50 protein-coding genes, 1 pseudogene and 1 riboswitch (1 of these 52 running past the window's edge) are annotated in these 57,671 nt (G+C 44.5%); of the genes and pseudogenes, 21 read left to right on the forward strand and 30 right to left on the reverse strand.

Features of this window, described 5'->3' with window-relative positions:
* From DPF91_RS04270 to torE, 9 genes are all read right to left on the reverse strand, one after another.
* Nucleotides 1–207: transposase (locus DPF91_RS04270; RefSeq protein ID WP_206355536.1), on the reverse strand; the 207-nt coding region annotated here is incomplete at its 3' end.
* Nucleotides 208–342: 135 nt separating this feature from the next.
* Nucleotides 343–732 (reverse strand): DUF2750 domain-containing protein, encoded by a 390-nt coding sequence (locus tag DPF91_RS04275; protein WP_117233216.1) that lies wholly within the window; start codon nucleotides 730–732, stop codon nucleotides 343–345.
* 94 nt (nucleotides 733–826) lie between these two features.
* Nucleotides 827–1,732, reverse strand: a complete 906-nt coding sequence (locus DPF91_RS04280; protein WP_117233217.1) for a manganese-dependent inorganic pyrophosphatase — start codon at nucleotides 1,730–1,732, stop codon at nucleotides 827–829.
* Nucleotides 1,733–1,897: 165 nt separating this feature from the next.
* Complete coding sequence (locus DPF91_RS04285; protein ID WP_241033758.1) at nucleotides 1,898–2,695, reverse strand: LicD family protein; 798 nt, start codon at nucleotides 2,693–2,695, stop codon at nucleotides 1,898–1,900.
* Nucleotides 2,692–3,732, reverse strand: a complete 1,041-nt coding sequence (locus DPF91_RS04290; protein WP_117233218.1) for an NAD-dependent epimerase/dehydratase family protein — start codon at nucleotides 3,730–3,732, stop codon at nucleotides 2,692–2,694. The genes DPF91_RS04285 and DPF91_RS04290 overlap by 4 nt, the downstream gene beginning before the upstream one ends.
* 3 nt (nucleotides 3,733–3,735) lie before the next feature.
* On the reverse strand, nucleotides 3,736–4,452 hold the full coding sequence (locus DPF91_RS04295; protein ID WP_117233219.1) for an IspD/TarI family cytidylyltransferase: 717 nt from the start codon (nucleotides 4,450–4,452) through the stop codon (nucleotides 3,736–3,738).
* 414 nt (nucleotides 4,453–4,866) lie between these two features.
* Complete coding sequence (gene torA, locus DPF91_RS04300; RefSeq protein ID WP_117233220.1) at nucleotides 4,867–7,338, reverse strand: trimethylamine-N-oxide reductase TorA; 2,472 nt, start codon at nucleotides 7,336–7,338, stop codon at nucleotides 4,867–4,869.
* 24 nt (nucleotides 7,339–7,362) lie between these two features.
* On the reverse strand, nucleotides 7,363–8,544 hold the full coding sequence (torC, locus tag DPF91_RS04305; RefSeq protein WP_117233221.1) for a pentaheme c-type cytochrome TorC: 1,182 nt from the start codon (nucleotides 8,542–8,544) through the stop codon (nucleotides 7,363–7,365).
* A gap of 52 nt (nucleotides 8,545–8,596) precedes the next feature.
* Entirely contained in the window at nucleotides 8,597–8,776 is a 180-nt protein-coding gene (gene torE / locus DPF91_RS04310) for a trimethylamine N-oxide reductase system protein TorE (protein ID WP_117233222.1), read from the reverse strand.
* A 382-nt stretch (nucleotides 8,777–9,158) separates the two neighbouring features.
* On the opposite strand from torE, the gene DPF91_RS04315 reads away from it, so the two are divergent.
* Entirely contained in the window at nucleotides 9,159–9,929 is a 771-nt protein-coding gene (locus tag DPF91_RS04315) for an ABC transporter permease (protein WP_117233223.1), read from the forward strand.
* Nucleotides 9,930–10,108: 179 nt separating this feature from the next.
* Here the strand turns inward: DPF91_RS04315 and focA are convergent, their stop codons facing one another.
* Nucleotides 10,109–10,954, reverse strand: a complete 846-nt coding sequence (gene focA, locus DPF91_RS04320; protein ID WP_117233224.1) for a formate transporter FocA — start codon at nucleotides 10,952–10,954, stop codon at nucleotides 10,109–10,111.
* Nucleotides 10,955–11,239: 285 nt separating this feature from the next.
* Between focA and DPF91_RS04325 the strand changes: the two genes are divergently transcribed.
* The 3 genes from DPF91_RS04325 (at nucleotide 11,240) to DPF91_RS04335 (ending at nucleotide 13,022) form a co-directional block, all read left to right on the forward strand.
* Nucleotides 11,240–11,473 carry a TIGR02647 family protein gene (locus DPF91_RS04325; protein WP_117233225.1) on the forward strand — a complete coding sequence of 78 codons (234 nt, stop codon included), beginning with the start codon at nucleotides 11,240–11,242 and terminating at the stop codon, nucleotides 11,471–11,473.
* Between the two features lie 77 nt (nucleotides 11,474–11,550).
* Nucleotides 11,551–12,360 carry an NAD-dependent epimerase/dehydratase family protein gene (locus DPF91_RS04330; protein ID WP_117233226.1) on the forward strand — a complete coding sequence of 270 codons (810 nt, stop codon included), beginning with the start codon at nucleotides 11,551–11,553 and terminating at the stop codon, nucleotides 12,358–12,360.
* 26 nt (nucleotides 12,361–12,386) lie between these two features.
* Nucleotides 12,387–13,022: a YdcF family protein gene (locus DPF91_RS04335; protein WP_117233227.1), complete on the forward strand. Its 636-nt coding sequence runs from the start codon at nucleotides 12,387–12,389 to the stop codon at nucleotides 13,020–13,022.
* A gap of 248 nt (nucleotides 13,023–13,270) precedes the next feature.
* Here the strand turns inward: DPF91_RS04335 and mukB are convergent, their stop codons facing one another.
* The 4 genes from mukB to cmoM are packed head-to-tail and all read right to left on the reverse strand — an operon-like array spanning nucleotide 13,271 to nucleotide 20,637.
* Complete coding sequence (gene mukB, locus DPF91_RS04340) at nucleotides 13,271–17,734, reverse strand: chromosome partition protein MukB (protein WP_117233228.1); 4,464 nt, start codon at nucleotides 17,732–17,734, stop codon at nucleotides 13,271–13,273.
* A complete protein-coding gene (gene mukE, locus DPF91_RS04345) occupies nucleotides 17,731–18,450 on the reverse strand; it encodes a chromosome partition protein MukE (protein ID WP_117233229.1) in 720 nt (239 codons plus the stop codon). Before mukE ends, mukB begins: the two co-directional genes overlap by 4 nt.
* A complete protein-coding gene (gene mukF, locus DPF91_RS04350; protein ID WP_117233230.1) occupies nucleotides 18,431–19,783 on the reverse strand; it encodes a chromosome partition protein MukF in 1,353 nt (450 codons plus the stop codon). Before mukF ends, mukE begins: the two co-directional genes overlap by 20 nt.
* 50 nt (nucleotides 19,784–19,833) lie before the next feature.
* Nucleotides 19,834–20,637 carry a tRNA uridine 5-oxyacetic acid(34) methyltransferase CmoM gene (cmoM, locus tag DPF91_RS04355; RefSeq protein WP_117233779.1) on the reverse strand — a complete coding sequence of 268 codons (804 nt, stop codon included), beginning with the start codon at nucleotides 20,635–20,637 and terminating at the stop codon, nucleotides 19,834–19,836.
* Between the two features lie 114 nt (nucleotides 20,638–20,751).
* Between cmoM and elyC the strand changes: the two genes are divergently transcribed.
* Nucleotides 20,752–21,558 carry an envelope biogenesis factor ElyC gene (elyC, locus tag DPF91_RS04360; RefSeq protein ID WP_117233231.1) on the forward strand — a complete coding sequence of 269 codons (807 nt, stop codon included), beginning with the start codon at nucleotides 20,752–20,754 and terminating at the stop codon, nucleotides 21,556–21,558.
* 284 nt (nucleotides 21,559–21,842) lie between these two features.
* Here the strand turns inward: elyC and torR are convergent, their stop codons facing one another.
* Nucleotides 21,843–22,553 carry a two-component system response regulator TorR gene (gene torR / locus DPF91_RS04365; protein ID WP_117233232.1) on the reverse strand — a complete coding sequence of 237 codons (711 nt, stop codon included), beginning with the start codon at nucleotides 22,551–22,553 and terminating at the stop codon, nucleotides 21,843–21,845.
* 392 nt (nucleotides 22,554–22,945) lie between these two features.
* Between torR and torD the strand changes: the two genes are divergently transcribed.
* The 5 genes from torD to DPF91_RS04390 all read left to right on the forward strand — a co-directional run bounded on the left by torD (nucleotide 22,946) and on the right by DPF91_RS04390 (nucleotide 26,982).
* Nucleotides 22,946–23,602, forward strand: a complete 657-nt coding sequence (gene torD / locus DPF91_RS04370; protein ID WP_117233233.1) for a molecular chaperone TorD — start codon at nucleotides 22,946–22,948, stop codon at nucleotides 23,600–23,602.
* Nucleotides 23,603–23,867: 265 nt separating this feature from the next.
* Complete coding sequence (purR, locus tag DPF91_RS04375; RefSeq protein ID WP_117233234.1) at nucleotides 23,868–24,875, forward strand: HTH-type transcriptional repressor PurR; 1,008 nt, start codon at nucleotides 23,868–23,870, stop codon at nucleotides 24,873–24,875.
* Between the two features lie 145 nt (nucleotides 24,876–25,020).
* A riboswitch (cyclic di-GMP riboswitch) is annotated at nucleotides 25,021–25,123 on the forward strand.
* A 128-nt stretch (nucleotides 25,124–25,251) separates the two neighbouring features.
* Nucleotides 25,252–25,842 (forward strand): TfoX/Sxy family DNA transformation protein, encoded by a 591-nt coding sequence (locus DPF91_RS04380; protein ID WP_117233235.1) that lies wholly within the window; start codon nucleotides 25,252–25,254, stop codon nucleotides 25,840–25,842.
* A gap of 129 nt (nucleotides 25,843–25,971) precedes the next feature.
* Entirely contained in the window at nucleotides 25,972–26,652 is a 681-nt protein-coding gene (locus DPF91_RS04385; RefSeq protein ID WP_117233236.1) for a TVP38/TMEM64 family protein, read from the forward strand.
* A 12-nt stretch (nucleotides 26,653–26,664) separates the two neighbouring features.
* The gene (locus tag DPF91_RS04390; RefSeq protein WP_117233237.1) at nucleotides 26,665–26,982 is read left to right on the forward strand and encodes a putative signal transducing protein; all 318 of its coding nucleotides are present in this window, start codon (nucleotides 26,665–26,667) and stop codon (nucleotides 26,980–26,982) included.
* 56 nt (nucleotides 26,983–27,038) lie between these two features.
* Here the strand turns inward: DPF91_RS04390 and DPF91_RS04395 are convergent, their stop codons facing one another.
* The 4 genes from DPF91_RS04395 to topA all read right to left on the reverse strand — a co-directional run bounded on the left by DPF91_RS04395 (nucleotide 27,039) and on the right by topA (nucleotide 33,790).
* Nucleotides 27,039–27,839, reverse strand: a complete 801-nt coding sequence (locus DPF91_RS04395; protein WP_117233238.1) for an alpha/beta fold hydrolase — start codon at nucleotides 27,837–27,839, stop codon at nucleotides 27,039–27,041.
* 211 nt (nucleotides 27,840–28,050) lie between these two features.
* The gene (gene glgA, locus DPF91_RS04400) at nucleotides 28,051–29,505 is read right to left on the reverse strand and encodes a glycogen synthase GlgA (protein ID WP_117233239.1); all 1,455 of its coding nucleotides are present in this window, start codon (nucleotides 29,503–29,505) and stop codon (nucleotides 28,051–28,053) included.
* Entirely contained in the window at nucleotides 29,495–30,712 is a 1,218-nt protein-coding gene (gene glgC, locus DPF91_RS04405; protein WP_117233240.1) for a glucose-1-phosphate adenylyltransferase, read from the reverse strand. Before glgC ends, glgA begins: the two co-directional genes overlap by 11 nt.
* A gap of 450 nt (nucleotides 30,713–31,162) precedes the next feature.
* Nucleotides 31,163–33,790 carry a type I DNA topoisomerase gene (topA, locus tag DPF91_RS04410; RefSeq protein WP_117233241.1) on the reverse strand — a complete coding sequence of 876 codons (2,628 nt, stop codon included), beginning with the start codon at nucleotides 33,788–33,790 and terminating at the stop codon, nucleotides 31,163–31,165.
* A gap of 326 nt (nucleotides 33,791–34,116) precedes the next feature.
* On the opposite strand from topA, the gene DPF91_RS04415 reads away from it, so the two are divergent.
* Nucleotides 34,117–34,365, forward strand: coding sequence for a YciN family protein (locus tag DPF91_RS04415; protein ID WP_117233242.1), 249 nt, complete (start codon nucleotides 34,117–34,119; stop codon nucleotides 34,363–34,365).
* A gap of 54 nt (nucleotides 34,366–34,419) precedes the next feature.
* Here DPF91_RS04415 and aroA read toward each other — a convergent pair whose 3' ends face one another.
* A complete protein-coding gene (aroA, locus tag DPF91_RS04420) occupies nucleotides 34,420–35,700 on the reverse strand; it encodes a 3-phosphoshikimate 1-carboxyvinyltransferase (RefSeq protein WP_117233243.1) in 1,281 nt (426 codons plus the stop codon).
* A gap of 143 nt (nucleotides 35,701–35,843) precedes the next feature.
* Nucleotides 35,844–36,296, reverse strand: coding sequence for an outer membrane lipoprotein (locus tag DPF91_RS04425; protein WP_117233244.1), 453 nt, complete (start codon nucleotides 36,294–36,296; stop codon nucleotides 35,844–35,846).
* 34 nt (nucleotides 36,297–36,330) lie between these two features.
* Between DPF91_RS04425 and aat the strand changes: the two genes are divergently transcribed.
* From aat to infA, 3 genes are all read left to right on the forward strand, one after another.
* Entirely contained in the window at nucleotides 36,331–37,047 is a 717-nt protein-coding gene (gene aat, locus DPF91_RS04430; protein ID WP_117233245.1) for a leucyl/phenylalanyl-tRNA--protein transferase, read from the forward strand.
* Between the two features lie 10 nt (nucleotides 37,048–37,057).
* Nucleotides 37,058–37,756, forward strand: a complete 699-nt coding sequence (locus DPF91_RS04435) for an arginyltransferase (protein ID WP_117233246.1) — start codon at nucleotides 37,058–37,060, stop codon at nucleotides 37,754–37,756.
* Nucleotides 37,757–37,892: 136 nt separating this feature from the next.
* Nucleotides 37,893–38,111 carry a translation initiation factor IF-1 gene (gene infA, locus DPF91_RS04440; protein ID WP_001040192.1) on the forward strand — a complete coding sequence of 73 codons (219 nt, stop codon included), beginning with the start codon at nucleotides 37,893–37,895 and terminating at the stop codon, nucleotides 38,109–38,111.
* Nucleotides 38,112–38,255: 144 nt separating this feature from the next.
* Here the strand turns inward: infA and clpA are convergent, their stop codons facing one another.
* Nucleotides 38,256–40,526 (reverse strand): ATP-dependent Clp protease ATP-binding subunit ClpA, encoded by a 2,271-nt coding sequence (gene clpA / locus DPF91_RS04445; RefSeq protein WP_117233247.1) that lies wholly within the window; start codon nucleotides 40,524–40,526, stop codon nucleotides 38,256–38,258.
* 83 nt (nucleotides 40,527–40,609) lie between these two features.
* Nucleotides 40,610–40,930, reverse strand: coding sequence for an ATP-dependent Clp protease adapter ClpS (clpS, locus tag DPF91_RS04450; protein WP_117233248.1), 321 nt, complete (start codon nucleotides 40,928–40,930; stop codon nucleotides 40,610–40,612).
* A 525-nt stretch (nucleotides 40,931–41,455) separates the two neighbouring features.
* Between clpS and cspD the strand changes: the two genes are divergently transcribed.
* On the forward strand, nucleotides 41,456–41,677 hold the full coding sequence (gene cspD, locus DPF91_RS04455; RefSeq protein ID WP_117233249.1) for a cold shock domain-containing protein CspD: 222 nt from the start codon (nucleotides 41,456–41,458) through the stop codon (nucleotides 41,675–41,677).
* Between the two features lie 86 nt (nucleotides 41,678–41,763).
* On the opposite strand, the gene DPF91_RS04460 is transcribed toward cspD, so the two are convergent.
* Nucleotides 41,764–43,989: an NADP-dependent isocitrate dehydrogenase gene (locus DPF91_RS04460; protein ID WP_117233250.1), complete on the reverse strand. Its 2,226-nt coding sequence runs from the start codon at nucleotides 43,987–43,989 to the stop codon at nucleotides 41,764–41,766.
* Nucleotides 43,990–44,448: 459 nt separating this feature from the next.
* Here DPF91_RS04460 and DPF91_RS04465 point away from each other — a divergent pair.
* A pseudogene (locus tag DPF91_RS04465) lies at nucleotides 44,449–45,051 on the forward strand (pseudouridine synthase); the annotation flags it as partial.
* A gap of 81 nt (nucleotides 45,052–45,132) precedes the next feature.
* Here the strand turns inward: DPF91_RS04465 and DPF91_RS04470 are convergent.
* The 3 genes from DPF91_RS04470 to DPF91_RS04480 all read right to left on the reverse strand — a co-directional run bounded on the left by DPF91_RS04470 (nucleotide 45,133) and on the right by DPF91_RS04480 (nucleotide 48,392).
* The gene (locus tag DPF91_RS04470) at nucleotides 45,133–45,849 is read right to left on the reverse strand and encodes a DUF2057 family protein (protein WP_241033759.1); all 717 of its coding nucleotides are present in this window, start codon (nucleotides 45,847–45,849) and stop codon (nucleotides 45,133–45,135) included.
* Between the two features lie 95 nt (nucleotides 45,850–45,944).
* Entirely contained in the window at nucleotides 45,945–46,943 is a 999-nt protein-coding gene (locus DPF91_RS04475) for a porin (protein WP_117233253.1), read from the reverse strand.
* A 510-nt stretch (nucleotides 46,944–47,453) separates the two neighbouring features.
* A complete protein-coding gene (locus DPF91_RS04480; RefSeq protein WP_117233254.1) occupies nucleotides 47,454–48,392 on the reverse strand; it encodes a porin in 939 nt (312 codons plus the stop codon).
* 514 nt (nucleotides 48,393–48,906) lie between these two features.
* Between DPF91_RS04480 and dinG the strand changes: the two genes are divergently transcribed.
* The 5 genes from dinG (at nucleotide 48,907) to DPF91_RS04505 (ending at nucleotide 53,018) form a co-directional block, all read left to right on the forward strand.
* Nucleotides 48,907–50,982, forward strand: a complete 2,076-nt coding sequence (gene dinG, locus DPF91_RS04485) for an ATP-dependent DNA helicase DinG (protein ID WP_117233255.1) — start codon at nucleotides 48,907–48,909, stop codon at nucleotides 50,980–50,982.
* 27 nt (nucleotides 50,983–51,009) lie between these two features.
* Complete coding sequence (locus DPF91_RS04490) at nucleotides 51,010–51,789, forward strand: sulfite exporter TauE/SafE family protein (RefSeq protein WP_117233256.1); 780 nt, start codon at nucleotides 51,010–51,012, stop codon at nucleotides 51,787–51,789.
* A gap of 78 nt (nucleotides 51,790–51,867) precedes the next feature.
* A complete protein-coding gene (locus tag DPF91_RS04495; RefSeq protein WP_117233257.1) occupies nucleotides 51,868–52,416 on the forward strand; it encodes a primosomal replication protein in 549 nt (182 codons plus the stop codon).
* On the forward strand, nucleotides 52,416–52,586 hold the full coding sequence (gene rsmS, locus DPF91_RS04500) for a pleiotropic regulatory protein RsmS (RefSeq protein WP_117233258.1): 171 nt from the start codon (nucleotides 52,416–52,418) through the stop codon (nucleotides 52,584–52,586). The genes DPF91_RS04495 and rsmS overlap by 1 nt, the downstream gene beginning before the upstream one ends.
* A gap of 177 nt (nucleotides 52,587–52,763) precedes the next feature.
* Nucleotides 52,764–53,018, forward strand: a complete 255-nt coding sequence (locus tag DPF91_RS04505) for a DUF1640 domain-containing protein (RefSeq protein WP_117233259.1) — start codon at nucleotides 52,764–52,766, stop codon at nucleotides 53,016–53,018.
* Between the two features lie 212 nt (nucleotides 53,019–53,230).
* On the opposite strand, the gene udp is transcribed toward DPF91_RS04505, so the two are convergent.
* The 3 genes from udp to DPF91_RS04520 all read right to left on the reverse strand — a co-directional run.
* The gene (gene udp / locus DPF91_RS04510; protein WP_117233260.1) at nucleotides 53,231–53,989 is read right to left on the reverse strand and encodes a uridine phosphorylase; all 759 of its coding nucleotides are present in this window, start codon (nucleotides 53,987–53,989) and stop codon (nucleotides 53,231–53,233) included.
* Between the two features lie 300 nt (nucleotides 53,990–54,289).
* Entirely contained in the window at nucleotides 54,290–56,671 is a 2,382-nt protein-coding gene (locus DPF91_RS04515) for a zinc/cadmium/mercury/lead-transporting ATPase (RefSeq protein ID WP_117233261.1), read from the reverse strand.
* A gap of 153 nt (nucleotides 56,672–56,824) precedes the next feature.
* Nucleotides 56,825–57,671 carry the 3' portion of an MATE family efflux transporter gene (locus DPF91_RS04520; protein ID WP_117233262.1) on the reverse strand. The gene runs 617 nt beyond the window's last position, so 847 of the gene's 1,464 nt are visible here — the last part of the coding sequence; its start codon lies off the right edge, out of view; its stop codon occupies nucleotides 56,825–56,827.

Raw genomic sequence — 57,671 nt, forward strand, 5'->3', positions numbered from 1 at the left:
TACACTCTTGGAACTCTTTCCATTTCGGCTGTTATTGGATTTAGAAGGTTGGTGTTTTTCATAGCCAAGATGCTCATCCATTTCAGCGTTGAGAGCAGCCTCAACAGTGATCTTTTTGAGCATCTGACTGAATTCAGTTAAGTCTTCGGGAGTTTTAATTCCCTTTGCAGCTTCTTTAGCAAAAGCTTCAAGTGCTTTCTTATCCATGTGCCTATCCTTAGCCATTACGGCTTTAAGTTTAGACAGTTACACAGAATTTAAGACAGTCTCCACGTCAACCCTTTTTAGTGCGGTAGATTAAAGAATCTAGATATCCAATTTTCCAGCAGCGAAGCGATCTAGTTATCTCTTACGCTCTTGCTTGCGCAGTTCTTGTTCAAACTCATCAGGGTAAAGGATCACACCTTCCTCATTTGAATTTGGGAATACTACAACGGACAACTCATCATCCTCTAGACCGTAAGTCCAACGGCTATACCACTTTGCTGTAGATATAGGTTCAGGCTTACAATGTTCCCACTCCCCCGTCGCCCACTGGCTTGCAAACTCTTCGTTTGGCCACACTGGTACACAGTCTTCATCTTCAGTGTTTAGCATTACACAGCCATGCTCATCGGTAAGAATCCACACTTGGCGGTTGCTTACGATCTCTTTCATGCAATAGTTGAAGCGTTGCTCTTCATTCATCGCATTCACTTGTTTGATTTGCTCTTCGGTCAAAGCTTGAGACATGATGTTCTCCGATTAAAGTAGTGATTGAGCAGCAAATAAAAAACGCCCACAAGTAAAGTGTGGGCGTTTATAATTATGCGTTACGAACAAGCAATTAAGCTAGTTCACCTTGTAGCCAAGGCCAGCCTTGCTTCTTACGGCTTAGCGTATTTTCCATCATAAGCACGCCATCTTTCTCGTGCTTAACTAGCTTCTCAGCCCACTCACCTTTGTATAGTAGACGAGTTTGCGCGGTTGTGATGTCTGTAAGCATTACTGCAGCGAAAGCAAGACCATCTTTCTCACAACGAGACTCTAGGTCAGCTTCAAGTGCTTCGATCATGCCATCAACTTGCTCAAGAGTTGCAAGCTCAACTTGGCCTACAACAACGTCACGGCCGTTGAATGGGTAGCCTTTAAGATCTTTCTCTACTAGCTCAGCTGCAGATAGACCTTCGATGTTCGTCTTAGCAATTAGAAGATCTTTGATGAATGCATCAACATCCGTTACACCAGCGATTTTAGCTAGCTCAGCAACTGCATCTTTATCTTTTTGAGTACAAGTTGGAGATGCGAAGCCTACTGTATCAGATAGGATTGCAGACATCATTAGTTTAGCAATTTGCTCAGAGATCTCGTGACCTTCGATCTTGAACATGTTGAATAGTACTGTGTTAGTACAACCTACAGGCCAGATCCAAGCTTCCATTGGGTTTACGGTCATCACATCACCTAGGCGGTGATGGTCAACGATACCTAGAATTTCTGCTTCAGCTACGTCGTCAGGCGCTTGCGCTAGATCTGAGTAATCAACTAACCAAATTTTCTCACCCGCAACAGTTGTACGTAGCTCTGGAGACTCAGCGCCAGCGACTTCTAGAATGTGTTGAGTTTCACGGTTGATCTCGCCTTGGCGAATTGGTTTTGCTTCAACACCACGAGCTTTAAGAAGCTCAGTTGCAACTAAAGCACTACAAATACTGTCACTATCAGGGTTCTTGTGACCAACTACTAGAATCATCTTGTTTCCTATTTCACTTCCAATAATGCCTCTAAGCATTAGAGACAATTTCAATGGTCAGTACTTTACCCTATTTTTTTGCTTTGGTCATTTCTGGTACTCATTTTCTCAGCGAACACATGTCATTTCGCAACCCGTCATTTCGCATTCGTGAAATTGTTCGACTCAAGTAGGTAAAAAGCCGACATTATTATGCGTTTCTTTATCTTGATCCTTCGGAATCTGCATGTAGTCGCCATACATCATCGATAAATATTGATCATAACTCGAGATGCACCAGTACTCTCGATCTTCGAACTGATATTTCCTATAAGACTCGTATAGAGTCGAGGAGGTGTATTCTTTGTCAAGATACCGGCTACCAATACTGACCGAATATCCCTTCGAACTATTCACCGACTGAACGCAAAGCTTCTCTATCAACGACAGCAAATAAAGTGTTGGAATCCGATTAGCGGTATTTTGGAGAGATGAATACGCTGTATCTAGCCATCGATCACAAAAGGTCTTTTTCGACCTCTGCAGCCTAACGACGGCATTCAGTAACTTCATAGTATTAAAACGTAGTTTTGAAGTCAGCTTACCGTTGCCCAAGCTATCGATTGGGAAGATATCAATATTAATACCCACTCCTTTGAGTCTGCCATTAGAGAGCTTCGTGTTATTCAATGACAGCTTACTAAAAAGAAAAGGATAATTGTTGCGTTCACTTTTATGGTGAAAAATTGAATAACCGGAATGCTGGGCAGTAAAGTGTTTGATCAGATAGTCGTAATCTTTTCTTAGCATCATGATATCTATGTCATCATCCCAAGGAATATAGCCTTTGTGGCGAATAGCACCTAATAAAGTCCCTCCGGCCAAAGAGTATCTGAGCTTGTTTTTTTGGCAAAACTCATGCACTTCATCAAGTATTTGCATCTGAACGTTACGAAGTTCATCCATCGTTAACTCTCTCATCATTCAGCCTCCATGTAAGCCAATGTCTTCTCTAACCCCTCTCGTAAAGACACTTTAGGCAGCCAACCCAAGCCTTCGATTTTTGCAACATCAAGCTTGGTTCGTTGATACTGGCAATAGGCACTATCGCTAACAATCTTGTGCTTAACAGGAATGGTGCCTTCTTTTAAATCAGAGAGGAGGTGTGAAAGCTGGAGTATGGATATCTCCTCTGTTTCATTGGCAATATTGAACGCTTGGCCTTGCTCACCTTTTAATAACACCAACAGCATTGCAGACACAGCATCCGTCACATAACAAAAAGATCGCATGGCACTTCCATCGCTATTGAGAACTATCGGTCTAGAATGGACCACATCGCCAACAAGGTCTGACATCACTCTGCCGTCATTAAGGAACATGACGGGTCCATAGGAATGAGCAATACGAACACAACTATAAGGGACCTGATACTGTGTCGCATAAGCTTGAAGTAGGGTCTCAGCCAGTCGCTTACTTTCTGGATAACATGAGCGGGAATCTAACGGATCAAAGGTACCAAAATCTTGTTCGGTGAGATACTCCAAGTCTTCAACCCGGCCATACACTTCTCTCGTAGATAGGAACATAAAATTGCGAATATTTTTATTCCGTACTAGCTCGAGTAGATTAAGTGTGCCTTGAACATTGGCTTTGATGATACCAACTGGATCATGTTTGATATGATAAGGACTCGCACTACTCGCAGCGTGCACGACGTAGTCTATGTTTCCTTTATATTGGACCGGCTCACACACATCTTGAACAACCAAGGTAATTTGGTGGAAGATTTCAGCAAACATTCGCTTGGCTTTATCTTGATTTCTAACCAATACCACGACGTTAATACCCAGCTGATCTTTCTGGTTCAAGAAAACAAGGAAGCGAACCAAACAGGCTGCCAACATACCCGTTCCCCCCGTTACTAGCACGGCTTTATTACTTAGTGCCTGCCAGGAGTCTAATGTCTGGTAAAGCATTTCGTTGTCTTCGTAAACAATATCCATTTGTTCTTTCATCATGATTTAACCAAATACCTGTAGGTTTTCTTGTGTATCGATGATCGCTTTGAAAATAAAGAAATCGATCGGTGAAGTGATTTTAATATTTTCTGAAATGCCTGGGACAAGGCGCACATCATGACCGTATTGGGTCATCAACGAGCACGAATCAATCGCTTCGAAGAACTGATCTTCGAGTGCACGTCGATGAACAGAAATAATGTCTTGGAGATAAAAGCTTTGTGGTGCTTTGGCAAGGCGAGAAAGAGAGCGGTCATGAACATCTTTCACAACATCATCGTTATCCACCAATACGAAGGTTTCAACAGGAGGACAGGTGGTAATAGCGCTACCATGGTTCTTAACTGCGTTGATATTACAATTGATAATCTCATCGTTGATCAACGGACGAACACCATCATGGATCAAGACAATTGAATTGTGATGGAATTCTTCTTCAATCTTACACAATCCTTGAAAAATCGATTCTTGGCCTGTCTGCCCGCCGGGGATGACAAATTTCACTTTAGTGATATCAAACTTGAACAGCAGCTTATTCAAGTACTCTATCCAAGGCTCAACGCACACCACAACCACGGCATCGATATTTGAGTTCTCTTCAAATTTCTCCAGGGTGTAGATAATAACTGGCTTGTTATACAACTCTAGGAATTGCTTTGGCTTGGTGCTGTTTTTCATCCTAGTACCCACACCACCAGCAAATATTAATGCAACATTCATAGCTCCCTCCAAATTGACTGACGCATCAATCCGACTGATCAATAGCAGCAAACTAAGGAAACCGCGTTAACTCAATTCAGAGTCTTCTTTGAAAGCCACAAAGAAACCTTCATTAAGTGTTAACTTAAATGCCATCAATCTGTCACAGATAACCACTTGACATTAATGTAGCCAACATCGGTTTTCTATATCCGCGATGACTCGTAATACGCCTTTCGTACTTAATTCATGGAGTAATAAAAACAGAGTACTAGTATTGAATGATTTTAACGCTCTAAGCCGCTTTAAATGTCTTAATCTTCTCACCTTTTTGAATGAAATTTTTCTAAGTTTAGGTATTCACTGATTAAAAAAGACATAAAAAAATCCCCACAGGAAGCCCTGTGGGGATTTTTATTTTAAGCTTTTGCTTGGTTACGCTACTTCGATTGGTCCACCGAATGATGTTACAGGCGGTAGCTTACCAGTGAACTTCTCGAAATCTACTAGACACGTGTTCGCAGACGTTGCCTGTGCGAGCTCAGAAGAACCGATATCCTGAGTTAGTGTGTTTGGATCGCCGTAAGTATCTAGCGCGCCCACTTTCTCGTTAATCGGACCGTACCAAGCACCTTCTTCGATACGTACAACACCAGGAGCGTAGCTATCCATTAGAACAGCGCCTGCTAGTAGTTGACCACGATCGTTGAATACACGTACTACATCCCCATCCTTGATGCCTTTCTTCTTAGCATCTGTTGGGTTGATGTAGATTGGCTCACGACCTTGTACTGCATATGTTGCACGAAACTCTTCTGACTCACACATTTGCGAGTGAAGACGCTTGTCTGGGTGACAAGATTGTAGCCAGTACGGATGTTTATCAGAGCCAGGACCACCGTGTGAACGCTCAGATTTTTCGAACCACATTGGATGTTCTTGACAGAATTCGTAACCCATGTTGCCAACAGTACGGCTTGTGATTTCGATGAAACCAGAAGGAGTACCTAGTGCGTTAATCTCCGGGTCTTCACGGAATGAAGCGTGACGAGTCCATGGCTTACCTTTGCCGAAATCTAGGAAACCTTTCTCCCAAAACTCAGCAAACTCTGGCATCTCGAAGCTGCCTTCATTTGAAGCGCGACAGTTGTCATAAAGTGATTTAATCCACTGCATTTCGTCCATACCACGTGTGTAATCGTCGTAACGACCCCAACGCTTAGTTAGGTTAGACATAATTTCGAAGTCAGTCTTTGACTGGAACAGTGGGTCCACTAGTTTTTGCATCGCGATTAGACCACGACCTGAGTATGCGCCATAACCATCAATATCATTGCGCTCAAACTGAGTACATGCAGGCAGAACGATATCAGAGTGACGACACGTCGCCGTCCAAGCAAAATCAACAGCGACTACCGTTTGTAGGCTCTTGAATGCTTTACGCATCTTGTTGCGATCTTGATGGTGATGCCAAGGGTTGTTACCACTGAATACCATCATCTTCACGTCTGGAAGTGTTACTGTCGCGCCATTCGCTTTGATTTTCTTACCTGGTTCTAGCAGGCTATCAACCCAACGAGCAACCGGAATTACACGGCTGTAACCGTTGTAATCTGTATTCGTGTGCTTAGGCGATTGACCTTGGTCGATGTTCAACGGGAAAGAACCCGGAGCAGCGAAACCAGTTGAAGATACACCGATACCAGAGTAGTGGTGACCGTAAGAAATACCACCGCCAGGTAGACCAATTTGGCCAACCATTGCTGCGATAACTGCACACATCCAGTATGGCTGTTCACCATGTTCTTGACGTTGAATACTCCAACCTACAAGAATCTGTGTACGACCGTTGACTAACATTTTAGCAAAGTCACGGATAGAGTCCGCGCTTGCACCACAGATAGCAGATGCCCACTCAGGTGTCTTCTCAACTTTATCTTTCGTTTCACCTTGAACGTACTTGATAAAGTCTTCAAAACCTAGGCAGTAAGTATCAATGAACTTCTTGTCGTATAGGTCTTCGTTGTAAAGAACATGAGCCACACCTAGCATAAACGCCACGTCAGTTTGTGGGTTGATGTAGAACTGTTCGTTTTCTAGGTAACGACCTGTTTTGTTCTTAACAGGGTCAACAGAAACAACGTTGATTTCTTTGTTAGCAACTTTTTCTTTCAGCTGCTCTAGGTATGCAAATGACTCGTGAGTTTCACATGTCCAGCCTACTTGCAGGTTCTTAACTGGATCGTTACCCCAAAGAACAATGTTGTCACTGTTTTCTAGGATAAGTTCCCAAGATGTACCTTGTGCGTAAACCTCAGTAGAACCTAATACGTAAGGCATGATCGTTTGACCAGCACCTGTCGAGTAGTCACCGATTTTCTTCACTGAGTAACCGTGAAGCGCCATTGCACGCTGCATGTGGTTATTACAGCTGTGGAACTGACCTGTTTGTCTCCAACCAGTTTGACCTGTGTGAAGTGCCCATGGACCGTAATCTTTCTGTACGCGCTCTAGCTCGCGGTAGAAAAGATCCAGAGCTTCGTCCCAAGTTACACGGATGAAACGGTTGTTACCACGTGTATCTGCACTGTATTTGTGCTTCTTCAACCAATCTAGGCGAACCATTGGGTAACGCACACGAGATGGGCTGTAGATAATGCCTTTGATACCGTTCAACATTTCTGTTGGGTGCTTATCAAGCTCTAGAGGTTTAATCTCTTGTACTTTACCTGCGTACACTCGAGCGCGGAATGCGCCCCAGTGTGAACCTGATACTTTCCAAGTGCCTTCTGTTTTAGCCGCTTCATTCGCGCTAGCTAAAGTAGGTGCTAATAAGCTTGAACCGATGACCGATGCAGCACTCGTTGTCGCGACACCTTTCAGAAAACTTCTTCTTGTAATTGCCATTGTGTTACTCCAATTGACGTCTTATTAGTGATGGCCTTCAGAAAAATCTGATGAGTGCTTCTGTAGATACTTAAGAACAAGTGCTTCTGTATCAGTGTCGAAGTTAACGAATGCGATCATACCATCTAGCATGCCTACCCAACCGTTAGCACTAAAGTGCGCTTCATCAGGCTGTGAGTGACATGTTGAACAGTTAGACTGGTATGCTTGGCCTGCTGCATCCCAGATTGGGTCATAGTTATCAACCATAGATTCTTTCTTCATCCATAGCGCTAGGTTAACTTGTTCCCATGGAAGACCTGTTAGTTCGTCTTCTTTCTGTTCACCAACAGTGATAACGTCGCTTTGAGATACTTCTTTGGTCAAGATTGCAGTAGAAATGTTCATACCGAAATCTTCTTGAATTACACGACCGAAACCTTTCGACTTACGCCAGCCATCGATCTGAACCTTGATCATGTCGCCTTTTTCGTCGATCACGGCAACTTTACTTGCTGGGCTTAGCAGACCAGCTTCAACTTCAGCCGTTTCATCTGTGTACATTGGAAGGTGACGGATAGAGATCACATCAGAACCATTCGCGTAAGAAGTGCTACCTGCCACTTGCTCAAGATCACCAACGATACCGCTCGCTGAATCCATATCTAGTGGAAGGTTGTGTGCGATACCTTTATGACAGTCAACACAGCTTTGGTCTCGTTCCGCAGCATTCTTCATTTGAATACGTGCAGTAGGACGCATGTTTTCGAAGTCCATAGAGTCGTAGTTGTGACAGTTCTTACACTCTAGAGATTTGTTTGCAGAGAAACGATCCCATTCGTGTTTTGCGAGCTCAATACGACGCTCTTCAAAGTGACCTGGTTCATCGTAGTTACCAAATACTTGTGCGAATACTTCCTTAGAAGCTTGCATCTTACGAGCGATCTTAGCCGTCCATTCATGAGGAACGTGACAGTCAGGACAAGTTGCACGTACACCTGATGTGTTTTTCCAGTGAACTGTTTCTTGTAGCTCTACGTAAACATTGTCACGCATGGTGTGACAGCTTACACAGAACTCTTCTGTGTTGGTTGCTTCTAGTGCAGTGTTAAAACCACCCCAGAAGATAACGCCGGCAATAAAACCACCCATGGTTAGTACACCCAAACTGATGTGTACTGCTGGGCGTGTCATAGTGCGCCAAATTTTAACTAAAAATGATTTCATGTTTAGCTCTCTTCAAAAAATTCAATCAAAAATGTGGATGAGCAGGTAGCAATTAAATGCCGTGTGCGCCAGGAGGACCAAAGAAGAACACTTGAAGCATCCAAACGATGAATCCATAGCCGCCAACTACAGCAACACTCAAGATTGGGAAGAGAACGACTGCGATGAAGAGGAATGACTTCCACTCCAGAGAGCGTTTTTCGCCACTTTCTATTTTATTAACATCACTCATACATTTGCCTATTTTGTACTGTGCAATTCAATTTAGTTTAGCTCAATGAGCTGAACCTATAACAACTTCTGCCACGAATCTTAAACCATACAAAATCTAAGGTTCAACGGGTAAACCCTTATCAAACCTAGTTATTCAATACTTTTTTGAGCTGAAACGGAGATGTGTTTGATTAACATTTCATGTGTAAAAATATGAACAAATATGAAATTATAATACTTAGGGGGTAGGTTAAATTCTGGTTAAGTTGCTGTTTTATTATCTGAGCGATTTTCGCTTAAAAATGAAACTTGTTGCTTACTTAGCTAGCTCGTTTAGGTGTCTATCCAACGTTATTTCGGTACACTTGTCTAAATAGCTTTTTCAACAGAAAGGACACACATTGATCGATATCCCATGGTTGGCATTAGGGCTGTTTTCGTTAGTTTTATTGATTCCTATTTCTTTACTGAAAAGCATGGGAATCCATTTAGGCAAAGAACTCATAATCAGTATCGCCAGAATGACTATTCAGCTCATTCTTGTTGGCTTTTATCTAACCTATCTATTTGAACTCAACAGCTTAACGGTAAACGTTCTGTGGTTAGTCGTGATGACGGTCGTGGCTAGTTATTCGATCAGGTCGAAAGCGAAGCTGTCATCGACCACAGTTTTAGTGGCGATCTTGCTTGGCCTATTTACTGGACTACTCCCTATGCTTGCAATCATTCTCGCTGGTGTAGTCAATGCTGCTCCATTGTACGATGCCCGTTACCTAATCCCTTTGGCGGGCATGTTGCTGGGTAACTGCTTGAGCGCAAACATCGTAAGCCTACAAAACTTCACAACCTCACTGGAAGACAACAGAGACCAATATTATGCAGCGATTGCATTAGGTGCCTCTCCCCTATTTGCAACACAACATTTTATTCAACAAGCAGTCAATAAATCGATAGTGCCATCGCTCGCGAGTATGTCTACAATGGGAATCGTAACCTTACCAGGGATGATGACAGGTCAGATTCTAGGTGGTGCCGATCCAATCGTCGCGATTAAATATCAACTCATGATCATGATTGCGATCTTCACTTTAATTACACTTTCTAGTGCAGTAACACTGAAAATCATTGGGAAAACAGGCTTTGATGACAATGGAAAGATCTTAATCCACTAATCAATGAGTGACCAAAATAGGTTATCCACAAAAGATGTGGATAACCCTTCGGATTAAATTTTAAATCAAACAATAACAATCACTTATAGTTAATAATTTGAATTGCAATCACTTTTTAACATTAATTTGATGGCTACAAAAATGGCGCTAACCGAAGTCGCGCCATTCTATAAATCGAGTTATTTTTGCTCATCTCGCAAGTAGATCATCCAATACCACATTCCAACAAATGCACCACCACCGATGATATTGCCAAGTGTCACTGGTAGCAGATTATTCAGAACAAAGTTACTAATAGTCAAATCCGCATAATCTGCAATATTTGCACCGGTCATTTGCCAAAACTCAGCTGGTGCAAAGGTTTTAATGCCGATCGCTAAAGGCACTTGGAACATGTTTGCAATACAGTGCTCAAAACCTGCGGAAACAAACATCGCCACTGGTAAAATCATCACCAGAATTTTATCTGTGAGCGTCACACCGCTGAATGTCATCCAAACTGCAATACAAACCAATACATTACACATGATGCCCAGAGCAACAGCTTGGAAGAAGTTGTGATGCAACTTGTGTTGAGAAATCGCCATCGCATTGAGGCCAACTTGGCCATGATCGAACATGTATTGACGTGCGATCAACATACACACAACCAACAACACAGCACCGGCCAAGTTACCAAGATAAACAACAAACCAGTTCTTAATGAGTGTCTTCCAAGAGATCTTGCCGCTTGCTCGAGCGACTAAGGTGAGTACTGAACTGGTAAATAGCTCACCACCTGTTACAACAACTAGGATCAAGCCAAGACTAAACGCTAAACCACCAACAAAGCGGGTCATACCCCAAGGCATATCCCCAGCACCCGTGGTGACTGTGGTATAAAAAATAAACGCAATACCAATATGGATACCTGCGGATATCGCCAACAAAAATGACTTCACAGGATCTTTTGTTGCTTTACCAACGCCAATCTCAGCTGCACGCTCGGCAACCTGTGGTGGTAATAAAGAATCAAATTGGTTCATGAATACGCTCGTTACATTTTGAAACAGGTTTAGAAAGGACGCGGATAATCGCGCTGTTTAAATGCAATTTCAAGGGGTGAAATCAATGTTTACTCATATTGTTGTAAATTTGATTTGAAGCATAGTTCTTTCGAGGTAGTTCAGCGGTTTAGCCATTAATAAAGCTTATGATATCGATTAGAAAAAGTCCGATCTTGCGTCAGGTATCATTTCTTTAAACTATTATTTGCGCTGACTGAGTGCTGCTCTTATGGTGAAAGAAACGCTTATACAGAAGGTAATTCTATGAAATATTCAGAGCAACATATCGCTGAACTTAACCTACTTCTACAATTCGACATCAGCAGCGCGGCAACAGGTATTAAAGTACACGGCGAAGCGAGTCAAGAAGCGCAAGATGCAGTCAAGCGTCTATACGAGAAGAACTTATGCACGCTTCCTGACGGTGGTTACCTAACCGACGAAGGGATTGAAGTTGCTGAGCACGCAGACAAAATTCTTCGTGTATTAAGCGCTTAACTTTGGTTTCCGCTTAACTAGATCTTAGAATAACGTTACCCTAGCCTATACACTCTTGAATGGATTTGAGGTTCACTATGAATGTTCTCATCATAGGTGCTGGTTGGTTAGGGTTGCCATTGGCAAAGCACCTCTCTCACCATCATCACGTTACGGTTAGCAAAACCTCCGCACATTGTCTTAGCAATCAACCCTTTCCTGCCATAGAGCTCGACCTTTCACGGCCAAAGACACTTGATAATATTCCACAAGATACTGATGCCATAATTGGTTGCTTTCCTCCAGGCTTTCGCAAAGGAAACGGCGAAGAGTATGCAGGCTATTGGCTCGCGCTTTGCCAATATGCTAAGCAGCGTGACGTCAAAAAAGTGGTAATGGTGAGCTCTACCACAGTATATCCATCGGGTGCACATGACTATTCTGAGAGCGATGCAACGCTTGAACTTGCCATCAAGAGTGGTAAGTTCAGTGATAATGCACGAATAATGCTGACAGCAGAGCAACACCTTATCGACAGTGGTTTGGATTACGCAATCGTGCGTTGCAGTGGTCTTTTTGGACCTAACCGTCACCCCTCTCGCTTTGCTTCCAAATTAAAGCAAGTCAGTACACAAGCGCCTGCAAATATGCTTCACCTTGATGATGCTGTGGGTGCGGTGAGTTTCGCCCTTACCTCACTCAATCACGAAGTCGTCAATGCCACCAGCCCTATTACGGTTCCTAAGGCGGAGTTTTACCAACATGCCATAGATGCGGCCAAGCTCGACACACCTTTACCACCCATAGTTGATGCTGCAGATAAAAAAATTCTCACCAACAAGCTCATTGAACTGGGCTATCAGTTTAGGCATCCTTCATCAGTCGAGGCATTAGCAATCGATGTTTAAACACATATACCTATCGGAGACACTCTATGAAGCAGTACCTATATAAGGACATAGAACAAGTCTGGCGCTACATGCAGCTTGGGCATGAACTCAAACCTGCTGACCTTTTATTTGTCATGTGTAGTAACGACCTTCGAGTCGCCAAATATGCTGCCGATCTTTACCATCAAGGGCTCGCTCCTAAGGTTCTTTTCTCTGGTGGTGTTGGACGATTTACTGGTGGTTTATTCGATTCAAGTGAAGCAGAAACTTTTGCATCGATAGCGAAAGACTGTGGCGTTCCGGAATCGGCTATATTGATAGAAAACAAATCAACCAATAGTGGTGAAAACGTCACGTTTAGCCAAAGATTACTCACTGAGCAGGATATTCACTGCAAACACTTTATCTTGGTGCAAAAGCCATTCATGGAGCGTCGCGCCTACGCCACATTCTGTAAACAATGGTCAAGCGATTACGAATCTGTCCAAGTCAGCTCGACTCAAACTCCTTTCTTTGAATACATCAACGAAGAAATGCCTTTAATGATGGTTCTAGAAGCTCTGCTTGATGACTTCCAGCGCATCGTTGATTACCCCGCAAAAGGCTTTCAAACCGAGCAGGAAATACCTAACAAAGTGATGGAGAGCTATCGACGACTAAGGGATTGGATTGAGAGGTAGATAAAAACGAGATCCCCTATCTCGTTCGCCTCTGACTGCAGAGAATGAAAATTTTGATATATCAATAGGTGAATCGTCGTCTTCCTCGAGCGCGAGTCGACGAGTGCATCGGGGATCTCGCTCTTACACATCTCGCTCTTAAACTCAGTCACTCAATAAACTCATCCTCAAACAAAAAATCCCCATGAGCTCTCACTCATGGGGATTTTTATCAATTATTGGTTAGCCTACCAATCAGCTAATTAGAGCTAAGCTAACTCTTCTACGAGCTCATCGGCACTGGTTGGTTTTGGCTTAGGCTCTTGACCAAAGCCCTTCAAACCAACAACGTGGACGTGTTCATGGTCTTTAAACACCTTACGTACCAGCTTATAGGTTGTACCCTTCTCTGGGCTGATGTTCTCTGGTGCTGCAATCAGAAGTTGCATATCTAGACGATCACATAGCTCAAACAGTGTTGAGATCGATTTCGCATCCAGACGTGCTGCCTCATCCAAGAACAGTAGACGACAAGGCACAATGTCTTTACTGCGTAGACGACGCGATTCTTCTTCCCAGCTTTGAACCACCATCAATAGGATTGACTGACCAGTACCGATCGCTTCACCCGTTGATAGCGCTCCAGATTCCGCTTGTAGCCAACCTTCTGAACCACGGTTTACTTCAACACTTAGCTCTAGGTAATTGCGGTAATCGAGTAGCTCTTCACCCAAAACCTGAGGTGAGCGCTGGCCCATGTCGATGTGTGGGTTCACTCGTTGGAAAAGCTTCGCCATCGCTTCAGAGAAGGTAAAGCGAGAGGTTTCAAACAGATCTTTGTGTTGCTCTTGCTGAGACGCTAGACCATTAAGCAGGATCTCGTGGCTCTCACGAACCTTCACGTTTAGACGTACACCGTTAACCTGACCAAAGTTAATGTTGCTCAGGCCTTGGTTTAGCATGCGAATACGGTTCTGCTCACGCTGAATCGTCTTCTTGATAATGCTTGCTACAGATTCGGAACTGATTGCTAAGCGATTTTCACGTTGTGTAAGCTCTTCCGTTAGACGAGCCAGTTCCACTTCCATCTCTTCGATTGCTTCAACAGGGTCATCGGTATGGATGATATCCTGACGAATACGTTCACGAAGATGTTGGTAAACCGCGATGTAGAATAGAACCTTACGTTCAGGACGAGCCGTGTCTTCCGAAGCGCGTAGTGCATCACGTAGGTCTTCGTTGTCGGCAACGGCAAGACGAAGTGCACCTAATGACTTATCCGACATTGAACGCAGCTCGGCTTCTGTCATGTAGGCTAGCTCGCGCTTATGCAGACGACGTTCAACATCGTTCTCTTTCGCTAGGCGAAGGACAGCACACCAGCCTGCTTTTGCATTAACTACAAACTTGCGCAGTTCCGCGTACTCTTTCTGCACTTTCTTGAGACGCTTAGCAACCGACTTCATCTCTAGTTCGGTTGAAGTAATGGTGCGCTCAAACTCACTCTTGCGTGCACGAGAAGTATGTAGACGCTCGTGTAGCTCTTCCTTGCGACGCTCTGCGCGTTCAAACGCAGTTTCGTCAGCGGTTACGCCGTATTCTTGAAGCTCTTGCTTAAACTCTTGAACCGTTTCTAACTTCGCTTGGTGTGAGCTCTTAAGCGACGCCAATACTTGGTTGTACTGGTTCAACTGCCCTTGAGCTTGCTTCAAAGCTTCACGGCTAGACGTACGCTGCGCTTCTGCTTGCACCAGTTTCGCTTTTAGTTGCTCACTCAGTTCACTGCTCTTATTCAGCAGGTCAACCGAATCGGCATAAGCAAAGTACTGACGGCGTTCAACTAAATCAGCAACAGCAAAGATTTGCTTTTTAAGCTGTTGCAGTGCTTGGTCTGCATCATTGTATTGAGCCTGAAGGTTATCAAACTGCTCTGGGTCAGCCTCAAGTGCATTGACCATGCCCTCGAGCTTATCCAGCGCTTTTTGATGCTGAGATACATAACTCTTCGCATCGTTTAGCTTAGAAAGTTTCCCTTCAAGTTCTTCATAACGAGCTTCTAGCGTGTCATCTTCTAGGTAGCGCATTAGCGGCGCCAGTTTGCCTAGCTGAGCCAATGCTTGCTTACTCATTTGAATTTGCGAACGCTGTTGTTGCTCTTTCGCTTCTAACTCTGCACTTTGACGCTGAGCATGACTGCGTTTTTCACGTAGCTCTGTAATTGCCGCTTCAGGGTCTGCATTAAATGCAACATGGATGTGCTTAGCCACAAAGTCATTGAAGTTCGCGTAGATACGCTGAAGCTTCTGAGCATCGAAAGACGCTTTGGCGTGCTTCTCTACCACTTCATCACGCTCTTCACGCAGCAGTTCAAGGCGCTGCTCACGGGCCGCGCGACCAAACAATGGGATTTCAGGGAAACGAGAATAACGCAGTTGACGTTCGTTTAGCTGAACGCAAACCGCACCTTCCAGTTCGTCCGCATTGAACGAGCTGTCATCAAATGCATCCACATCACCTTCGATGATGTAAAGGTCTTCTGGGCAGTCATCCAGTTCAACTAACTTCTCTTTCAAGCCTGAAAGATCAGAGACTACGATGGCGTGACGAGCTGGGCCGTACATCGCACTGAAGTATGGTGCGTCTTCAATCGTGATATCGTCATAGATCTCAGACAGTAGCACACCGCCTAAGGTATCCGCTAAGCCCTTGAGACGAGGATCGTTTGAGCCACCTGGAGAAGCCAAGCGCTCAATCTCTGACTCTAGTTCCGTACGGCGAGTTGCTAGCTTTTCTTTATCAAGCGATTGCTGCTTTTCTTGCTCAAGCACTTGCTGCATTTCGCTCATCACAGCAGCGCTATCGTTTAGCTCGGCACCACTTTGATCTCGCAGTAGGTCAAGCGCGTCATTGGCTTTAATCCATGCAGGCGCTAGCGCTTCTAATGAACGGATTTCATCACTCAGTTGCTGCTCAAGGCGTTTTGCTTCGCCGCGCTGTTCGCGCAGAACCTCTTGAGATTCTTCAACACTTTCAAGCTGCTGAGCATGACGCTCTTGTTCAACTTCCAGTGCCATTTCATCTTCAAGCGTAATGTTGAATTGAGACTGATATTGCTCAAGCGTTGCTTTTGCGCCTTTCTGTTGTTCAAGGCTGCGCTCGATATCACGAGATTGCGCGCGCCATTGTGCTTCATTCTCTAGCAATGTTTTTGCGTCGCGATACTCAACCAGGGCTTGCTTAGCGGCGTTGGATGCGTCACCACGTTCGGTTTGACCAACAACTTGCTTAACAAGTTGGAATGCCTGCTCGAACTGCTCTGCTGCTGCCGATGAAAGATCAAGCGTGTGCTTAACCGACAACAGCGTTTGAGTCTGCTCTGCTTCTTGCTCTTTAAGGGTACTAAGCAGTTGTGGAGCACTGTCTTGGGTAAGATCATCACTGTTCGCTAGCTGCTGCGCTTTATCAAGTGCCAGCACGGCTTGTTGATACTGCAAAGCACGAGTTTGCTGAACGTCGAGTGCTTGCTGATAATCAGCAAGTTGAGTTTTCAGACTATCAACTTCATCTTCACTCAACGTCGCTTGCTCTTCCGCCGCGAGAACACGCTCTTGCGCCTCTTCAACCACCATCAGTTGCTCTTCAAGACGCTCGTTGAGCTCTTCAAGGTCTTCTTGGTAGCGTTCGATCTTCTCTTGTTGGCGCAGCGCGTTTTGCACCAGTTGCAGGTGATCCGATGCAGCTTGGAAATCCTGTTCGAGGGCAGATTCACCTTCAACCAATAGTTCAAGTTCTTCTTGAACACGGTTGAGTAGTGCGTTTTGCTCAAGCAAAGTCTCTCGCGAACCAAATAGCTCGCCACGCAGAGCCATGGTTTGCTCAAGTTTGCTACGGCGATCGTTAGCAACACGCATGTAGTCGGCGGCAACGTAGTTGGTCGACTCGGTAATTAGGTGTTTAAATAAGTCACGATCGGCTTGAGTTGTTTTGATCGCCTCAAGCGTCATACGGTTTTCACGCAGCGCCGATTCCATATCTTGGAATGCTTTCTTCACACCACCGTTTTGAGGAAGAAGATAGTCACGCAGTGAGCGAGTAATCGCACTTGAAATACCACCGTATAGCGACGCTTCAATCAGACGATAGAACTTAGAACGGTCACTACTGTTGCGCAGTTTCTTCGGTAGAACGCCAAACTCAAACATTTGAGCATGGTAATCAACGATAGAAGAGAAGGCTTTAAAGGTTGCACCTTCGATTTTCGCTACTGCTTCTTTTACTTCGTTAATTTGACGTACACGGGCGTGTTTATCAGAAACCGTTTCAATCAGAATATCGCTTGGCTTGATATGGCTTGGAAGACCTTGGATTACAAAAGGTTTGATATCCACTTTCTTATCACGACCTGCCACTTGCTGCAGTTTTACTGCGAACAATAGACGTTGCTTGCGTGAGTTCACCACGTCCAGTGCTGAGTAACACGCACCTGGTTGTAGTTTACCAAATAGACCTTTATCGCGAGATGCTTGTGAGCTGCCCGCTTCCGTTGTATTGCGGAAGTGTAATAGGCTTTGGTCTGGAATCAATGATGTAATAAAAGCAGCCATCGTGGTCGACTTACCTGCACCATTACCGCCAGATAGTGTTGTTACCAATCCATCAATATCAAAAGTACGAGCAAAGAAACCGTTCCAGTTGATCATGGTCAGCGATTGATACTTACCTCTTTCAATCATGCTTCACCCTCTAATTCTGTCTGCTCGTGATCGTTCTCATCTTGCTCCGTAAGCAAGCTGCCTTGGCTAGGCTCTGGCGTATGTACTACTGCCTCGCCATCACGAATTAATCTCAACTGTGCATCACGCATGTCATCGCCAATACGAACGTCAGCACCGAAGCGGAATACGGCTTCGCTGATATGGAACTTACCTGATTCCCCGACCGGGATAATCATACCAATACGGCGAAGGCGACGTAGTGAAGTACGTACCTTCTCAAACAGCTTCTCTTTATCTAAATCAGAACCCGTGGCACGGTTAGTCGTTAACTTCAGTAGTTTCTTTTCATCAGCCAGAGCCAATAGCTCTTCATAAAGCTCTTGGTTGGTGAAGATACCCTCGTGAGCCAGACGCTCCGGGCTTAGGTAAAGGAAACACAAGACCTTTCCTACCAGCATGTCTAATTCAGAAAGAACACTACGGCTAATTAGGGATGTTGAACGTGGACGCAAGTAAAAGAAGCCTTCAGGCGCCTTCACTAGCTCTGTGTTATAGCGTTGATAGAATGTCGCTAATTCTGTTTCAAAATCAGCAAGTAGTGAGTGATTGTCAACATCCTCACTTGAAATATGTTTGCCAGCGCGCAGCATGCTATCTAGCGCAGGAAAAAGCGGGTTTGCGATCGCTTTTATCAGATTATCTGGCATGTAGTCGTCAGTATTTGTTGATGACATTGGCTTGTACCTTTGCTCCAAAATCGTTGATAGCCTGCCAGTCCGGTTGGATGGCTTGATAGTCCGACTCGGAATAACCGAGTTTCACGGCTTGATCGACAACGATCCTAGCTAAATCAAAATGGTGGGTGTATGGGTGACTCGCGAGGTAATCTCGAAGCACCATCCCTAAATCAATTGGCGTACCTTGATTCTTATGCACGCTCAACATATCAGCAATACGCGTAGAAAGCGCATCATTTACCTGTTGGAATTCTTCGTATTCAACCTCAAGCGGAACTTGACCCGTTACTTCGTCATCACGAAGCACTAGCGCCTCATCACGCAAGTCGCTCAAACGTTCTGCATCAGCATAAGTTAGGAACCATGGCATATCGAAATAGTCCTTCACCGATTGACGAAGACGCTGACTAAACGCACGGTTCTTATCCATATCGATTGCGGTACGGATAAACTTATGAACGTGGCGGTCATAGCCAATCCACAAATCGATCGCTTGCTGACCCCAGCTCGTGATGCGGTCAAGCTTCATCTGAAGGCTAAAGAGCGTTTCAGAGATGAAATCAAGCTCTTCGTCACCGTAAACAATCTCTTGTATATCCAAGATTTGTGTTTGAAGCTCATCACCCGCAGCTTGAAGTGTATCCTGTAGCTCTTTTAGTGTGCCTGAGGTTTCAGACAGCAGTGCTTCACAGTTGTTGATAGCTTCACGCCAATCCTTGTTCAGAAGGTCTGCAATTTGCTGCTTCACAGACTGCTGCTGCTCATCCATCACGCGCTGGTTGAGGTCAATCTGGTCAAAGATTTCCCCAACTGAGTAGCGTAATACGCCATCTACGTTCTTTTTCCAATGTCCTGGCGTTCCACCCTTTTGAGCAGCCTCAATCGCTTTCGCCATTTCGTCGGCAACCATAGAAAGTTGAATGGAAAGTTTGAGTTTAGAAAACTCTCGGTGACGGACGTAGTAATCGGTAATACCGATCGCTAATGGTGACAATCGATAAATGCTCGCGCCATCATTCACTTCGCTGGTGAAGCGACTGATTAAACGCTGTTTAACCATCTCATTGATGGCGTTGTTAGCACGGAAAGCAGACGCTTCGCCCGTGTCTTCAAACATTCTAGTTACAATGGTGAAGGCATCATGTAATTCCCCTTCACCTAACTCTTCATCGAACCTTTCATTACTCAGAACGGCGATAGCGATCAAAAAGGCTAAGCGCTCTGTTGAAAGGTTTAAGGAAAAGTCATGCTGCTTTACCCATGAGACCAACTCATCAATTGGTTGATCTGCGTCGGCATTTTCCGCAGTCATCTGAGTTATCTCACTCATTATTATTCCTGTTGTTGCATGTGTGCAGACACATAGCCAAATACTCGGTCTTACACGTCAGATTTTTGAGCCCATACATGAATGTATCGACCCAATGAGAGGTACGGCTCTTGGCGGCAAAGCTGCCTTTCCAACGCCAATACATCCTCAAATTCATAATCACCCATATACTCCATATTCCCTATGTAATCGTTAAATGAGCGAATTCCCGCTTTACCTTTAATGGTAAAGCCTACCTCCTCAATCCATTGATAAACCTCTTCGGGCATCAAACCTTTTTGAGGTTGCAGCTTAAATCTTTTACGGTGCGGCATCCCTTTTAATACATGTGGGATATTTCCGCAAATGACATTTTTTAATACCAAGCCATGATGGTTGTAAAACATCACTGAAGCAATACCGCCAGGCTTTACCTGCTCAAGCACTTTCTCCAGTGCGGTTTTAGGGTCAACTAACCACTCCATCACCGCATGAAATAAGACCAAGTCCACTTGAGAATCGAGGTGTTGGTCTATCTCCTGAACCGGAGAGTGAATCAGCCGATACTGCTCAAGCAATCCTGCTTTTTCAATATCCTGTTTCGCTAACTGCAGCATTTCAGAAGATAGATCACATAATGAGACATTATGTCCAAGCTTTGCTATCTTCTGCGAGACTTGTGCTAAGCCACCACCCGCATCTAATAACTCCAACGGTTTTCCATCATGGGTATCAATACTTGATACTCCAAGTTCGGTTAGAGCATCACTCAACTCTTCCCAAACGATGGTCTGACGGATGCCACCTTTATCGGAGCCGTAAATATTTTTTGCAAATTTGTGGGCGATATCGTCGAAATTGCGGTCTTGTGTCACGGTAGCTTGGGTTATCATGTCGAATCGTGCTGCTATTCTGTCACAAGGATGGTAGGAATAAAGAGGGCTTTTCTCTTTTTCAATGTTAAGTGATGTTTTTTCGGACTATTTAGTATGTTTGAGCTGAAAAAAGTAGTTTCATCTCTTTTGATGCCACTGCCAGCAATGTTAATCCTAGGTTTTTTCGGGCTGGCGCTCGTCATGTTTACGTCAAAACGTAAAACTGGCAGCCTCTTTACTTTTGCAGCCCTGCTGGGCATTTTTCTCATTTCTTTCCAACCGGTCACCACCAAGCTTCTTAAACCTCTGGAGCGACAATACAGCGCTTTCTTGCCTGAACAAACTGAAGTCGATTATGTGATGGTTTTGGGTAGCGGTCATGTTGTCGATAGCAGTATCCCACTCACCTCCGAACTTAGCCGTGCTGGTTTGATGCGCTTGAGTGAGGGCATTCGTATTTTACGCCTGTACCCGGGGTCAAAACTGATTCTTTCTGGTTACGCTGCAGGTTCGGAAGTCAGCAACGCAAGAATGATGGCAAAAGTGGCGCTTGCGCTAGGCGTGTCGAAATCAGACATCATATTATTGGAAACGGCTCAAGATACGTGGGAAGAAGCTCGCCAAGCCGCAGCCTTCATTCAAGATAAATCTTTGGTGCTTGTAACCTCCGCGTCTCATATGAAGCGTGCTTTGACTGAATTTCACAATGCAGGAGTAAAACCAACTCCTGCTCCGACCAACTATTTAGCTCAGACAGAGATCAAGCAAGCTTGGGAAAAATACACGCCTAAAGCACGCTATCTTGAACAAACCGAGCGCTACTGGCATGAAACGCTTGGCGCATGGTGGCAAGTACTACGTGACAATTTAGCGAAAGACGATGTTGAGCCTGTCGCAGAAGCCGTAGAAACAGAGGTTTAGAGCTAGAGAGCTAGAGAGCTAGAGAGCTAGAGAGCTAGAGAGCTAGAGAGCTAGAGAGCTAGAGAGCTAGAGAGCTAGAGAGCTAGAGAGCTAGAGAGCTAGAGAGCTAGAGAATCTTGAAGGGTTGACGTTTCACGTCAACCCTTTTTAGTACGGTAGGTTGAATAACCTAGATATCTAGTTTTCCAGCAGCGAAGCGTTCTAGACACATGTAAATATAAAAAGAGACCCCGCAACTATGCGGGGTCTCTTTATATCAATGGTGGCTTAACTCAGCTTACTAGTTAGTCACCAGCAAACATGTAGCCTTCACCGTGAACCGTCACAAAAATCTGTGGGTTCTTAGGGTCAAATTCCATCTTCGCGCGCATACGACGAATCAGCACATCGATGGTGCGATCGTTAGGAGCATCAACACGATGACTGATCATGTTCAAGATACGATCACGACTCAGAACTTGATTTGGATAGCTAGATAGAGCAACAAGCAGTTCGTATTCTGCTTTGGTCAGCTTCACTGGCTCCCCGTTTTTACTCAATGCACGACGCTGAATATCAAACGTCCACTCACCGAAGGTTACGTAGTTATCGTTATCTTGAGCAGCTTTATCGTTCTTATCTGTTCTTGCAGCAGAAATACGCCACAATAAGTTCTTAACGCGAACCAAAAGCTCTCGAAGTTCAAAGGGTTTCGTTACGTAATCGTCAGCACCCATTTCAAGGCCAACAATTTTATCAATACTATCGGTACGTCCTGTTACCAAAATAATGCCAATATCAGATTGACTACGCAGCTCACGAGTTAGCATTAACCCGTCTTCGCCTGGTAGATTGATATCAAGCATAACAAGATCGATGCGATTTGTTTCCAATACATCGCGCATTTCAGCACCACTTTCCGCTTCGCTTACGTCATAGCCTTCATTCTTAAAATAGCCGACTAGCTTGCTACGAGTGACCACATCGTCTTCAACAACCAATACGTGATAGTTCATTATCAACCACTTCTGTTCTTATAAAGATTACTGCCCACCTAACTATAGGCAAACAAATGAGTTCATGTGCTTTATATCCTTCACACTTGAAGGCGAAGGTTTTATTAACTGCACCAATAATTTTGGTACAGAAAAAGCACATACCTCGAATTTGGTATGACTATTCTATTAATATTTATTCACATATCAATTCTCGTGGTACGAATTCTTTACGTTTATTGATTCAAAACAAATTGCGCCAGCTAATATCACCAGCTAAAGGCAACCACACGCATAAGTTTTGCCCTGTTAATGAAAAGCCATAAACGGACATTTTTCTTAATGAATACCCTTATCGTTATTCATCTTTATTCGTTACACTATAGGTAATTGAATATTTGGGGTATTAACCAATGGAACAGCTACAAGAAGCAAAGAGTTTTAACGAGAAACGTGCCGAGATTTACTGGTGGCTCTCTAGTCTTTTTGCAAACGAATTAACGCAAGATGAACTTGCTCAGTACCAGAGTGCAGAAATTCGTTCTTTCCTTTCTGGTCTAGGCGAAAATGAATCTCTAAAGCCGGCTATTGAAAAGCTAGTCGATGCACTTAACCGCCTTCAAGACCGTGAAGACGCACAGCTTGAGCTTTCTGCAGACTTTTGTGACCTGTTCCTTAAATCTGACAAGTACGCTGCATTGCCTTACGCATCTATCTATATCGGTGAAGAAAAGCTGTTGAATGGCGCTCCGGCGAAAGAGATGGAAACCATTCTATCGGAAAGTGGTTTAGCCGTTCTTGAAGGCTTAAATGAGCCTGCAGACCATATTGCTATTCAGTTGGATTACCTAGGTAACCTGATCATTCGCTCAAACGAACTTGAGCAAGTGAAACACCTAGATGAAGCATTCGCTGAGCAGAAAGCCTTCATTGAAAAGCACATCCTTAACTGGACACCTGCTTTCGCTGCATCAGCCAAAGAACACGATGAGTTTGGATTCTATGCTGCAGTTGCACAGCTATTGGTTGCGTTTTCGGAACTTGATTGCACCTACCTTCAAGGTGAATAACAGAAACAAAATCGTTAATAAAGCGTAAGTATTGTGACTTGGAGTCTATTTTACTTCTAAGTCACTTCAGTTTTACTTATAAATTGTTGATAGCGAGATTGAGCAAAGCTACAATATGTGAACGCAAACGATAAAATATGCACACGAAATGAAAGCGTAACAAATACGAGTTTGCAAAAACCGAATCGACTTTAAAAGCCGCCATCTAAGAGCGGTTTTTTGTTTTCTGCGATATCCAATCGTAGATTCCTTATAGGACCTAATTATGGCAACAATTAAAGACGTAGCACGCCTTGCTGGTGTATCTACTACGACTGTTTCCCATGTGATCAACAAAACACGTTTCGTTGCTGAAGCGACCCAAGAAAAAGTGATGGAAGCGGTAAAAGAGCTGAACTATGCACCAAGCGCAGTCGCTCGAAGCCTGAAGTGCAACACGACTCGCACTATTGGTATGCTCGTAACTCAATCGACCAACCTCTTCTTTTCAGAAGTGATCGATGGTGTTGAGAGCTACTGTTACCGTCAGGGTTACACTCTGATTCTGTGTAACACAGGCGGTATCTACGAAAAGCAACGTGATTACATCCAAATGTTGGCTGAAAAGCGCGTTGATGGCATCTTGGTTATGTGTTCTGACTTAACAGAAGAACTGCGTGAAATGCTAGACCGTCACTCAGACATTCCAAAGGTGATCATGGACTGGGGCCCTGAGAGCTCACAAGCTGATAAGATCATCGACAACTCAGAAGAAGGTGGCTACCTAGCAACCAAATACCTAGTTGAAAAAGGTCACACCGACATCGCATGTTTAAGTGGCCATTTTGAGAAACTAGCCTGTGTTGAACGTATTGCGGGTTACCGTCGTGCACTCGGTGAAGCAAATATCGATGTGAACGAAGACTGGATCCTAGAAGGGAACTTCGAATGTGATACTGCTGTTTTAGTTGCAGACAAGATCGCGAACATGGACAAGCGCCCTACCGCTGTTTTCTGTTTCAACGACACTATGGCACTAGGCCTAATGAGTCGCCTACAGCAGCGTGGTATTCGCGTACCAGAGGATATTTCTGTGATTGGTTACGATAACATTGAGCTTGCAGAGTACTTCTCACCACCTCTCACTACGGTCCACCAGCCGAAGCGTCGTGTTGGTAAAACAGCGTTCGAAATCCTTCTAGAGCGCATCAAAAACAAAGAGCACGACAAACGCATCTTTGAGATGCACCCGGAAATCGTCGAACGTGCTACCGTTAAAGACTTAACCAAATAATCACTTGAAAAGCATATCTACTCGATATGCTTTTTTCTTACATATAAACCCGCATGCATAATGGGTGTATCATTTATTGAATCAATATCACATTTAATGTCCGAGTCATGTGAGCTTGAGGTGAAAAATCCTTATTCTAAGCAAGTCACGAACAGGGCAAACCAATCGAAAGGTTGGGACGCAAAGCCACCGGCCTAAACTGATATCATGTCTCGACATACATACAGCAGGGCAGCGGAGTTGCCGATGGCGAGGTAAGCCTCCCTCCGTCAAGTTTTGTATACCTGACGCTTAATTGACAGAGCCATCAACAAGCTCTGATACACTCTCGGACCTGATTTAAAGTGGCGGATGATTATAACTCCGAGACTCATACATGATTAAACCAGTACTAAAAGATTCAATGAAGCTCTTTGGTTCGCTTGGCACAGTCAAATCTCGCTCGATGTTTGGCGGCTTTGGCATTTTTGTCGATGAGACCATGTTTGCACTAGTGGTTAATGACCAACTGCACATTCGTGGCGATAAAGAATCAGAGCAACGATTCAAACAGCAAGGCTTCGAACCTTATGTCTATAAAAAGCGCGGCTTCCCAGTAGTCACCAAGTACTTCTCACTACCTGAACACTACTGGAATGACACTGATGATATCCTAAATGAAGCGACGCTCGCTCTTGCGGCCGCAAAAGAAGACAAACAACAACAAGCAACCGCTAAGCCTACTCGCTTAAAAGATTTACCAAATTTGCGTCTTGCTACGGAAAGAATGTTAAAAAAGGCCGGAATTGAGTCGGTAGATGAATTAGAGCTACAAGGCTCATTAAACGCTTATCGAGCTATCTGCGACTCACAGGGGTCAAGCGTGAGCTTAGAGCTTCTATGGGCACTAGAAGGCGCAATCAATAGAACTCACTGGTCAGTCGTACCTAAGCAGCGCCGAGATGAGCTTCTCGATCAGCTCAATTAAACAAAATAAAATAGCTTCATAAAAATACCGCGATTAATCGCGGTATTTTTTTGTTTTGTTGAAATTATTTTTGCGATGCGCGTTTCTATATAGTTAACTGAAAGTATTCATGAGCTAAGGAAATACAGCATGAACAAGAAATTACTTCTAGGTATCGTTTTAATCGCCGTCATTGTTCTTCTTGCCATCAATTTTGGCCAACATCTGACACTTGAGAATGCTAAAGCCCAACAAGCACTTCTTGCTGACTATATTTCCAATAACCTGTTTACTGCAGCGACTATCTACTTCCTTGCTTATGTCGCCGTTACCGCGTTCTCCATTCCTGGAGCAGCAGTAGTCACGCTACTGGGTGCAGCACTGTTCGGCTTCTGGACTAGCTTATTGTTAGTTTCATTTGCGAGTACTATCGGGGCAACCATTGCTTTTCTAAGCAGCCGCTATTTACTTCGTGATTGGGTGCAAGGCAAGTTTGGTAATAAGCTGGCTACCATTAACCAGGGTGTAGAAAAAGACGGCTCTTTTTACCTATTTTCTCTACGTTTGATTCCGGTGTTCCCCTTCTTCCTAATCAATTTACTGATGGGACTTACACCGATTAAAGCATCACGTTTTTACCTCGTCAGCCAAATCGGTATGCTGCCAGGCACAGCAGTGTATTTAAACGCAGGTACTCAACTGGCGGAGATCGATAGCTTGTCGGGAATTGTCTCTCCTGCAGTTTTGGCTTCATTTGCCCTACTTGGTCTTTTCCCGATTATCGCTAAATGGGTAATGTCAAAGTTTAAACAACAACCTCATACAGCCTAGTAAGAAGTGTCTATGAAAGTTTTTACGGCCAGTAACCCAACAGAAGCTCACATCGTATGTGGGCTTCTCACGTCCAACGATATCCAAGCTGAGGTGCGAGGCGAACAGCTGTTCGCCATTCAAGGTGAGGTTCCCTTCGATGATTCAACAAGCCCTAGTGTTTGGTTAGTTGAGCCGAGCTCCGCAATGGAGGAAAAGGCGACAAGTATTGTTCAAGACTATCTAGACTCGATTAACCAAGAATCGAGCTGGTTTTGCCAGAGTTGTGAAGAGGAAAATGAGGCGCAGTTTGGATTGTGCTGGAACTGTGGTCAAGCCGCTGGAACTTAAGGTGTGAAAAGTCTAGTTCCTAGCTTTATATAAGGAACTAGGAACTAGGAACTAAATTATGCAAAGCTATTTTGCTGTATAAACTTAATAGAGTGATAGTTAAACTCATTTGGGCGCTCAACATTACACACGTGACCACAGTTAGGGATCTCTAACAACTCACTCTCTTTATGCTTTTCAACCATCTCACGCACCGGCTGGATGAACATATAGTCCAACTCCCCCATCAGATACAGCGTCGGAATACCGAGATCTCGCTCTTTAAAGTAGCGCATTAATGGATTCACGTCTGCTGCCATCATGAACCAACGCTTAAACTCTTTCTGACACAATTTTTTCGCTTCACGGATGAATAGGTGTCTAGATTCGCGCTGATTTCGCTGCGGCATCACGATATAGGCAAACAAGCTATACAGCCACATGTAAGGGATGATGTGTTTACTGAGGTTTCCAAGCCGTACCAAAAGCTGAGAGCGTACATTGAGGCGGGTTACTGCACCGCCTAGCACCATGCTTTGCACGCGCTCTGATGCGATTTCAGCAAGGTTACGCACGATGATGGTTCCCAACGACATACCCACGAAGTGTGCACGTTTGATATTTAGATGATCTAGCACCGTGATGACATCTTGCGTAACTTCTTTAAAGGTATAGCGATTGGCGAGGATCTCTTTGATGATTTGATTTGAACGGCCATGACCGCGCAAGTCGAGCAGCAAAACGTTAAAATGTTCTTTATATGCCTTTATCTGTTTAAACCAGATCGACGAACTGCCCCCAGCGCCGTGGACAAAAACAACCCACTCTTGGCTTGTAGGGTGATCATAGGTTTTATGGAAAAGAAGAGCTTCAGACATAATTTAAAGATAGCGTTATAACGAATCAAAAGAGTAGCACAACTGTACTAAGGTTATTACAGAGGCTTGTAAGATAATGTGACCTTTCAGCACGAATTTCGTCGCGAAAATCGGAATTTCGCTAATAAAAGTATTTAACATCAGCCAGATAAACAAAAAGCACCGATAGGCTCGGTGCTTTTATAATTTATGTGGAAACGATTATGTTTGGTTAAACAAACATCAATTGGTACATCTCATGATATTTATCCGCGGCATCGTCCCAACAAAAGGTTTGCTTCATAGCATGCAGTTGCACACGCTTCACTTCTTTCCGGTTTTGACAATAAAGCAGTAAAGAGCGTTGCATCACTGTTAGCAACGCTTCTGGGTCTGGGCTTTCATACACAAAACCTGTCGCGGATTCTGGGTCAGTATCATAATCAGCAACACTGTCTTTCAAACCACCTACCGCTCGCACGATTGGCAGTGTGCCATAAGCCATGCTGTAAATCTGGTTCAAGCCACACGGTTCAAACTCAGACGGCATCACGAAGAAATCTGATGCGGCTTCTACCAGATGAGCAAGCTGGTTGTTGTAAGCCTCAACAAACACAAACTTCTCAGGGTAGCGCTCTGCAATATGATGCAATTGGACAGCCAGTTTAGGATCACCCGTACCTACAATCACCATTTGAAGATCGTTCTTAAGGAAGCGATCTAGAATTGGCAATAAGTAGTGAACACCTTTTTGATGCGTTAAACGACAAACCATACCGTATACCGCTACTTCCTCTTGAGGAAGGCCGAGCTGCTTTTGAAGCTCAATGCGACACGCTTTCTTACCACGAGCCATGCTCTGCTGATTCGCTTTATAGGTCTTCGGCAGATACTCATCAACTTCTGGGTTCCATGCGCCGTAGTCACAACCATTCAAGATACCATGAAGGTCAGCCTCTCGGCTCTGGAACTCATAAGCCATACCGTGGCTACCCAATTCGGTTTGTAGCTCATGCGCATAAGTAGGAGAAACTGCATTCACCTTGTGAGCCGTCAACACACCTGCTCGAAGCATACTCACATGAGTTTCACTCACTGCCGCTTCAGGGCTCCACCGATTCGCAAACTCTGGTATCTCACCCAATTCGTCGTAACTGAATACACCTTGGAACACCGCATTATGAATCGTTAAAACACTCTTCATCTCACGGTAGAAGCACTGCTTACTGTAGCGATACTTGAGTAAGAAAGGTACAAAGCCTGTGTGCCAATCGTTCGCATGAACAACGTCAGGCTGGAAGCCTAACTTTGGTAGCATGTCTAAACTTGCTGCACTGAAAAACGAGAAACGCTCACCGTTGTCACGGTAAGCTTGGTTATTCTCCGCATACATCTCAGCGCGACCAAAGTATTGAGGACAATCGATAGCAAAAACGTCGATTCCAGCCACTTCTAACTTTAGAACGCGGTAAGGTGTGTAAGGGACAGCGTCTAGCGCCGTCTCCAAAAGAACCTCTGCATCTTGAAGGCCAGCAATCTTATGATATGCCGGCATCGCGATACGAACATCATAGTTCAACTTCAACAGAGCTTCAGGCAAAGACTTAGCCACATCGGCTAAGCCTCCACTCTTGATTATTCCTTCAACCTCGGATGCAACAAACAGAACTGATTGCTTAGTATCCAACGCGAGCTCCTTTAGGAATCACAACCACGCCTTCATCAGACACGTGGAACAATTTACGGTCTTCCGCAAGGTTCACACCCACCTGAGTGCCAGGAGCAATGATCACATCTTTATCGATAATCACGCGGCGCAGAACACAGTTTTCACCTATTTTCACGTCACCAAGTAGAACCGACTCAGAGATATCACACGCTGACGCGATATTACTGCGGAAGCCCAGTACTGACTTCTCAATACGAGAACCACGTACGTAGCTACCGTTACAAACAAGGCTATCAATGATTTGAACACGGCCATTGTCTGAATCGGTAAAGGTTGCAGGTGGTAGTGGTGGGTAATAAGTGTGTAGAGGCCACTTGCGGTTGTATAGCGAGAATGGCGCATCTTTTTCAAGAAGGTCCATGTGCGCTTGCCAGTACGAATCAATCGTACCTACATCACGCCAGTAAACTTCTTCTTTCTCACCAGTAATGCGGTTCATGCTGAAATCATAAACAAACACGTCGCCATTTGGGTACATGTTTGGAATGATGTCTTTACCGAAATCGTGAGAAGACTCTTCGTTTTCCGCATCGATGCAAAGCTCTTCAAACAGCTTGTCCGCTTCGAATACGTAGTTACCCATAGAAACCAACGCAAATTCAGGATCACCAGGAATCGACTTAGGGTTAGCAGGCTTCTCTTGGAAACCAACCATACGGCCTTCTTCGTCCACTTCAATAACACCGAACTGAGATGCTTCCGATAGAGGCATACGCAGTGCAGAAACCGTTAGAGACGCTTGTTTCTCCTTATGGAAATCTAGCATTTGCTTGATATCCATCTTGTAGATATGGTCTGAACCGAAGATACATACTTGCTCAGGCTCAGCAAGTTCCATGAAACGTAGGTTTTGGTAGATAGCATCAGCTGTACCTTCATACCAACGTTTACCTGTACGCATTTGTGCTGGGATCGGGTCGATGAAACGATCCGTAATGCCGTTGATGTTCCAACCCTTTTTCAAGTGGTGGAATAACGACTGAGACTTAAACTGAGTAAGAACGTAGATCTTCATAAGATCCGCGTTTACAAAGTTATTTAATGCGAAATCGATTAGGCGATACGAACCACCAAATGGAACAGAAGGCTTACTTCTTGAACCTGTAAGTGGACGTAGACGGGACCCTTCACCGCCAGCCAAAATCATACCTAAAACACCTGACATCTTCGTTTTTTCTCCATAAAAAATGCCAAACATAGCGAAAGTGAAACACTCGGGGGCACCATGTTTGAACAGCAAGGCTAGCTATTCCGCTAGATTAAAATCCTTTCGAGCTCAAGATTTTTATTTTTTTCGAGGCTCGATTATGTGCACCATGTCGCACTTGGTAGTTATGATTTCATGAACCGCAAATTAAATATATGACCAAAAGTCCAAACTGTTACCTTGGTCGCTTTAAAAACTGTAACTTGTGAGACGCTCTAATAAAACGACATACCGTTTATACACAATCTTAACAGCAAGAGCAATGAGGATTAACAACTGAGGTTACATTATAGGCATGACAGATTTATGGCTATAAATTTTGTATTTAAAACACCCAAAAAAACAAAAAAGCAGCCTTTGAGAGGCTGCCTTTGTTAATGAGTTATTACTCAATTAATTCACAAATTTTTATGACTTCGGTTTTTTACGCTTATCGGTGATTTCCCATTTACCGTCGACATACAATGCTGTCCACCCTGACGGTTTGCCGTCTACTTCTGAGCGAACATAGTTTTCTTTGGTCTTACGACTAAAGCGAACCACTGTCGGACGACCATCTGGGTCTTCCGTAGGCGCATCTGTTAGGTATTGAAACTTCGGAGAAATACGCTCTTTAAAACGCACTAACTCTTCTACCAACGGTGCACGTGTCTCACGTGATTTAGGGAAGTTACTTGCGGCCATGAATAAACCAGAAGCACCATCACGCAGTACAAAGTAAGCATCTGAGTTCTCACAAGGCAACTCAGGGAAATGCACAGGATCTTCTTTTGGTGGTGCAACTTCACCATTCTTAAGAATCTTACGCGTGTTCTTACAATCTTCGTTGGTACAGTCCATGTATTTACCGAAGCGACCGTTTTTCAGCACCATGTCTGAGCCACACTTGTCACATTCAACAACAGGACCGTCGTAACCTTTAACCTTAAACTCGCCGTGCTCAACCACATAACCTTCACAGTTCGGGTTGTTACCACAGATGTGCATCTTACGCTTGTCATCGACAAGGTAAGCATCCATCGCAGTTTCACAGATCGGACAGCGCTTCTTCGCACGAAGTGCAGCGGTTTCAACATCTTCTTCTAGAACATTGATAATGCCTTCTTCGTCACCAAGGTTAATCGTCGTCTTACAACGCTCTTTTGGTGGCAATGCGTAACCAGAACAGCCGAGGAATACGCCTGTTGATGCCGTACGGATACCCATAGGGCGACCACAAGTTGGACATTCAATGTCTGTTTCAACGATGTGGTTTGGCTTCATACCACCGTCGTTTTCATCAAGACCCGCTTTATCCAAATCGATAGTGAAGTCATCAAAGAACTTATCGAGAACAACCTTCCAGTCACTCTCGCCTTCAGCGATTTGGTCGAGCTTCTGTTCCATGCGAGCAGTGAAGTCGTAGTTCATCAGATCGTTGAAGCTGTCGTTTAGGCGGTCAGTAACAATCTCACCCATCTTCTCAGCATAGAAACGACGCTGCTCAACTTTCACATAACCACGATCTTGGATCGTCGAGATGATTGACGCATAAGTAGAAGGACGCCCAATACCGCGCTTTTCAAGCTCTTTAACCAGTGCCGCTTCAGTGAAACGTGCTGGCGGCTTAGTAAAGTGTTGTTTAGGGTCTAGCGCTTCGAGGTTTAGCGTGTCGCCAACCTTCACTTCTGGAAGGATCGTATCTTCGTTTTTGCCCATAGGGCGTTGAACACGAGTCCAACCATCAAACTTAAGGATACGACCTTTCGCTTTTAGCGTGTATTCGTCTGCTTTCACACTGATCGTTGTTGAATCGTATTGCGCTGGCGTCATTTGACACGCGACAAATTGATTCCAGATAAGTGCGTAAAGTTTATGTGCGTCAGCATCCACCCCTTTCAGGTCTTCAGACTTCACATCAACACTTGAAGGACGAATCGCTTCGTGCGCTTCTTGTGCGCCTTCTTTGCTACCGTACGTCAGTGGTTTAGCCGGAAGGTACTTATCTCCGAATTCAGAACCAATGAAGTCACGCACAGCGTCTACTGCCTCAGAGCTCAAATTAGTTGAGTCAGTACGCATATAAGTGATGTAACCCGCTTCATACAGACGCTGAGCTAACATCATAGTCTTCTTAACACCGTAACCTAAGCGCGTACTCGCCGCTTGTTGCAGTGTCGAAGTAATGTAAGGAGCTGATGGCTTGCTCTTCGTTGGGCGGTCTTCACGCTTACACACCTCGTAACGCGCTTTCTCAAGGACTGCAATAGCAGACTGAGTCTCGGCTTCGTTAACAGGTTTGAACGTCTCACCGGCCTTTTGAGCGACCATCAGACGGAAGTCTTGTTTAGAGCCCGTCTTAGTATCTGCGTGAATATCCCAAAACTCTTCTGGGATAAACGCGTTGATCTCACGTTCACGCTCAACTAGCAGCTTCACCGCTACTGATTGAACACGACCTGCAGACAAACCACGCGCCACTTTTTTCCAAAGTAGTGGAGACACCATAAAGCCCACAACGCGGTCCATAAAACGACGCGCTTGCTGAGCGTTGACACCAGGCATGCTTAACTCGCCTGGCTTTTCAAAAGCCTGTTGAATTGCGTTCTTTGTGATCTCGTTGAACACTACGCGCTTGTATCGCTCTTCATCGCCACCGATGATCTCACGAAGGTGCCATGCGATTGCTTCCCCCTCGCGGTCCAAATCGGTTGCGAGATAGACGTAATCTGCATCTTTGGCTAGCTTTTGCAGCTCTGCAACGACTTTTTCTTTGCCTGGCAGAACTTGGTAGTTTGCTTCCCAACCGTTGAATGGGTCGATGCCCATTTTCTTGATAAGCGCTTTTTTGTCTTTTTCTTTTTTGATTCGAGCCTTTTCTTCCGCACTCATTCCCTTAGTAGAAATGGCGGCTGCTTTCTTACCGCTGCTTTGACCCGCAGTCGGTAAGTCACGCACGTGACCCACACTCGACTTAACCACAAAATCTTTACCAAGATATTTGTTGATGGTTTTCGCTTTGGCAGGTGACTCCACTATTACCAGTGATTTACCCATAATGACTTAACGCTCTTATATATAAATGGCGATACAAGATTAAATCGCACAATGTTCTAATTTATTGCTCTTTTTTTACTATTGAGCGAGATGACGAGAAGATCAACTTGTTTTTAAAAAATAAAATCTAATTGCGTGACAAATCGACGGAATTGACCTTGTCGTTAAATTTGCCGACATACTAGTGAGCGCAATTGATCACGACCAATATTGCATGCAATTTTCTGCATCATGTCACAATTTTTCTTGAAGCCTTGTTGATTACGCATACACTAGCGGCAGTTTGATAAGCTCTAAGCAAATTTAAAAGCTCAATAGGAAATAGTATGTCTGATAAAAAAGTGATTTCTTCGTTAGACCTGTTAATGATCGCTAACCAAATCATCCAAGAACACGATGACTATATAGAGGGAATGCGCGCAGACAGCGTAGAAGAGAAAGACGGTGTGTTGGTATTCAAGGGCGAGTACTTCTTAGACAATGGTATCCCAACACCGAAGACTACCGCTGTATTCAACATGTTTAAGTATCTAGCGCATCACTTGTCGAAAGAGTTTACGCTAGAAGTTAAATAGAAGTTTCGAGACCCTAGTTCCTAGAGGTTTTCACTAGGAACTAGGATCTAGAATCTAGGAACTCAGTCCTTCCAACTTATCAAAGTAATCAGGGAACGTCTTAGACGTACAACCCGGGTCATTGATTGTTACTGGTGTATCACTCAACGCCACCAACGAGAAGCACATAGCCATACGGTGGTCGTCGTACGTATCAATCGCAGCGTGCTTTAGGTTAGCGGTTGGTTTAACAATGATGTAATCCTCACCCTCTTCCACTTCTGCACCCACTTTACGCAGCTCTGTCGCCATAGCAGCAAGACGGTCGGTCTCTTTCACACGCCAGTTGTATACGTTGCGAATCGCCGTTGTACCTTCTGCAAAAAGGGCGGTTGTCGCAATCGTCATTGCGGCATCTGGGATGTGGTTGTAGTCCATATCGATGCCTTTGAGCTCACCGACACGAGAGATAACATAATCATCGCCCCATTCGATTTCGGCTCCCATTTTCTCTAATGCATCTGCAAATTGGATATCACCCTGGATGCTGTTTTTACCAATACCCGTTACCTTGATTTCACCACCTTTAATTGCAGCAGCCGCTAGGAAATAAGACGCCGACGACGCATCACCTTCAACAAGGAAGTCACCCGGTGCGACATAACTTTGGCCCGCCTTGATCTTGAACGTTTGGTAGTCGTTGTTTTCAACTTCAACGCCAAACTGCTTCATGATGTGCAAGGTGATATCAATGTATGGCTTAGAAACCAACTCGCCAGCGATGTTGATCGTCACATCTCCTTGAGCAAGCGGTGCTGACATCAAGAATGCAGTTAAGAATTGACTAGAGATCGAGCCATCGATGGTCACAGTACCGCCCGATAGACCCTTCGCATTAATTTCTAGTGGTGGGTAGTTCTCGTTTTCTAGGTAAGTGATATCTGCACCCGCTTCACGCAATGCATCAACCAGGTGACCGATTGGACGCTCTTTCATGCGAGGTTCGCCCGTTAGTATGTACTCACCACCACCAAGGCATAATGCAGCTGCTAGTGGACGCATTGCTGTACCAGCATTACCCAAGAACAGTTCTAGCGCTTGCTCAGAATCAAACGCCTTGCCTAGACCCTCAACCTCACATACCGTTTTGTCTTCAGACAATTGATAGCTCACACCCAACGCTTTAAGGGCATTCAACATGTGACGAATATCGTCACTATCTAAAAGGTTAGTTAGACGAGTCGTACCCTTAGCTAATGCAGCAAGCAAAAGCGCGCGGTTCGATACGCTTTTTGAGCCAGGCAGGTTTACTTCGCCATTCACTCGGTTAATTGGTTGTAAAGTAAGGCTTTCCATCAACATCTTTTCCAAAATTATTGTGCTCCAAACCTTTCCTGTTTGGAACTGAATCATTATTCATGAATTCAGACTAACCAATAATTTATTGGAAAACCAGAGCTAAATCGTACTAGTTGATGATTACACATTTTTATAAAGGCTTAATAGGCGATATCGACCCTTACCCCATCATTAAAGTAGAGTATTCGCACCTCATCACCACGATTGAAAAGCATCGAATTATCGACGTCTTGAATCACATCAACAAGTTTACCTTTATCTGTCTTAATCAAGATCTCAACCAACTTATATTCAATCAAGGTATCACGGTTGCCATGATGGCGAACCATACCAGCCCCAGCAACCGCACCAACCGCAGTCGCGACCTCTTTACCTGTCCCGCCACCAAACTGATTACCGACTAATCCCCCCACAACAGCACCCAATAATGTGTGCCAACCATTCGCTTGAGAATGGATAATCTCTTGTTGTGTGATATAACGTACAGACTCAACCGCGCCATAAACCACATCGTTAACTGGGCGAGCTTGATTACGCTGGTAAGCGTGAGCAAATAGTGGAAAAATCAGTAAAATTACCAACCACTTTTTCATTACGATATCCCTCTATTGAACTAGGATTTGAGCATTGGCGATTTATCTACCAGAACTCTCTTTAGATAATTATAGCTTCCCATCTGTAGGAGAAGCACTTGAGGAGCCATGTGGCCTCTTGGCGTTTGGCGGTGACTTGCACCCTGAAAGAATTCTAAATGCCTATTATAACGGCATTTTCCCTTGGTATGGTCCCGGTGAACCCATTTTATGGTGGTCGCCAACACCAAGGGCGACCTTTAATCCTGAGACATTTAAACCGTCGAAAAGTGTCAAAAAATTTCAGCGTAAACATCAATATAAAGTCACACTCAATCACGCAACAAACGAAGTGATTCGTCTTTGTTCTGAAACACGCAGTGCTGAAGAGTGCTGGCTTAACCGAGATATGCAGCAAGCTTACTTCACCCTAGCTGAAAACGATTATGTTCATTCGGTTGAGGTCTGGGATAACGATGAGCTAATTGGCGGGCTTTACGGTGTGCAAATGGGGCAGATCTTTTGTGGCGAATCGATGTTCAGCCTTAAGACTAATGCGTCTAAGATTGCGCTTTGGTACTTTTGTCATCACTTTAGTCGGCACCAAGGCGTGATGATCGACTGCCAAGTGCTTAATCCGCATCTAGAATCATTAGGAGCCATCGAACTTAATGCAGACGAGTTCTACCGTTCACTGCTAAGGTTAAGAGACAACCCAGTTGTCGAAAATTGTTACCAAGCACAAGAGATACAACTCGAGGTATTAAGCTAGGCTTCTCCCTATGAGCGCAGAACTACAACAAATCCGTATCGGACTCACACAAACCCATCAATGTAACTACTTACCTGATCAACAAGAACGCGTGGCAGTTGCATTGGATGAGTTCATGCAAACTCCGACGAACTACGAGATCCTTCTCGCAAACGGCTTTCGTCGAAGCGGAGAAACCATCTACAAACCACACTGTGAGACTTGCCATGCATGTGAGGCTTTACGTGTATCGCTCGCTGACTTCAAAGCGTCCAAAAGCCAAAAACGCTTGCTGAACAAAGCAAAGGCTTTTCATTGGGAAGTTAAAAACACCTTAGACGATGATTGGTTTGCGCTTTATTCAGAGTATATTTCAGCTCGGCACAGTAGCGGCTCGATGTTTCCACCCAATAAACAAGAGTTCGAATCATTTGCCACCACACACTGGATGGAAAGCCATTTCATTCATGTTTACTATGAAGATAAGCTAGTCGCGATAGCGGTGACCGATATTCTGCCGCATAGTACCAGTGCCTTTTATACTTTCTTCGACCCAAAGATTGATATTTCACTGGGTACGTTATGCGTGCTTTATCAAATCGAACACGCCAAAAAGCTAGACAGGCAATGGCTATACTTGGGGTATCAGATCGACCAATGTCCGGCGATGAGTTATAAAGTACGCTTTCAACGCCATCAAAGACTAGTAAATCATCGATGGCAAGGGTAGAATACCGCCCAACTTTATATATATTCCATTTTTTCGGATACTGACCGCTTGTCGCAGTCACGACTTGTAGATAAATCATTATCTACTGAATTATTAAACTCCGAAAGAATTCGCCTAAGTTTCTAAAGAGGATTAAATGGCTAAAGAAGACGTAATTGAGATGCAAGGCACTGTCCTAGACACTCTTCCAAACACTATGTTCCGTGTTGAGCTTGAAAACGGCCACGTAGTAACAGCACACATCTCTGGTAAAATGCGTAAAAACTACATCCGTATTCTTACTGGTGACAAAGTGACTGTAGAGATGACTCCATACGACCTATCTAAAGGCCGCATCGTCTTCCGCGCTCGTTAATTCATATTTTCGAATGCACACAAAAAAACGAAGCCTAGGCTTCGTTTTTTTGTGTGTTGAAAAAGTCAACAGTCTCCAAGGCCCTAGTTCCTAGACGCATTACTGCTACTAGGAACTAGATTTCTAGGGACTAGCTTCTCGCTATCAATGAAACGCCTCTTCTTTCGCGCCCATATATTCAAACTTAAGCTCTTCTTTCGCCAAGGTGACGCGAACCGTACCACCATCGACGAGTGAACCAAACAACAGCTCGTTCGCCAGAGGTTTCTTAAGCTGCTCTTGAATCACACGGCCCATCGGACGCGCGCCCATAGCCTTGTCGTAGCCTTTGTTTGCTAACCAGTGGCGAGCATCCTCATCCACTTCTAAAGAGACGCCACGTGCATCAAGCTGGACTTGAAGCTCAACAATGAACTTATCCACCACTTGATGGATAACACCTTCATCAAGGCTGTTGAACCAGATAATATTATCAAGACGGTTACGGAACTCAGGAGTAAACACCTTCTTGATTTCACCCATCGCGTCAGGCGTGTGATCTTGTTGGATCAGGCCGATCGATTTCTTCTCTGTTTCAGCTACACCAGCGTTGGTTGTCATAACCAGAATCACGTTACGGAAATCCGCTTTACGGCCGTTGTTGTCAGTCAGCGTACCATTATCCATCACTTGCAGAAGCAGGTTGAAGATATCTGGGTGTGCTTTTTCGATCTCATCCAGCAATACAACAGAGTGAGGATGCTTGATTACCGCGTCTGTTAGCAGACCACCTTGGTCGTAACCCACATAACCAGGAGGTGCACCAATCAAGCGGCTCACGGAGTGACGCTCACCGTATTCCGACATATCAAAGCGCAGCAGCTCAATACCCAGTAGTTTAGAGAGTTGAACCGTTACCTCTGTTTTACCCACCCCTGTAGGGCCAGCAAATAGGAATGAACCAACTGGCTTGTTATCCGCACCAAGGCCAGCGCGTGTAAGCTTAATCGCTTCACTTAGTACATCGATGGCTTTGTTTTGACCGAACACCAGCATCTTCATCTTGTCGTCAAGATTCTGAAGAATATCTTTGTCTGAAGATGAAACCGACTTCTCAGGGATGCGTGCCATCTTGGCCACCATCGCTTCGATATCAGCCACACCGACAGTTTTCTTACGTTTGCTTGCCGGAACAAGGCGACTCTTCGCGCCTGCTTCATCGATAACGTCAATCGCTTTATCAGGCAGGTGACGCTCATTGATGTATTTAGCAGAAAGCTCAACCGCAGCACGCAGTGCCTTGTTAGTATAGCGAACTTCGTGGTGCGCTTCGTATTTCGGTTTTAGACCCATAAGGATCTTCGTGGTGTCATCCAGTGATGGTTCAACCACATCGATTTTTTGGAAACGACGAGACAGAGCGCGCTCTTTCTCAAAGATATTCGAATATTCTTGGTATGTTGTCGAACCAATGCAGCGAAGCTTACCGCTACTGAGTAGAGGTTTGATAAGGTTGGCGGCATCAACCTGACCACCAGACGCAGCACCCGCACCAATGATGGTATGGATTTCGTCGATGAACAGAATCGCGTCGTCTTCTTTTTCAAGCTGCTTGAGAATGCTCTTGAATCGCTTCTCGAAATCACCACGGTATTTCGTGCCGGCGAGTAGCGAACCGATATCCAATGAGTAGATCACACTGTTTTGAATCACCTCAGGCACCTGACCTTCAACAATTCTCCACGCTAGACCTTCAGCAATTGCGGTTTTACCCACACCCGCTTCACCCACTAGTAGAGGGTTGTTCTTGCGACGACGACACAAAACCTGAATCGTGCGCTCAAGCTCTTTATCACGGCCAATCAGTGGATCAATGTTGCCTTTCTTCGCAACGTCGTTTAGGTTAGTCGCAAAGCTATCTAGACGTTCCTCTGCAGGGATCTCTTCGCTGCCCTCACTCTGGAATGAGTTCGAGCTTGGCTCAGAGCTATCATCACTAGACGCTTTGGTAATACCGTGCGAAATGAAGTTCACCACGTCTAGGCGGCTAATGTCATTTTTCTTAAGTAGGTATGCAGCGTGAGACTCTTGTTCACTGAAAATCGCCACCAGTACATTGGCGCCGCTCACTTCACTACGCCCAGAAGACTGAACGTGGAATACTGCACGTTGAAGAACACGCTGGAAGCTCAGCGTCGGCTGAGTCTCGCGCGTTTCATCACTCTCTGGGATCAGTGGCGTCGTTTGGTCGATGAAAATATCCAGTTCTTGACGAATTGCTTCAAGATCAGCTCCGCATGCAACCAAGGCCTCTCGAGCTGAATCGTTATCGATTAAGGCTAACAGGAGGTGCTCAACGGTCATAAACTCATGTCGTTTGTCTCGGGCACGAGCAAATGCACCGTTCAGACTCGACTCTAACTCTTTATTCAGCATAATTACCTCCTTGGTAAAACAACTCGCCCACTATTAAATTGATCACTATTGCTAGTGTAATAGCGCTTTATCGCTCGATTAGATCAAGCTTGCTCCATCGTGCATAGCAGCGGATGCTCATTTTCTTTCGAATACATACTAACTTGAGCCACTTTCGTTTCCGCTACTTCTGCTGTATAAGTCCCGCAGACCGCTTTGCCTTCGTAGTGAACCTGTAACATGGTTTGTGTTGCTTTATCGGCATCCATAGAGAAAAAGCGCTCTAAGATTTCGATAACGAAGTCCATCGGTGTGTAGTCGTCATTATTTAATACGACGTTATACAGTGAAGGAGGCTTAACGCCGGTTTCTTCTCTCTCCAGTAGATCTGAGTCTGGAGTTACCCATTCAAATTGCTTGCCCATGACGCCCAGTTATTTCATTAGATTCTGCATGGATTTTACCTTTTTTCACCGATTAACTCACTTGTTTCTTAATCGATTTGCAAACCTGCCGAGCAAAAATAAAAGGCTTACTTAGAGACTAATTCAGCATTGTCGTTGCTGCAAATAAAACCTTATGTAAGTCTCGATTAAATAAAACGATTGGTGATTTTTTGCCCGACTTTGGTATTCCTTTGTTATCCAAGAAGTTTCACATTACAAAGTTACTGTAATGTAATCATCTCAAATTTGATTTGTATGTAAAAATGTTAATCTTAAACGCATTTTATTGTTGACTGTTACTTATCATTGACTACATTGGAAATCGAGTGCTTAAAAAATTAGCGATTTTGGTTCGCTATGCACTTGTTGTTCTTCCGAGCTTTTTGACACAACCTCTGTTTCAGAACCACACTGTTTTAGAAACGGTCTTATTGTTGAAGTCACTAGCATGTTCGGTGGTAAACGGTTTTAGAAACATCAGTAAATGCATGAAGGATGTATAGCATGGCTACAGGTACAGTAAAATGGTTTAACAATGCCAAGGGATTTGGTTTTATTTGCCCAGAAGGCGAAGATGGTGACATTTTCGCGCACTACTCCACCATTCAAATGGACGGTTATAGAACACTGAAAGCGGGCCAGCAGGTCTCATATGAAGTAGAACAAGGGCCAAAGGGTTATCACGCTAGCGAAGTTGTTCCTATGGAAGCCCAACAAGCAAAGTAGCCATCAAATCATTTCTTGATTGACGAACGATAGACATAAAAAAACCGCCTGATGGCGGTTTTTTGATTTTAATGAGTCAACACAATTTACGCGTCAATCACACCGTTAAGTGCCTGACTTGGGCGCATAAGTGGTGATGCCTTGTCGAACTCAGGTGCATAGTAACCACCAAGCTCACCTGAGACACCTTGCGCGTTGTTTAACTCAGCAACGATTGTCTCTTCACCTGATGTCAGAGCCTCAGCAATAGACTTAAACTCGTTCGCTAGCTCTGCATCAGCGGTTTGCTCAGCAAGTGCTTGTGCCCAGTAAGTTGCTAGGTAGTAGTGACTGCCACGGTTATCTAACTCACCCACTTTACGTGATGGCGACTTGTTATTGTCTAGGAACAGGCCGGTCGCTTTATCAAGAGCCTCAGCCAGTACTTGCGCTTTCGCGTTACCAGTTACAGTGCTTAGGTGCTCTAGAGAAGCCGCTAGTGCCAGGAACTCGCCCAGTGAATCCCATCGTAAGTGGTTTTCTTTCTCCACCTGTTGAACGTGCTTAGGAGCAGAACCACCCGCTCCCGTTTCAAACAGGCCACCGCCGTTCATTAGAGGAACGATAGACAGCATCTTCGCAGACGTGCCTAGCTCTAGGATTGGGAATAGATCCGTTAGGTAATCGCGAAGTACGTTACCCGTTACTGAAATCGTATCTAGACCATCTTTGATGCGTACTAGAGAGTATTTAGTCGCTTCTAGTGGAGACAGAATCTTAAGCTCAAGACCATCGGTATCATAGTTAGGTAAGTAAGCATTTACCTTCTTGATAAGCTCCGCATCGTGCGCACGTTTTTCATCTAACCAGAACACCGCTGGAACACCCGTTGCACGAGCGCGAGTCACTGCAAGTTTCACCCAGTCTTGAATTGGTGCGTCTTTTACCTGACACATACGGAAGATATCGCCTTCAGCAACATCTTGCTCCAGAAGTACCGTGCCATCAGCAGCCGTTACTTGAACAGTACCCGCTTGGTCTAAGATGAATGTCTTATCGTGAGAACCGTACTCTTCGGCTTTTTGTGCCATTAGACCCACGTTTGGCACGCTACCCATTGTTGTTGGGTCAAATGCCCCGTTCTCTTTACAGAAATCAATCACCGCTTGGTAGATGCTTGCGTAGCTACGATCTGGGATCATCGCTTTAGTATCTTTCTGTTTGCCATCTGGTCCCCACATTTGGCCAGATGAGCGTAGCATTGCAGGCATTGATGCATCGACGATGATGTCACTTGGTACATGAAGGTTCGTGATACCGCGATCAGAATCTACCATTGCTAATGGTGGCTGAGTTTCGTAAACCGCTTGAAGGTCAGCTTCAATTGCCGCTTTTTGGTCAGCCGGAAGGTTGGCAATCTTGGTATAAACATCACCAATACCATTGTTCACATCGACGCCCAGCTCATCAAACAACTGACCGTACTTGCTGAATACTTCTTTGTAGTAAACCTTAACCGCGTGACCAAAGATCACAGGATCAGAGACTTTCATCATGGTTGCTTTCATGTGCAGAGAAAGCAGAACATCTTGCTGTTTCGCTTCTTGGATCTGCACTTCAAAGAATTCAACCAGTGCTTTCTTGCTCATTACCGAACAATCGATGATCTCTTTATCTTGTAGAGCGAAAGCTGTTTTCAGGGTTTTCTTCTCACCAGATTGAGCAACAAATTCGATGCTCACGTCGGTTGCTTTGTCTAATGTGGTCGATTTTTCGCTACCGAAGAAGTCACTGCCAGACATGCTTGCAACGTGAGATTTAGAATCTGCAGACCATGCACCCATTGAGTGTGGGTTTTTCTTCGCATAATTCTTAACCGATAGTGGTGCACGGCGGTCAGAGTTACCTTCACGTAGTACTGGGTTTACCGCACTACCCTTGATCTTATCGTAGGTTGCTTTGATTGCTTCTTGCTCGTAAGTCGTTGGCTCTTCCGGGTAATCAGGGAGTGCATACCCCTTTGCTTGAAGCTCAGCAATAGCTGCTTTTAGTTGTGGGATAGAAGCTGAAATGTTTGGCAGCTTGATGATGTTTGCTTCTGGTGTTTTCGCTAATTCACCCAACTCTGCTAGCGCATCGCCAATACGTTGCTCTTCAGTTAGGTGCTCAGGGAAGTTAGCAATAATGCGCCCTGCTAATGAGATATCACGAGTTTCAACATTGATACCAGACGATTTGGTAAAAGACTGAATGATTGGCAGTAGAGAATAGGTTGCTAGCGCCGGTGCTTCGTCTGTAATGGTATAAATGATGGTTGGCTTTTCAGTAGGCATGAAATTTCCCTATAGTTCGAACAGCTGAGGTTTGAAACCAGCTGTGTGAATGTTCGTTAGCAATTCAGTCTTGGTCATCATTGATGGATTGACTCAAGCTCCTCATTGAACTGCTATAACGCGAATCTGCACTCTGCTCTGCATTCTTTTGCTGAGCATTTTTCCGTGAGCGCAAAGGTCTATCGACCAAGAAGATCGAAAGAACTCATTTGGTTATAATTAAACAAAACAGATGATTTAGTCTATGATTGTCGACTAGAAAATTTTCTATTCTGCTCTGTTATTAGTTTTTTGCGCGCAAATGATAGCTTAAAGGGAGCAGACATAAAACTTTTGCGCACAGTTCGTTTACAATTTTGCAAGGTAGTTAACATGTCCACTCGCTCTCGCCACACCTCCTCCCGAGAAAAAACCGCACCAAAGGGCGGTCGTTTTAAACATGGAGCCAAAGGTCGAAGCAGCAGTAAGCACCGAGCTAAACCGCGTAACAGTAACGTCGACAAGCCACGCATCGCCCCAGAAGACCGCAAGGTTATTATTTTTAACAAGCCTTTCGATGTGTTGAGCCAGTTTACCGATGGCGATGGCCGTCAAACCCTAGCGGATTTTATCCCAGTAAAAGATGTGTATGCCGCGGGTCGTTTAGATCGAGATAGCGAAGGCTTAATGATCCTCACCAATGACGGCATCTTGCAGGCAAAACTCACTCAGCCAAACTCAAAGTCACCAAAGACGTATTGGGTTCAAGTGGAAGGTGCACCTACAAAGAGTGATTTAGATAAGCTACGAAAAGGTGTCGAATTAAAAGATGGCATGACACTGCCAGCGACGGTTGAAATCATGTCTGAACCGACACTTTGGGAGCGTAACCCACCCGTTCGGTTTAGAGCCGCGATCCCAACAACTTGGCTGTCGATCACGATCATTGAGGGCAGAAACCGACAAGTTCGACGCATGACAGCGAATATTGGCTTCCCTACTCTACGTCTAGTAAGAGCCCAAATGGGTAAGGTTGTATTGGGCGATTTAGGGCTTGGGGAATGGAAGGAGATAGAGTTGTAGATCCTAGATCCTAGATCCTAGATCCTAGATCCTAGAAAAATATCTAGGAACTAGGGTCTTAATTCACTAGGGACTAAGAAACTATTCTTGATCAATCATCCACTTACGGAACTCTTTACGTTCTGCTTTAGATGCTTTTAGGTACCAAGCTTTAAGCTGTTCAACCGTTTGAACTTCCGGTAGCTGAACTGGTTGTGCTTGTGTTTGAGCTGCCTCAGAAACGTTAGCAACATTCACTTCATTGCTGGCAGTAGTAGTTGCAGCTACGGCCGTTGAAGTAGTGGCAATCACAATCGCTTCAGCAGGCTTGTCAGCAAGAACGCCATCTTTAAAGTAGATCGCCTTTTCTTCATTGTACTGAGCGACTTGGTCATCCATACCTAAAAACGGCAGGAAACCACCTTTGTTTGAGATCACATCTTGTTCGTGCTTAAGTTTCACATCGTCCTGAATAACTTTCCAATCAGGAGCACCAGCACGAAACGTTTTTTCAGCTTCCATCTTACTGCGCGCTTGTGGGTGTTTAACCTCAATATCATCACCAGACACATCGAAAGTCAAAACGTAAGGTTCAGAAGTAAACACACCACTATTACCAAATGCCTTTTCCATACGAACAACAACTTGGTTGTAACCATCATTGATCTCATTCTTACCAATTTTGGTTTGAGACTCTTGTCCGTTGATAAATAGAATCGAAACACCTTTTTGTGGTGTCAGTGTTGCGGCACTTGCGCTGCCCATTGCAGCAGCAAGCAGACCTAAAGCTAACCATGCTTTCTTCATTGTTGTTCTCATCCAGAATCTAATAAAACAATCTAAAATATTCTTTATCCTAACAAAAAAGCCACCCGAAGGTGGCTTTTTTATCTAAAAATTGACTAAGAAGTCAATTAGAATTCAGCTTTAGCACCGATTGCGAATGCTAGGTCAGAACCGCTTTGGTCGTCACCACCAACTTCTGCATAAACAGTTGTGTTTGGAGCGATGCCGTAACCTGCGTTTACGAACCAGTTGTCTTGCTCTGTGTACTCTTGACCATTTTCAGTTTTACCTGCTAGGTCGTGAGAACCAATAGAGTAACCTGCAGAGAATGTCCAAAGGTCCATGTAGTAATCAGCAGCGAATGCAATAGTATCAGTGTTGAAATCTTTACCAGTTGCGTTTTGGAAATCAGCATCTGTTACGTAATAAGCTGCTGCAAGGTTAAGGTTCTCAATGCCGCCAAAGCGAGCTTCTAGACCGTAAACACTGTCATCTACGTTACCACCAACAGCTACTGGAGCTGCAGTTTCACCAAGACCGAAGAATGCAGTGAAGTCAAAATCAGCTACGCGCAGACCTAGTTTACCATCGATGTATGCATCTTGGTTATCAGCAATAGATTCACCATCTGAATCAACTTTTTGTTGGATTAGGCCAAGTGTACCGTAGAACATGCCAGTGTCGATGTCGTAGCGAACACCTTCGTCACCACACATTGCCATGTTTGTATCGAAGAAAGAAGAGATACCGTATTGGTAGTCAGAACCGATACCTGCATCATCAAGTGCAGTACATAGACGACCGAACTTGATAGAACCGTAGGACTGAGAGTATAGCGCTACGTAAGTATCACCGTTCTTAGTTACGTCAGCGTTAGAGTACTCAGAACCGTCAAACTCCCAGTAAGCACCTGCTGTGAATTCGTCATTGATCATATAGCGAACGTCAAAGCCGAAGTCTGCGTCTTGAATCTCTTGTTGGAAAGAGCTACGAGTCGTTTCGTTCTTGTAAACTACTTCGATGTCACCATGTAGACCAACAGTTACGCCATCTTGGTTGAAGATTTCAACAGCTTGCGCTGATGTAGCTGCAGTAACAACTGCTAGAGCTAGTAAAGTCTTTTTCATAATAATCCACTGCCTTTTCTTAGAGTTGGAGATCCTTGTCCGGTCCCCTTATTTATTTTTCGCTATCGAAGACACATGTAAACGTTTCCGTTTGAATCTCCGTCAACAAATTTCGAATGCATCATTGCAGAAGATCTTTTTCACTGTCAAACAATGTAAATTTTCATCGCCAAATGAAAATACTCAAAAAAAACAACAACTTAAGAAATAGGTGAGCAAAACTAAGGCGATTTACCAAAAAGATAAAACACCAAAATAAATAAAAAATTCAGACAAAAATACCATAAAACTGAATATTATTGATTATTAATAATTTAAAAAGGTCAGATTACAGAGGAACATCTTAGAAATTGACTTGGATGGTAAAAAATGAAAAGTTCACTTTTTTTTTGTGATTTCGCTCAGACTTTCTACTTAATGAAACAAAAAATCGAGTTTAACGAGGGGATTGTTGTTATTGATAAAGTCGCCCAAAGGCTGGGCGACTTATTTAACTAATCAATATTTAGATTAGAATTCAGCTTTAGCACCGATTGCGAATGCTAGGTCAGAATCGTCTTGGTCGTCACCACCAAGCTCTGCGTATACTTTAGTATTTGGAGCAATACCGTAACCAGTGTTTAGGTACCAGCTGTCTTTATCAAGAGCGCTAACGTCGTGGTCAGAAGTTGAGTAACCTGCAGCAAAACTCCATAGACCCATAGTGTAATCAGCAGAAACAGCGATAGTGTCGTTGTTTGCGTTATTGAAGTTGTCTTTATCTGCATTGTAGTAAGCAAGCGCTAGGTTCACATTCTCGATACCACCAAAGCGACCTTCAAAGCCCATTACAACATCTTTAGCAGCGTTATCAGCAGAGCCGTAGAAAGCTGTGAAGTCAAAATCTGCTACACGGTAACCGATTTTACCATCGTAGTACGTGTCATCGCTTGCATTAACGTTTTTGCCATCAGAATCAACTTTATCTTGAATCATACCAGCAGTTACGTAGAAAGAACCGTTGTCGTAATCGTAACGAACAGCTTCATCGTCACAAGGAGAGTAGTTAGTGTCGAAGAAAGATGAGATACCGTATTGGTAATCCGAGCCGATACCCGCATCATCGATCGCAGTACATAGACGACCAAACTTGATAGAGCCGTAAGTTTGAGAATATAGCGCTACGAATTGGTCGCCGTTTTTAGTGTCAACTGCGTTAGTGTGCTTAGAACCGTCAAACTCCCAGTATGCGCCCACAGTGAACTCGTCGTTGATCATGTAACGAGTGTCAAAACCAAAGTCTGCGTCTTGGATTTCTTGTTGGAAAGAGCTACGAGTCGTTTCGTTTTTGTAAACAACTTCGATGTCACCGTGTAGACCAACGGTTACGCCGTCTTGGTTAAAAATTTCAACTGCTTGTGCAGATGTAGCTGCAGTTACAACTGCTAGAGCTAATAGAGTCTTTTTCATAGTAAATCCACTGCCTTTTCTAAGATGGGAATTCCTTATCCGGTTCCCTTTTATTTTTTGTTGCAAGAATGTAAACGTTACCGCTTTGCATCCCTGCCTTTAAATTTCGGAGTTAAGATTGCAAAAGTTCCTCCCGACTGTCAATGACATAAAAATGACTAAAAAAATAATTCTAAAAAACATAAAAACACTGCAAAAACAATAAGTTAATTATAAATAAAACAAACGAATTATAATAAAGTGTGATCTTGAGTTCGATTTACAATAAGCTAATTAAATAGAAACAATCAGCATAAACAGTAGATTACCGCGCCATTTATTAGAATAAAACTCACACAAAAGACACTTAAACAACTTTTTAGCAATAAATACCGTAAAATTACTCGCTTAGATTAGTTCCTTTTATTTATGTGACTTTGATCTAACTTAGTAGTGAAAAGTGACTAGTTTTTGTTCTTCAATCATTTACCAGTACTTTGTGCTACTATGTGCGCCTCGTTAAGTAGGTCACAAAATGCTAACTACCAAGATTCAACAATCCATTCGCACCAGTTATCAAAACCTTCAGTATCAGTTGGATAACTTTATACCTCGTCGTGCACAGAACTATTTGGTTGCAGAAATCACCAAGACGCTGTGTGGCCAATATCACAAGTCAAATCGCATCTTGGTTGCCGAAGCGGGTACCGGAATCGGTAAATCGCTGTCGTATTTGATGGCGGCCATTCCTGTTGCAGTGATGAACAATCGTAAAGTGGTGATTTCAACCGCGACGGTGGCACTGCAAGAACAACTCGTGAACAAAGACTTGCCTCTATATAGAAGAATCACCGATAAAGAGTTCTCCTTTATATTGGCCAAAGGCCGTCAACGTTATTGTTGTGCGGAAAAGCTAGCCAGCGCATCGGGTGTTGATGGCGGTCAGTTGGCGATGTTTGAATCCAAACCGAAGAAGAAAGACATCGACCAACTCGAGCTTATGTATAAGAAGCTTGCTGAGAACAAGTGGGATGGCGACCGAGACTCATGGCCAAAGCCAATTAAAGACGAGATTTGGCAATCTATCGTCAGCGACAAGCACAGCTGCAACAACAGCATGCCGGCACACCGTAACTGCCCGTTCCAAAAAGCGCGCTCTGAGCTTGATAAGGTGGACGTGATTATCGCTAACCACAGTTTAGTGATGGCCGATGCCGATTTAGGCGGCGGCGTCATTCTTCCAGAGCCAGAAAATACCATCTATATCTTTGATGAAGCACATCACCTACCCCATGTCGCACGAGACCACTCTTCTGCGGCGGCAAGCTTAAAAGGTGCCGCGAGTTGGTTAGAGCGTTTAAACCAAAGCGTGAGTAAATTTGCTGGTTTAGCTGATGCAAAACGCGTAGGTCGATTCCAGAATGAGCTGCAAAGTGCCATTCAGCAATTGATTCCGCAACTTTCTCAGCTTACGACTCGCTTTGATGCTAGTCAGTTTGAGGAAAAACGATACCGCTTTGAGCATGGTGACCTCCCTTCTTGGTTAGAAGAAGAAGCCAAAGAGCTTAAGCAGATCAGCCAAAAAGGCGCACAAGCAACGGCTAAAATCGCAGATTTGATCGCCGAGCGTTTAAAAGACGGTGAGATTGCCGCTCGTTTAGCCGAACCCGCGCTGGCCGAACTGGGCTTCTATCTACAACGCATGGATAACCTAGCGCAAGTTTGGAAGCTCATGGCTGAACCAAAGCGCGAAAAAGGGGCGCCTTTGGCTCGATGGTTAGAAGTCAATGACGAAAGAGAGGGCGATTTCATCGTTAATGTCTCGCCTTTGGAGGTCGGTTGGCAGCTTGATCAGCAGATCTGGAGCCGTTGCGTGGGTGCTGTTTTGGTTTCCGCGACGATGCGGGCGTTGAACTCATTCAGTTTTTTCTGCCATCAAGCCGGGATCAGTGAAAAAAGTGATAGCGGCACGCAATTCCTTGCTCTTGCTTCACCATTTGACTATCAGAATAACGCCGAACTTTATATTCCAGCGATGAAATACGAGCCGCAAGCTCCCCAATTTACCGAATATCTTATTGAAAAATTGCCTAAGTTAATCGAAGACAAGCAGGCAAACTTAGTATTATTCTCTTCCTATTGGCAAATGAACCAAGTTGCTGATGCACTGAGTGCTCAATTTATAAAGAAAGGCTGGGCGTTACAGGTTCAAGGTGAAACCTCACGCTCAGAAATTCTAAAAAAACATAAAAAACTAATAGATTCAGACAAATGCAGCATTCTTTTTGGAACAGGTAGCTTCTCGGAGGGGCTCGATTTACCCGGAGAGTTATTGAAGAATTTGGTCATTACCAAGATTCCTTTTGGCGTTCCAACCTCACCGGTTGAGCAAGCGCACTCTGAATATATCGAGAGCCGAGGAGGGAATCCGTTCTTACAAATCACGGTGCCAGATGCGAGTAAAAAACTGATTCAATCCGTTGGTCGTTTGCTGCGTAAAGAACAAGATTCTGGTAGAGTCGTCATCCTCGATAGACGCATTGTGACAAAGCGATACGGTAAGTCTCTTTTAGACTCGCTGCCGCCTTTCAAGCGTAATATCGAATACTAGAAAACTATAACGAGAATAACACTCCCTATGGAAATGATTGAACCAACCATGTTGGTTATCTTAGCGCTAGTTGCTTTTATTGCTGGGTTTATTGATGCGGTTGCTGGCGGCGGTGGTATGCTGACCGTCCCTGCCCTGCTGTCTATTGGTTTGCCTCCTCATATCGCATTAGGTACAAACAAGCTCGCCGCAACCTTTGCTTCATCAACCGCAGCAGTCACATACTTCCGAAAGAAACTCTTCGACCCGAAATGTTGGGTGAAAGCGTTTTGGGCAACCTTGTTAGGTGCAACCATCGGCACGCTCGTCGTTGATGCCATATCTACAGAATGGTTAGAAAAAGTGTTGCCTCTTGTCATCCTGGGTGCAGCGATTTATACCATCTTTAATCGTTCCCCTAATGCCACACAGAATATTCTACCGAAGCCATGTCCTAAGCATAATAAGAAGCAAGTTATCCAGGGTTTCACTCTGGGCTTTTACGACGGTGTGGCAGGCCCTGGTACTGGCGCGTTCTGGACAGTCAGCTCAATGGCGATCTACAAGATAAATATCTTACTTGCCTCTGGTCTTGCTAAAGCAATGAACTTCACCAGTAACTTCACATCATTGGTGACCTTTGCGGTTCTTGGCCATATCAATTGGATGTTGGGCTTGACCATGGGTGTGTGTTTAATGGCCGGCGCGTACGTTGGCGCACATTCCGCTATTAAGTTTGGTGCTAAATTTATTAGACCGGTATTCATTACCGTTGTAAGTATCTTAGCGGTTAAGCTCGCGTATGAGGCTTGGTTTGTAAATCTCTAATCTTTTAAAGCTCTATCTTCAAAAAGCTAAGAGCTTTCAAAAGCTGACGACTAGAAAAATAATAAAGGCGATGCACCTATGGGCAATTTTTCCCAACTGGACAGTAAACTCGATCAACTCGCTGTTCAAGCAGCATCGTTAGATCGCCAACGGGGTGAGCACCACGTTGCACTGTTTGATCAGCAATTGTTCCATTGCCAAGCCAAACTGCTTGTTCCTTGCGTTAAAGAAGCACAAGCTACATTCGAGAGCATCATTCGTGAACAAGAATCAGGCCGTCTAACTAACCTTCGAGCCGAATACCTCACCGATACCCTGCTTGCACAAATGGCCGCGATTCAACGTGAGTTATCTACGCAAAAAATCCGTAAAAGCGAACCTAAACACAGCAGCTATTATCGCAAACCCATCAATCAACTCTATCAAGAGCTCGCTCAACACAATGAGTGGGAACGTCGATTGCGTGAAATGGTGTTTGAAAAGCAGCGCTCATTAAACCATTGCCCTGCCTTTCAACAGCCGCAGATGCAAAAAGAGTTATTGGCAACAGAGCAAAGACTAAAGCGCTGCTCTGAAGCTAAACTTAAGATTGAAAAACAGATCACCTTTAGAGAGAAACACCAATAATGTCTGATCAACCAACCCCTTCTCCACTCGATAATGCACCAGACGATATCAAGTTAGCCGTTGATCTTATTTATTTGCTAGAAAGCAATGAAGTCGATCCTAAGGTCGCGCTTTCCGCGATCAATATGGTGAAAGCGGATCTTGAGAAGAAGGTAGGAGAAGCTAAGTAGCTGATTAATGGCTTCGGTAAAACGCTAATACATAATACTCACTTAACAATCTTTAAGACTATTCGCTCTCCGATTGCAGATAAAAGTGCTACTATCAAGTTAACTTTCCACTTCCAATTTGCCTTATCTAAACCGATTTGAGACTTTCACTCAATCAACAAGAGGAGGTGAATATTCATGACACAAGCGATCAAAAACAACATGTTTGATTCTCATCTGTTTATCAAAAAGCTCGTAGAAAGTGGTATGCCAGAAAAGCAGGCAGAGGTCCTTGCTGAGCAGCAGATACGCATTCTCGACACTCAGATCGCGACTAGAGCGGACATTTTGCAAGTCGAGAGAAACCTAGAAAGAAAACTCGAATCCAATACCAACAAGATTTTAGTCGTTATTGGGCTAGCCGTTGCATTTCTTGCTCTTTTTCTTGGCTGAAAAGAACGAGAGACAAGTATTCAGGAAAAGCCTGTAACTACTCCTGGCCAGCTTTAGATCCCCGATGCACTCGTCGACTCGCGCTCGAGGATGACTAGATTTCTAATATAAGGGGGTTAAAAATCAAAAATCCCCAATCACACTACTCATGTAATCAGGGATTTCATATCTTTGCTCATCGCGATTTATTCAATCACTATGCACTATTCGTACTAAAGCATTTTACGCGCCGCTTCTACTACCACTTTAATTGAACGTGCTTCTGTCTCTTTCAGTGTTGAGTGATCTGGGATCTCTTTCTGAGTACGGTTGATGATGACACCTGCAACGCAGCCAGCACGTAAGCCTGAGCTTGCACACATTGTCAGTAGCGTTGCTGATTCCATTTCAAAGTTCAGAACGCCCATGTCTTGCCACTCTTTCATTGAACCTTGGAAACGCTTCACTACTCTACCAGAGAAAGTATCGTAACGTTCTTGACCTGGGTAGAAGGTATCACTTGAAGCGGTAACACCCATGTGTACGGTTGCCCCACTTTCGTCTACCGCTTCTTTCATCGCCGTCGCAACATCAAAGTCTGCCACCGCCGGGAATTCCATTGGGGCAAAGTGCAGGCTTGCACCATCTAGGCGTACAGAGCCGGTGGTTACGATCATATCGCCGACGTTAACGTGCTCTTGGATTGCACCTGTTGTACCAACACGTAGGAATGTACGCACACCCAGTTGAGCCAACTCTTCAACCGCAATAGATGTTGATGGGCCACCGATACCGGTAGAACATACCACGACAGGTTTACCGTCTAGTTCAGCACGGTAAAGCGTGTATTCACGTTGGCTTGCAAGAAATTCAGGATTCTCCATTTGCTCAGCAATTTTTTGTACGCGAGCTGGATCGCCAGGGATGATCGCCAGTGTTGCACCATTAAGGTCGGCTTCGGTAACACCAAGATGGAAAACGGCTTGAGACATGAGGTAACTCCTGTTTACGTGGTTCACGTGAATTCGTTAATTACGTTATACCCTAATCACTTTTCTTTACGGGTATGTTGGTATGCAGAGACTTTATCTGAGCAACCGCCGACATAGAGTGATTAAGATCTCATTTAACAATGAAAACAAATTCACCATTGCACAGTTAAACGGTTTGGATCACAAAAAAGGCGGCATTGGATGCCGCCTATATTCAACTTGTTTAGCTTACTTAGCTTACTTAGCTTACTTAGCTTACTAAATATAGAAGAGTATACTCTCAAAGCCACTCAACGGTTGTTATTCGTCCTCAGGTTTAAAACGAAGCAATCGAAGTGCATTCAGAGTAACCAAGGCTGTCGCCCCACTATCGGCTAACACCGCAACCCAAAGTCCAGTGATACCAAATAGACTGGTGACAAGGAACACACCCTTCAACCCCAAAGCGAGTGCAACGTTCTGACGAATATTCAGCAATGTCGCTCTCGACAACTCAATCATTGCCGGAAGCTCCACCAAGCGGCTGTGGGTCAATGCGGAGTCTGCCACTTCTAACGCCACATCGGTCCCGCTCCCCATGGCAATACCAATCGAAGAGGCTTTCATTGCTGGCGCATCGTTGATGCCATCACCGACCATCGCTACCACACTATTTTTCGACATGTCCTCGACAAATCTAACTTTGTCATCAGGTAGCAAGCCTGCTTCAAAGTTGATACCAATACTATCGGCCATTGTTTTCGCACTGCGTGGGTTGTCGCCCGTCAGCATCACGCTCTTTATGTTCATAGCATTGAGTTTTTGTACCGCGTTCTTTGCATCTTCGCGCAGGGTGTCTTGCCAAGCTAAGATACCAATTAACTTCTGTTCATCGCTATCAATCACGACAACGGCTGTTTTACCTTGTTGTTCCAGCGCCAATAGCTGTTTTTCAACGCTGTGCTCTAAGCTCACGGTAGAGTGTCGCGGCGCTAAAATCTGATAGCTTTTGCCTTCGACGATCCCTTCCATCCCGGCGCCAACTAGGGTTCTCTTGCTCTCAGCATCAGGGATCACAACACCCAAGGATTCAACATGTCTTACCAAGGATTTCGCCAATGGGTGAGATGATCCCACCTCAATAGCTGCCACTGTTGCCAATAATGCCTCTTGATCGAACGCTCCAAAACTCATCACATCGGTAACCGTTGGTTTACCTTGGGTTAGCGTTCCTGTTTTATCGAAAGCAATGGTTTCAATACGGCCAAGCTGTTCCAGAGCTGCTCCACCTTTAATTAATGCACCACGTTTTGCCGCGGTTGCTAAGCCAGAGGTAATCGCAGCGGGTGTTGAGATCACGAGCGCGCACGGACAAGCAATCAACAATAAAGCCAGACCACGGTACACCCAAGTTTCCCAAGGTTGAGCAAACAATAGCGGGGGCGTCACGATGACCAACAAGGAAACCAACATCATCGCTGGCGTGTACCAACGGCTGAACTTATCAAGAAATCGTTCTAACGGTGCCTTGCGTGATTCAGCTTCTTCAATCAGATGTAGTATCCGATCGATCGCGTTTTCGCCTTGCTTAGAGGTGATCTCAACCTGAACGGTTTGATCTGCAACGACTGAGCCTGCCATTACCTGCTCACCTTTATTGCGCTCAACAGGCAGTGATTCACCCGTTAATGCACTTTCATCAAAGCTCGCCGCTTGGGTCATCAACCGACCGTCAGCAGGCAGTCGTCCACCAGCTGCAATTTCAATAATGTCTTTAGGCTTTAACTCTTCTGCAGCCACCTCGATACGTTGACCATCTACGATCTTCGTCGCCGATTCAGGTACTAACTCCATGAGCGCTTGCACACCACTGCGAGCGCGAGAAGCAGCGTAAGCTTCGAGTCTCTCACCTAGCATAAACAGCAGCAGTACCATCGCGGCTTCTACCGTCTCACCAAGGTATAGAGCCCCCAAAGCCGCAACGGTCATCAAGGTTTCAATAGCAAACGGTGTTCCTGACTTCGCCAGCTGAACCGCTTTCTTACCAACAGGTAACACCCCAAACAAACAAGTTAGGGTATAAATCCACTTTGATAGTTCTGGATTAAACTGCCCAACCACTACGCCAGATAACATCATGAGCGAGATGGTAATCAGCTCTGAATTCTCTTTAGCCATTTGGGTGAGCTTGTCTTTGGTGCTGAGTGGCTGAGTATTCTTTTTAGATAAGCGTTTGGTTGATGTCAGCGTGAATCCCACTGCCATGACGGCTTGTTCAACCTGAGAAGATATGTCTAATAACGTTGATTTGACCACCAGCTTTTCAGTAGCAAAGAGTACTTTGGCCTCATCTACACCGGCTAATTTGGTTACAGCTGTTTCCACTTTACGAGCACAAGATGGGCAGTCCATACCATCGACTTTCCAACTGTAGGTCGAAACATCGTTCTCATTAAGTGTAGGTGGAAGTTCGTTATCGACATGGTGGTGTGAACCACAGCATCCGGTATGTACGTGTTTACCTGCAGTATGAGAGGTGTTGTTCTCTGACGAGCAGCATCCCTGAGAATGTGCTTCAACCGTATTACAATCTGACGAATTGATCGCTTTAAACGATGAAAACTGAGGCGCATTCCCTGACGCTGCTATTTTAAAAGAGCCAGCAGTATTTGCTGAGTTACATGTTGAATGCTGAGTACACATATTGAAAACCTTGAAGCACTTCGTTCGGACACAGGTATTATAAACCTTAAAGTCAGGTCCAAGGTCAATAGGTTTACGATATCATTTCATCAAAATTACGATAAAATAACACCATGGAACCATCGAGTATTCGATAATTCATATCATCGTCACTTAATTAGAAGCTTTCGCAGTCTCTACCAACTGCTCACCCTTTGACACTTCCTCAATCATTACCGCATCATGAGAACAGAAGGGTTGAGTATTCACGCAGGTCATTGATGGATCTTCCTCATCTAGCTCAACTTCACTACCGTGAACCAGATCTTTGATGTGTTTGCGTGCGACGACCAGAGCGATCAAGCCAAATACTATATTACCAACTGCTTGACCATAAAGAACGCCAAGAGCACCAAACCAAAGTGCGCCAAAATGAACGAAAGGAAGTGTACCAACGGTCGCTTTACCCATGTTCAACGCTGTTGAATAGAGCGGTTTACCCAGGTTATTAAACGATGTGTTGGCAACGAAAAGCGTGCCGTTAAATACAAAGGTAATCGCAACATAGGTACAGAAAGCCAATACGATTGTCGCGGCATCGCCTGTTAGACTGAATATCGACACGACATATTCTTGAAGGAAGTAGAGAATCACACACACGGCAATGGTGTAAATGGTGGTCACAATGAGTGAATCTTTGAGTGTTTCTTCCACTCGGTCTAAACGATTTGCCCCAAAGTTTTGCCCGATAATCGGTCCTACTGCACCAGATAACGCAAAGATCACCCCAAAACATACCGGAGTTAACCGTCCAATCACCGAGAAACCTGCAACGTAATCCTCACCAAACTGCGCGATTCCTGCGGTCACAATCGCATTACCGATCGGTGTTGCCGTATTAGTAACGACCGCTGGTACGGCAATCTTCAAAATATCTCTTAGATTCGTGATGATGACAGCAAAGTTAGGGACAGCCACCAGGTTGTGCTTCTTAACCAGCGGATAAAGAGAGGTCACCAAA

It is taken from the genome of Vibrio maerlii (assembly GCF_003415655.1).
Lineage (GTDB): Bacteria > Pseudomonadota > Gammaproteobacteria > Enterobacterales > Vibrionaceae > Vibrio > Vibrio maerlii.

Coding starts and splice junctions, on each gene's coding strand:
- DPF91_RS04275 (WP_117233216.1), bottom strand. CDS start 732: ATGTCTCAAGCTTTGACCGAAGAGCAAATCAAACAAGTGAATGCGATG.
- DPF91_RS04280 (WP_117233217.1), bottom strand. CDS start 1,732: ATGATTCTAGTAGTTGGTCACAAGAACCCTGATAGTGACAGTATTTGT.
- DPF91_RS04285 (WP_241033758.1), bottom strand. CDS start 2,695: ATGATGAGAGAGTTAACGATGGATGAACTTCGTAACGTTCAGATGCAA.
- DPF91_RS04290 (WP_117233218.1), bottom strand. CDS start 3,732: ATGATGAAAGAACAAATGGATATTGTTTACGAAGACAACGAAATGCTT.
- DPF91_RS04295 (WP_117233219.1), bottom strand. CDS start 4,452: ATGAATGTTGCATTAATATTTGCTGGTGGTGTGGGTACTAGGATGAAA.
- torA (WP_117233220.1), bottom strand. CDS start 7,338: ATGGCAATTACAAGAAGAAGTTTTCTGAAAGGTGTCGCGACAACGAGT.
- torC (WP_117233221.1), bottom strand. CDS start 8,544: ATGAAATCATTTTTAGTTAAAATTTGGCGCACTATGACACGCCCAGCA.
- torE (WP_117233222.1), bottom strand. CDS start 8,776: ATGAGTGATGTTAATAAAATAGAAAGTGGCGAAAAACGCTCTCTGGAG.
- focA (WP_117233224.1), bottom strand. CDS start 10,954: ATGAACCAATTTGATTCTTTATTACCACCACAGGTTGCCGAGCGTGCA.
- DPF91_RS04325 (WP_117233225.1), top strand. CDS start 11,240: ATGAAATATTCAGAGCAACATATCGCTGAACTTAACCTACTTCTACAA.
- DPF91_RS04330 (WP_117233226.1), top strand. CDS start 11,551: ATGAATGTTCTCATCATAGGTGCTGGTTGGTTAGGGTTGCCATTGGCA.
- DPF91_RS04335 (WP_117233227.1), top strand. CDS start 12,387: ATGAAGCAGTACCTATATAAGGACATAGAACAAGTCTGGCGCTACATG.
- mukB (WP_117233228.1), bottom strand. CDS start 17,734: ATGATTGAAAGAGGTAAGTATCAATCGCTGACCATGATCAACTGGAAC.
- mukE (WP_117233229.1), bottom strand. CDS start 18,450: ATGTCATCAACAAATACTGACGACTACATGCCAGATAATCTGATAAAA.
- mukF (WP_117233230.1), bottom strand. CDS start 19,783: ATGAGTGAGATAACTCAGATGACTGCGGAAAATGCCGACGCAGATCAA.
- elyC (WP_117233231.1), top strand. CDS start 20,752: ATGTTTGAGCTGAAAAAAGTAGTTTCATCTCTTTTGATGCCACTGCCA.
- torR (WP_117233232.1), bottom strand. CDS start 22,553: ATGAACTATCACGTATTGGTTGTTGAAGACGATGTGGTCACTCGTAGC.
- torD (WP_117233233.1), top strand. CDS start 22,946: ATGGAACAGCTACAAGAAGCAAAGAGTTTTAACGAGAAACGTGCCGAG.
- purR (WP_117233234.1), top strand. CDS start 23,868: ATGGCAACAATTAAAGACGTAGCACGCCTTGCTGGTGTATCTACTACG.
- DPF91_RS04380 (WP_117233235.1), top strand. CDS start 25,252: ATGATTAAACCAGTACTAAAAGATTCAATGAAGCTCTTTGGTTCGCTT.
- DPF91_RS04385 (WP_117233236.1), top strand. CDS start 25,972: ATGAACAAGAAATTACTTCTAGGTATCGTTTTAATCGCCGTCATTGTT.
- DPF91_RS04390 (WP_117233237.1), top strand. CDS start 26,665: ATGAAAGTTTTTACGGCCAGTAACCCAACAGAAGCTCACATCGTATGT.
- DPF91_RS04395 (WP_117233238.1), bottom strand. CDS start 27,839: ATGTCTGAAGCTCTTCTTTTCCATAAAACCTATGATCACCCTACAAGC.
- glgC (WP_117233240.1), bottom strand. CDS start 30,712: ATGTCAGGTGTTTTAGGTATGATTTTGGCTGGCGGTGAAGGGTCCCGT.
- topA (WP_117233241.1), bottom strand. CDS start 33,790: ATGGGTAAATCACTGGTAATAGTGGAGTCACCTGCCAAAGCGAAAACC.
- DPF91_RS04415 (WP_117233242.1), top strand. CDS start 34,117: ATGTCTGATAAAAAAGTGATTTCTTCGTTAGACCTGTTAATGATCGCT.
- aroA (WP_117233243.1), bottom strand. CDS start 35,700: ATGGAAAGCCTTACTTTACAACCAATTAACCGAGTGAATGGCGAAGTA.
- DPF91_RS04425 (WP_117233244.1), bottom strand. CDS start 36,296: ATGAAAAAGTGGTTGGTAATTTTACTGATTTTTCCACTATTTGCTCAC.
- DPF91_RS04435 (WP_117233246.1), top strand. CDS start 37,058: ATGAGCGCAGAACTACAACAAATCCGTATCGGACTCACACAAACCCAT.
- infA (WP_001040192.1), top strand. CDS start 37,893: ATGGCTAAAGAAGACGTAATTGAGATGCAAGGCACTGTCCTAGACACT.
- clpA (WP_117233247.1), bottom strand. CDS start 40,526: ATGCTGAATAAAGAGTTAGAGTCGAGTCTGAACGGTGCATTTGCTCGT.
- clpS (WP_117233248.1), bottom strand. CDS start 40,930: ATGGGCAAGCAATTTGAATGGGTAACTCCAGACTCAGATCTACTGGAG.
- cspD (WP_117233249.1), top strand. CDS start 41,456: ATGGCTACAGGTACAGTAAAATGGTTTAACAATGCCAAGGGATTTGGT.
- DPF91_RS04460 (WP_117233250.1), bottom strand. CDS start 43,989: ATGCCTACTGAAAAGCCAACCATCATTTATACCATTACAGACGAAGCA.
- DPF91_RS04470 (WP_241033759.1), bottom strand. CDS start 45,849: ATGAGAACAACAATGAAGAAAGCATGGTTAGCTTTAGGTCTGCTTGCT.
- DPF91_RS04475 (WP_117233253.1), bottom strand. CDS start 46,943: ATGAAAAAGACTTTACTAGCTCTAGCAGTTGTTACTGCAGCTACATCA.
- DPF91_RS04480 (WP_117233254.1), bottom strand. CDS start 48,392: ATGAAAAAGACTCTATTAGCTCTAGCAGTTGTAACTGCAGCTACATCT.
- dinG (WP_117233255.1), top strand. CDS start 48,907: ATGCTAACTACCAAGATTCAACAATCCATTCGCACCAGTTATCAAAAC.
- DPF91_RS04490 (WP_117233256.1), top strand. CDS start 51,010: ATGGAAATGATTGAACCAACCATGTTGGTTATCTTAGCGCTAGTTGCT.
- DPF91_RS04495 (WP_117233257.1), top strand. CDS start 51,868: ATGGGCAATTTTTCCCAACTGGACAGTAAACTCGATCAACTCGCTGTT.
- rsmS (WP_117233258.1), top strand. CDS start 52,416: ATGTCTGATCAACCAACCCCTTCTCCACTCGATAATGCACCAGACGAT.
- DPF91_RS04505 (WP_117233259.1), top strand. CDS start 52,764: ATGACACAAGCGATCAAAAACAACATGTTTGATTCTCATCTGTTTATC.
- udp (WP_117233260.1), bottom strand. CDS start 53,989: ATGTCTCAAGCCGTTTTCCATCTTGGTGTTACCGAAGCCGACCTTAAT.
- DPF91_RS04515 (WP_117233261.1), bottom strand. CDS start 56,671: ATGTGTACTCAGCATTCAACATGTAACTCAGCAAATACTGCTGGCTCT.